Below are 57333 nucleotides of genomic sequence, written 5' to 3'. Positions count from 1 at the left end.
GCTGGTCATCACGCTGTGGGTGCTGAACGTGCTGGTGGACAGCGGCGGCCAGCTGGCCTTCAAGGCCGCTGCCAGCCAGCCCGGTGATCTGGACGGACTGGCGCGCTGGCGCTTCATGGCCTCCAGGCCCTGGCTGTGGCTGGGCGTGGGCTGCTATGTGGCCGAGTTCGTGCTGTGGCTGGCCTTTCTCTCGCTGGTGCCGCTGTCCGAGGGCGTGCTGCTGGGCTCCATCAACATCGTGGCCATCATGATCGCGGGCCGGCTGCTGTTTGCCGAGAAGCTGGCACCCATGCGCGTGGCAGGCATCGTTCTGGTGTCCATAGGCGTCGCCATCGTGGGCCTGCATTGAGATGAAACAGCACCCCCTGAGTCGCTTCGCGCCTTCCCCCGTGTGCACGGCGCCCTCTCTCGCTTCGCGGGAGGGGGACGACACCCTCGGTGCGGGGCGGACCTTCCTCGGTGTCCCTGGCTTTGGGGCTCGCCAGTTTCATACGATGCGGGCGGCGCGCAGCCCCGTGAATAACTGAGATGAAACGTTTCTATTTCATTGGCTTTCTGGTGCTCATGGCCTTCGACACGCTGGCCCAGCTGAGCTTCAAGCAGGCCGGCAATGCGGCGCTGCCGCTGGAGTTCTCGGTGGACTGGCTGGCGCGCGTGTTCGGCCAGCCCTGGATCTATGGCGCCTTCGTGGGCTACATCGGCGCCTTTTTCTCGTGGATGACCTTGCTCAAGCGCGCGCCCATCGGCCCGGCCTTTGCGGCATCGCACCTGGAGATTCTTTCCGTGCTGGCGCTGTCGTACTGGCTGTTCGACGAGCGCATAGGCATGCCCCAGATCATCGGCTGCCTGTTCATCGTGGCCGGCATCGCCTGCCTGGCCGTCAGCGAGACGCAGGAGGCCGAGGGGCCCGGCGCAGACGATGACACGCCGGGCCATGCGGGCGGCAACCCGGGCGCGGGTTCGGCCAGCGCGGGTGCCGCGCATCTGGCGGCATCGGCCGAGCACGGCACGCACCGTGGCTGAACGCATGCTGCCGCCCACGGCAGGCCTGCCGCTGCGCGCGGCCGACCTGCTGCCCTGGGGCGACGCGGACCTGGCGACGGCGCTGGCGCAGTGGCTGGGCGTGCCCGTGCAGCTTGAATGCTCTGGCACCTCGGCGCTGATGGTGGCGCTGCAGACCCTGCGCCGCCTGGCGCCGGGCCGCAGCGAAGTCATCGCCCCCGCCTATACCTGCCCGCTGGTGGCCCTGGCCGTGGCGCACTGCGGCCTGCAGCTGCGCCTGTGCGACCTGCGCCCCGACACGCTGGACATGAGCCGCCACCATCTGCGAGCGCTGTGCAGCGAACGCACGCTGGCCGTGCTGCCCACGCATCTGTGCGGCCGCGTGGCCGACGTGGACACGGCCGTGGACTGCGCGCGCGCCGTGGGCGCCTGGGTGGTGGAGGACGCGGCCCAGGCCCTGGGCGCGCGCCTGCGCGGCGAGCCCGTGGGCTGGCAGGGCGATGTGGGCTTCTACAGCCTGGCCGTGGGCAAGGGCCTGACCACCTTCGAGGGCGGCGTGCTGCTGGCACGCGACCCCGCGCTGCGCGAGGCACTGCGCGAGACACATGCGGCCAGCGTGCGCCAGGACCGGGGCTGGGAGTTGCGCCGCAGCCTGGAGCTGCTGGGCTATGCGGCGCTGTACCGCCCCGCCGGGCTGGACCTGGCCTATGGCCGTCCCCTGCGCGATGCGCTGTCGCGCAGCGACTGGGTGCAGGCCGCCGGCGATGATTTCGACGACGGCATTCCCCGCCATGAACTGGGCGCCTGGCGCCGCCGCGTGGGCCGGCGCGCGCTGGCGCGGCTGGCGGACTTCCAGCAGCAACTGCAGCGCCAGGCCCGTGAGCGCGGCGCCTGGCTGTCGGCCATCGATGGGATCGAGGTGGTGGGCGACACCGTGCCGGGTGCGCAAGGCGTCTGGCCCGTGCTGCTGCTGCGCCTGCGCGATGCCGCCACGCGCGATGCGCTGCTGCGCGCGCAATGGGGGCGGGGCTGGGGTCTGTCGCTGCCCTTCGTCCATGTGCTGCCCGACTATGGCCGCTACGACCATGTGCTGGGCCTGGCGCGCCAGGACGTGGTGGACCAGGGGCGCGACTGGGCACGGCGCCTGGTGGCCGTGGGCAACAGCCTGTGGTTCGACGACGCGCGCTTTGGCGATCTGGTCCAGGTGCTGGAAAGCGCCACGAAGCAGGCCGCCGCCTGACCTCGCAGCCCCGGTCGCCGCAGCCCCGGTGGGGCCTCAGCCGGCCTGCTGCAGACGCTCCACCAGGCGCTCGTTGAACGCATGCTGGCCCAGTTGCCAGGTGGCCAGCGTCTGCGCGCCGATCTGCGTGTCCTGGCCGTCACCCGCGCTCATCCAGCGCTTCCACCAGGTCGCGTAGCGCCAGGAAGACACATCGCCCGTGATGTCGCTGCCCACGATCTGGCCGGACAGCGCGCCAATGATGTCCATGGCTTCGCTCTCCAGCATGCGGCCCTGGTCCCAGTTGGTGCGCACCACCTCGGGCGCGAACACGTCCTTGTCGATGCTCAGGTAGGTGGGCTGGGCCTGCTCGCGCAGCATGCGCGCCAGCGTGCGCGACAGCTCGGCCACGCTGGCAAAGCTGCGAAAGGCCGAGTCCACGCCCAGGCGGCGCGCCCAGCCCGTGTCCACGCCCGCGCTCCAGTAGCTCAGGCGGCCCGCGCGCAGCGGCGTGAGGTAGTTCTCCCAGGCGTGTGCGCGGCCGATGTCGGCGGAAGTGATGCCGGCCACGTGCACATGCGAGACGGCCGGATGCAGGGCCACGCGGCGCACCCAGGAGCCGCAGTGCACGCCCCAGGGAAAGCGCATGTTGTCGGGGTGGTTGTCCAGCACGACCACGCGCAGCGGCCGGCCTGAGGACAGGGCCCGCGCCGCGATGCAGCGCTCGATCAGCGGCCAGCTCAGGTGGTGGAAGTCGCCACTGCCCATGAGGGCCGTGCCATGCGCGGCGGGCAGCTGCGCATCGAGCGCCGCGCGGAACCGCGCGAAGCGCCGCAGGCCGCAGCCGAAGCGCACCTGCTCCTGCCAGTGCTGCAGCGGCAGGCGCAGCTCGCCGGGCAAGGACCCCACCGAGCCATCCACATCCAGCACGACCGGCTGGGCATTCAGTTCTGTTCGCTCCATTGGCGATCGCTTTCGAAGTGGCCGGCAAAGCGCCGGCCCAGTGCGCGCAGCAGCGGGTTGCGGATGAAGACCGCATGCTGCGTGAAGGTGAAGCTGGCGCCCAGCTGGGCCTTGACCTCGGGGTCGGTCCAGCCGGCCACGTAGTGGCTCAGGCCGCGTTCGATGGCGTATTCGAGGTTGACCATCCAGCTCACGAAGTAGAGGTTGGCCTCGCGTGCGGCCGGGTAGGACAGGCCGATGTACTTGTCGATCAGCTTGCCGCCGTGCTCGAAGCACAGGTTCCAGCCCAGCAGCGCGCCGGGCGTGCCGTCGTCCTGCAGCACGCGGTACTCGAACACGGTGCCGCCGTTGCCTGCATCGCGCAGCAGGGCCGCGAAGAAATCGCGCGTGAGCCTGTCGAAGTGGATCTCGCTTTGCGCATACACCGCATCGAACAGCGCGTAGTAGGCATCGACCCGGGCGTCATCGGCAAAGGCCGCGCCCGTGGGAATGCGCTGCACCTGCAGCTGCGCGCGGCTTTTGAGCTTGCGGCGCAGGTTCTGGCGGCGGCTCCTGGACAGGCGCGCAAGGTACTCGTCCAGGCTGGAGAAGTCGATGGGCACATGGGCCAGGGCCTGGCCTTCGACCAGGATGAAGCCCGCATCGGCCAGGGCCTGCGCCAGCGTCCGTGCATGGGCGTTGTCGGCATCCGGCAGCAGCGGGGAATCCTGGGGCAGGTCCTTGACGATGGTCAGCATGCGCCGGCCTGCGCGCGCACGCAGCGCGGCAGCCTGCTGGGCGGCAGGGGTGCCCATGGGCAGCACGGCGTACTCGCTGACCGTGGTGCCCACGAAGTCGGTGGACAGGCGCAGCCGGCGCGACAGCCAGTCGCCACCGGGCAACGACAAAAGACGCGCCTTGAGCGCGTCGTCCGCCGTGGTCAGAAGATCGAAGGGCGCCGTGAAGGCGGGCGCCGGCCAGTCCTGCAGCAGTGCGAAGCCCTCGGGAGGATGGGCCGCGAACTGCGCGAGCAGGCCTGGGGGTTCGAGCTGGTTGTGCAGGCGCTCTGCGGGCATCGCGCCTTCAGGCCGCCTTGGCTTTCGTGAGCAACTGGTCCAGCAGGACCATGGCCTCGTCGATCTCGGGGCGCGAGATCATCAGCGAGGGCGCGAAGGTGATCACGTTCTTGTAGTAGCCGCCCACGTCCAGCACCAGGCCGCGCTTGCTGCCCTTGTATTCCAGGCCGCCTTCGAGGCCGATGTCCACCATCTTGTCCAGCAGCGCCTTGTTGGGCGTGAAGCCGTCCTCGGTACAGATCTCGGCGCGCAGCGCCAGGCCCAGGCCGTCCACATCGCCGATTTCCTTGTGGCGCTTTTGCAGCTCCTTGAGGCCTTCGAGGAAGTAGGCGCCCGATTCGCGCACCTGGCGGCCGAAGTCCATCTCGTGGGTCATCTTCATGACTTCCAGGCCCAGGGCCGTGCCCAGCGGGTTGGAGGCGAAGGTGGAGTGGGTCGATCCCGGCGGGAAGATGGTGGGATTGATCAGTTCCTCGCGCGCCCACAGGCCCGACAGGGCGTTGAGGCCGTTGGTCAGCGCCTTGGCGAAGACCAGCACATCGGGCTTGACGCCGAAGTTCTCCACCGACCACAGCGTGCCGGTGCGCCAGAAACCCATCTGGATTTCATCGACCACCATCAGCACGCCGTGGTCGTCCAGCACCTTCTTGAGGCCCTTGAAGAAGTTGGGCGGCGGCACGACGTAGCCGCCCGTGCCCTGGATGGGCTCCACGTAGAAGGCTGCGTACTCGCACTGGTTGGTCTTGGGGTCCCAGATGGCGTGGTATTCGTTCTCGAACTTGCGCGCGAATTCCCGGACGATGGAGTCCGCATACTCCTCGGACGTCATGCCCTTGGGGCGGCGGAACGGGTAGGGGAAGGGGATGAACTGCGCGCGGTCGCCGAAGTGGCCGTAGCGGCGGCGGTAGCGGTAGCTGGAGGTGATGCTGGAGGCGCCCAGCGTGCGGCCGTGGTAGCCGCCCTCGAAGGCGAACATCAGGCTCTTGCCGCCGCTGGCATTGCGCACGACCTTGAGCGAGTCCTCGATGGCCTGGGCGCCGCCCACGTTGAAGTGCACGCGGCCGGCATGGCCCCACTTGCGCTCCGCATCCTGGGCGATGAACTTGGCCAGCTCGATCTTGGTGGGGTGCAGGTACTGGCTGGCGACCTGGGGCAGGGTCTGCAGCTGCTCGATCATCTTCTGCTCGAGGCGCTTGTTCTTGTAGCCGAAGTTCACGGCCGAATACCACATCTGCAGATCGAGGTAGGGCGTGCCGGCCTCGTCGTACATGTAGCTGCCTTCGCAGCCCGAAAAGATCTTGGGGGGATTGACGTAGTGGACGGTATCCCCGAACGAGCAGTACTTGGCTTCGTCGGCCAGGAGTTGGGCGTTATTGGTCACAGCAAAGGGCTCCAGATATTCAGCCGCCGCAGTGTGAGCGGGCAATCTTGCTGCGCTGTCGAGTCTTTGTGTGGGGTTTGTGGAGGAGGTCCGCGCGGGACCGTGATCTGTCCCTGTGACGTAAATGATACAAAACAAATGATAATCATTATCAATTGGTGGGAGAATCGCGGAAAGCCAGCAGGAAGAAATCACACCCGGGGGGAATCAATGGTCTCGTAAGAGCACTCCGCGAAGAGGTCGGCAGCTAGCCAGCAACCCTCGTTCCCCGATTCCTGCCATGGCTCCATCTTCACGCTCCTGCGCCCCTGTCTCCCTTTTCTGGAATCCCTGCGCTGCGCCGGCCTTGCGGCCCAGCCTGCTGGCCGTGGCCGTGCAGGCCGCCGTGATCGGCCTGGCCTCGCCCGGCGCCTGGGCCCAGCCCCGGCCTCAGGCCCTGGACGATGAGGCCCGGCTGATGGCGCAGGCACCCACCAAGGCACTGGCCCAGGTCGAGGTGGTCGACACGGCCGAGCCCGCGCAGCGAACCCCGGGCGCCTCCACCACCGTCAGCGGCCCGGCGCTGGAGCAGGCCGGCAGCATGGCCGACGTGGTGCGCTACCAGCCCCTGGTCTCCGCGCCGGGCACGGCCTCGGGCACCAGCCGCAACCGCAGCAGCTTCGACCGCTCGGGCACCACGGGCTACAACATCCGCGGCATCGAGGGCAACCGCATCGGCATGGATGTGGACGGCGTCGAGATGCCCGACGCCACCACGCGCCCCTATGTGAGCCGTGTCGGCGCCAACACCTTCGGCGTGGGCCGCGACTTCATCGATCCCGAGATGTTCTCGGGCGTGGACATCCTCTCCGGCACCACCACGGCGCGGCGCGCGGCCGGTGGCATCGGCGGCTCGGTGGGCTTTCGCACCAAGTCCGCCGAGGACTACCTGATGGGCGGCAAGACCTCCTACCTGGGCGGCAAGATCGGCCACGACACGGCCGACCGCTCCTGGAACGAGAGCTTCACGGCCGCTGGCCGCTCGGGCGACCTCGACGGCCTGATCGCCTACTCGCGCCGCGACGGCCACGAGACGCGCAACCACAGCGCCATCGTCAACAGCTATCCCGACGACTGGAACTCCAACGCGCTGCTGCTCAAGGGCGGCCTGCGCATCAACTCGGCCCACCGCCTGGTGCTGTCGGCCGACCTGTATCGCCGCAAGAACGACACCTCCTTCCACGGCTGGGACACCACCAACACCAGCATCACCGAAAGCTCGCGCCAGAACAGCGACACCAGCCGCAACACGCTGCAGCTGCAGCACCTGTGGACCCCGGCCGGCGCCTGGGTGGACCAGCTGGACACGCGGCTGTACTTCCAGAACACGGACACCAACGACGTCACCGACACCACCACGCTGGCCACGGGCGCCAAGGTGCACAACGTCTCGGGCAACGAGACGCGCACCTGGGGTTTCTCGAGCACGGGCGACAAGCGCATCGACCGCCACCGCCTGAGCTTTGGCGTCAATGCCTCGACCCAGGACACGGAGCGCCCCTGGGCCGTGTCCGGCAGCATGAAGCCCCAGCCCGACACCACCACCCGCCGCTACGGCGCCTTCCTGCAGGACGAGATCAGCTTCCAGGCCGGCGGCCGCCGCCTGGCGCTGATTCCCGCGCTGCGCGTGGACCGCGTGGAGATCAAGACGCGCGACCTGGACAACTTCGTCTCGGGCGTGCTCACGGCCGCCGATGTGGAAAAGATTTACGGCGGCACGCGCGGCAACACCATCCTCAGCCCCAGCCTGGCCCTGGTCTATGACCTCACGCCCACGTTCAGCGCCTATGCCCAGTTCAAGCGCAGCGGGCGAGCGCCCTCGGCCGGCGAGATCTTCGGCTCGTGGAACATGGCCAGCAACTACAACGCGGCAGGCCAGTACGCCCTGGTGGGCAACCCCAACCTGAAGGAGGAAAGCAGCAATGCCTTCGACTTCGGCCTCAAGGGTTCGCCCACGCCGGGCGTGACCTTCAACAGCTCGGTCTTCTATACCAGGTACTCCGACTTCATCGCCTACACGCGCTACCTGCGCGCGGGCCGTCCCGACCTGTTCGTCAACGTGCCCGCCCACATCGGCACCATCTACCAGGCCGAGAACCGCGACAGCGCAAAGATCTACGGCTTCGAGGCCAGCGCGCGCCTGGACCACGGCCAGTGGATGCCCGCCGCCAGGGGCTTGTACTCCACCTGGGCGCTGGGCATCAGCCGCGGCACCTCCAAGTCCTACTACGCAGGCGACAAGGATGTGCCGCTGGACAGCGTGCTGCCGCGCAAGGCCATCGTCGGCGTGGGCTATGACGCACCAGCCCGGCAATGGGGCCTGAACCTGACCGGCACCTTCGTCGCGGGCAAGCAGGCCGTGGCCACCAACCGCGACAGCTACCTGAACGCGGGCACCGGCCTGACCGACTCGACTACCGAGCTGTTCCGCGTGCCCGGCCATGCCATCTTCGACCTGGCCGGCTACTGGCAGGTCGCAAAGAACGTGCGCCTGAACGCCGGCATCTACAACCTGGGCGACAAGCGCTACTGGGACTATTCCAGCACCCGCAGCCTGCAGCCCGGCGTGGCGCGCGACCGCCGCGACATCGAGCTGCTGAGCAACCCGGGCCGCACCTTCGCCGTGTCCATGAACGTTGCGTTCTGAGCACCCTGCGCACCATGCCATTGCATCCACGCCACCTTCACTTGCCGCGTGGCGCGGATCCGAGGAGTTTCTCCAGGGGCCGGCCGGCCTTCCCTACAGCGGCGGTGTCGGCCGGAAAGCCTCCACCACCATCGCAGCCGCCGCTGTATCTGCCTACTTCAGGAGTCGTTTCATGATCGAGTTCTCTCTGTCCCACCGCATGCTGGCCGCTGCCGGCCTGGCGGCCCTGCTCACCGCCTGCGCATCGCCCACGGCACCGTCCGCCAGCGGCCCGGCCCAGCCTGCGGGCGGGCATGGCCAGTCTGCCTTCATGGGCAGCTACGACGCCAACCGTGATGGCGTGGTCACGCGCCAGGAGTACGACACCGTGCGCAAGCAGCGCTTCCTGGCCGGCGACACCAATGGCGACGGCTGGCTCAGCGAGAAGGAGTACGTGGACGAGTTCGAGGCCCGCCTCAAGCAGCAGTACGCGGGCCGCCAGCCCGACGAGCGCTATGCCCAGTCCATGAAGCAGGCCCATGTGCGCTTCGGCATCGTGGACAGGAACCGCGACGGCAAATACACCGTGGAAGAAGACATGGCCATCGCCGAACGCAGCTTCAAGGAAGCCGACGTCAATGCCGATGGCGTCGTGGACAAGAACGACGTCAAGAAGCCCTGAGCGGACATGGCCAAAACCCCATCCAAGCGATTGGCCTGGTGGCTGCCGCTGCTGTCGGCCGTGTGCATCTCCGCCCAGGCCCACACGCCCTACCTGCTGCCCACCAGCTTCGAGGCCCAGCCCCGGGCCGTCATCAGCGTGGACGCCAGCTTTGCCGACAAGTTCTTCATCCCCGAAGTGGCTTTTGGCGAAACGCGCTTCGCCGTGACGGCGCCCGACGGCTCGGTCACGCCCATGGCCGATGTGCGCCAGTTCAAGACCCGCACCGTGGCCGAGCACCAACTGCCCGACGAGAAGGGCACCTACCGCGTGAGCACCGGCCCGCGCCTGGGCGCCGTCTTCCGTTCGTGGGAGCGCAACGGCAAGGTCGAGACGGCGCGTGATCCCGCCACGCCCACGCCGGCCGATGCCAGGCTGCTGAGCCACTACCAGTCGCTGTCGGTCTCCGAGACCTACATCACGGTGGGCAAGCCCAGCCGGGCCGCGCTCGCGCCCTCAGGCAAGGGCCTGGAGATCGTGCCCGTCACGCATCCGGCCGACCTGTTCGCGGGCGAGAAGTTCGACTTCACCGTGCAATACGACGGCAAGCCGCTGGCCGCGCAGAAGGTGGAAATCTTCCGCTCGGCCATGGACCTGGCCAGCCAGCACAGCGTGGACGCGCTGACCACCGATGGCGAGGGCCGCATCTCCTACGCCCTGCCCAAGTCCGGCATCTACCTGGCCCTGGTGCGCTACCGCGCCGACGCCCCCGCCGGCGCCGCCGCGCCGCAGTACGGCAACAACTACACGCTGACCTTCAGGGTGCTGGCGCAGTAAGGGGTTCCGGCTTCACGAAAAAGGCCTGCCGCCATGGAGGTGCAGGCCTTTTCTCATGGTGAAGCCCAGCCCCAGGCGATGTGCATGAGGGCTATGCGCCTCAACCCGTGGCCACCACCCGCAGCACCTCGGCGCCATAGGCGTCCAGCTTCTTGGCGCCCATGCCGCTGATGCCCTGCAGGTCGTCCAGCGAGGCCGGGTTGCGCTCGGCAATGGCGGCCAGCGTGGCGTCGTGGAAGATCACATAGGCCGGCAGGTTGTGCTCGCGCGCGACCTCGGCGCGCCAGGCCTTGAGGTTGATGAAGCGCACCTGGGCATCAGGCCCCAGGCTGGCGGCGGCCGCGTTGGGCTGGGTGGCGCGCTTGGAGGTGCGCGTGCGCGGCGCTGCGACGGCCTCGCGCAGCTGCACCTGGACATTGCCGCGCAGCACTTCGCGCGAGCCTTCGGCCAGGCACAGGGTGTCGAAGCTGTGGCCGCTGTTCTCGCTGGTGATCTTGTGCAGGCCCAGGGCGCCGGTGGCCAGCAGCTGGCGCATCACGCCGCGCAGCTGGGGCTCGCTGTAGTCCTTGCCCAGGCCGAAGGTGGAGATCTTCTCGTGCCCGTACTGGCGCACCTTCTCGGTGTCCTTGCCGCGCAGCACGTCCATGATGTGGCCCGCGCCAAAGGTCAGCTGGCTGGCCTCGTGCACGCGGTAGATGGTGGACAGCAGCTTGCGCGCGGCGTCCGTTCCATCCCACAGGGCCGGGGGCTCCAGGCAGTTGTCGCAGTTGCCGCAGGCGGTCTTTGCCACGCGCTGCAGCGGCCGGCCTTCAATGTCCGTCTCTGCGTCTTCTCCCGGTGCGCCCAGGCCGTACTGCTCGCCGAAGTAGGCCAGCAGCCGCACGCGGCGGCAGTCCGTGGCCTCGGCCAGGCCCAGCAGGGCATCGAGCTTGCCGCGCATGACCTGCTTGAAGGTGTCCTCGGCCGGGCTTTCGTCGATCATGCGGCGCTGGTTGACCACGTCGGACAGGCCGTAGGCCATCCAGGCGTCGGCGGGCAGCCCGTCGCGGCCTGCGCGGCCGGTTTCCTGGTAGTAGCCCTCGATGTTCTTGGGCATGTCCACGTGCGCCACGAAGCGCACATCGGGCTTGTTGATGCCCATGCCGAAGGCGATGGTGGCGACGATGACGATGCCGTCCTCGCGCAGGAAGCGGTCCTGGTGCAGCTGGCGCGTCTCGAAGGGCAGGCCCGCGTGGTAGGGCAGGGCGGGCACGCCGGCCTGGCTCAGCGTCTGGGCCAGCTCCTCCACGCGCTTGCGCGACTGGCAATAGACCACGCCGGCCTCGCCCTCGTGCTCGCGCTCGATGAAGCGCAGCAGCTGGTTGCTGACGTCCTTCTTCTCGGCGATGCGGTAGCGGATGTTGGGGCGGTCGAAGCTGCTGACGAAATGCCGTGCGCTCTCCAGCTGCAGCCGCTCGACGATGTCGGCGCGCGTCAGCGCATCGGCCGTGGCCGTGAGCGCGATGCGCGGCACGCCCGCATAGCGTTCGTGCAGCACGCTCAGCGCGCGGTACTCGGGCCGGAAGTCATGGCCCCACTGGCTCACGCAGTGGGCCTCGTCGATGGCGAACAGCGACAGCTTGCCCTGGGCATGCAGGTCGTCGAGCAGGCCCAGGAAGCGCGGCGTGTTCAGGCGCTCGGGCGCGGCATACAGCAGGGTGATGTCGCCGCTTTGCAGGCGCCATTCGACTTCCTGCGTCTCGTCATAGGACAGCGTGGAGTTCAGGTAGGCGGCGCTGACACCGGCCTCGTGCAGCGCGCCCACCTGGTCGTGCATGAGCGCGATCAGCGGCGACACCACCACCGCCACGCCGTGGCCCTGCTGCTGGCGCACGATGGCCGGCACCTGGTAGCACAGGCTCTTGCCGCCGCCCGTGGGCATGAGCACCAGCGCATCGCCGCCGGCGACCACGTGCGAGACGATGGCCTCCTGCGGACCGCGGAATTGTTCGTAGCCGAACACGGCTTGCAGGACGGAATGCGCGGCGGACAACGGAGGCTTCTTTCGGCAGGGGCGGCTGGCGCGGGAGGGGGCGGGATGCGGGCGCTTCCCGCAACAAATGCGCTGCGGCCCGAAGGCCGCAACAGCCGCCATTTTGCGCCCCCTCGCAAGGTCCAGGGAAGACCTGGGGTTTGAACCGCTCTGCATCAACGGCCTTTTCCGGGCGCGAGGGTGCCATTTTCAGATTTCTCCTAGCCACCCGCTGCTGCATTCAGCTGCCGCCCAGCACCCCGCGCGCAATGATGCTGCGCTGCACTTCGGACGAGCCCTCGTAGATGCGCAGGATGCGCGCATCGCGCACCAGGCGCTCCAGCGGCATGTCACGCGTGTAGCCGTAGCCGCCGTGGATCTGCAGGGCCTCGTCGGTGACGAAGCCCACCATTTCGGATGCATGGAGCTTGGCCATGGCCGAGTGCTGGGTGAAGGGCTGGCCGGCCTGGCGCAAGGCCAGGGCCTGCATGGTCAGTGCCCACGATGCTTCCAGGCGCAGCTTCATGTCGGCCAGCTTCCACTGGATGCCCTGTTTCGTGGCCAGCGGCTCGCCGCCGACCAGGCGCTGATTGGCCCATTGCGCGGCGGCGGCCAGGGCGGCCTCGGCCACGCCCAGGGCGGTGGCCGCCACGTCCAGGCGGCTGTTGTCCAGCACCTTCATCGCCGTCTTGAAGCCCGTGCCCTCGGCGCCCAGCCGGTGGCTGGCGGGCACGCGCACTCCGTCCAGCGATACCTCGAAGGCATGGCCGCCGCGGATGCCCATGAGTTTTTCGGGCGCCGAGACCTGGATGCCGGGCAGGTCACGCGGCACGATGAAGGCGCTGACGCCGCGCGCGCCGGCCTCCATGTCGGTCTTGGCGAAGACGACCATGAAGCGCGCCTCGGCGGCGTTGGAGATGAAGTGCTTGACGCCCGTGATCAGATAGTCGTCCCCATCGCGCACGGCGCGCGTGCGCATGTCGGCCGGGTGGGATCCGCCGCGCGGCTCGGTCAGCGCAAAGGCCGCCAGCCATTGGCCGCTGGCGCAGCGCGGCAGCCACTGCTGGCGCTGGGCGTCGTCGCCGCCGATGAGCACGGCGTCCGTGCCCAGGTAGTGGGCGCCGATCATGGACGAGGTGGCCGCGCAGGCGCGCGAGATGGCCACCAGGGACAGCAGCATGGCCGTGGGCGTGACGCCGGGGCCGCCCAGGGCCTCGGGCAGGTTCATGCCCATCACGCCCAGGGCCGACAGGCCCGGCACATGGCAGGTGGCGGACAGCGCCTCTTCGTCCATGCGCTGCGCCAGCGGGGCGAGTGCGTCGTCGGCAAAGCGGGCCACGGCATCGGCAATGGCGTGGTCGTCGGCGGTGGTGCCCAGTCGTTGGAAGTTCATGTCGGTTGCTCAATGTGATGGGGAAGAGGGGGCTGCGCCTGCGGTGCCCAGGGCACCGGATGCGCGCAGCGCGGCAATGGCTTCGGTGCCCCGGCCCAGCCACTGCGAGAGCAGGGCGTCGGTGTGTTCGCCCAGGGCCGGTGCGCGCTCGGCGCGGTTGGGTGCGGCGCCGCTGAAATGCACGGGCTGGGTGGGCAGGCGCAGGCCGGGCAGGCGCTCGTCCTGCACCGCGCCGAGCAGGCCGCGCGCCTGGCTCTGGGGCGACTCCAGCGCTTGGGCAATGTTCCAGATGGGGGCGGCGGGCACGCCGGCCGCATCCAGCGCGGCCACCACCTGCGCCACTTCATGGCGGCCGGCCCAGGCCTCGATGGCCTCGCGCAGCGCGGGTTCGTGGGCCGAGCGTGATTCGTCGCTGGCAAAGCGCGGGTCGCCGGCCAGGCTGCCCAGTTCCATGGCCTGCAGGGCGGCGGCGAACAGCTTGTTGTTGAGCACGGCCAGCGCGAAGTGGCCGTCGCCTGCGCGGTACACGCCGAAGGGCGCGGACAGCGGATGGCGGTTGCCCACGCGGCGCGCGGGCCGGCCCGTGAACAGGTAGCGCGCCACCGAGGTGGCCAGAAAGCTCAGCGTGGTGTCGAACATGGCCACGTCCACCTGCTGGCCCTGTCCCGTGGCGCGGGCCTGCAGCAGCGCGGCCAGCGTGGCCCAGGAGGCGAACAGGCCGGCCACCACGTCGCTGACGGCCTCGCCCACGACGGTGGGCGCGCCATCGGGCTCGCCCGTGGCCTCCATGAGGCCGCTCATGGCCTGCACGATGATGTCGTAGGCCGGCCGGTGGGCCAGCGGCCCGGTCTGGCCGAAGCCCGAGACGCTGACATAGACCAGGCGCGGATTGAGCGCCCGCAACTGGCTTGCCCCTATGCCCAGGCGCTCGGCCACGCCGGGCCGGAAGTTCTCCACCACCACGTCGGCCTGGGCGGCCATCTCGCGGACCAGGGCCACGGCCTCGGGATGCTTGAGGTCCAGCACCAGGCTTTGCTTGTTGCGGTTCATCACCGTGAACAGCGCGCTTTCTCCGTTGTTCATGGGGCCGATGGCGCGGTAGTCGTCGCCCTGCGGCGGCTCGATCTTGACGACCTCGGCGCCCAGGTCGGCCAGCAGGGCCGTGGACAGCGGCCCGGCCAGCACGCGCGTGAAGTCGAGGATGCGCACGCCGTCCAGCGGGCGGGCGGTGAGGGGGGTGGACTCGGTCATGGGTGCAGCCTTGGACGGGTGGTCTATGGCTGCATGCTGGCGCGTGATTGAATCAATGGAAAATATTCATTCCTGATTCACTGCATTCAAAAAGATGATCCAAATCAGCCTGCGCCAGCTGGAGTATTTCGTGGCCGCCGCACGCCATGGCAGCACGGCGCGCGCGGCCGAGGCCATCGGCGTGTCCCAGCCGTCCATCTCCAAGGCGATTGCCGACCTGGAGGCGCAGTGGGGCGAGGCGCTGTTCGTGCGCCGCCATGCCAGGGGGCTGGATCTCACGGCGGCCGGCGCGGTGCGCAGCCGCGATGCCCAGGCGCTGCTGGACGGCGCACGCAGCCTGCAGGGGCCGCGCACGGCGGCGGTGGCGGGCGTGCTGCGCCTGGGCTTTCTGAGCACGCTGGGCGCGCGCTGGGTGCCGGCGCTGCTGGCGCAGATGCAGCGCCGCCATCCCGGCATTGCACTGGAGCTGGTGGAGGGCGATATCGCCTCGCTCACGCAGCAGGTGGAGCGCGGCGAGCTCGATGCGGCCCTGCAGTACAACACGGGCCTGGCGCGTCCCCGCATGGAGCTGCTGCCCGTGGCGGCGTTGCCGCCCTATGTGCTGCTGCCGCATCGCCATGCGCTGGCGGCCAGGACCAGCGTGAGCCTGGCCGAAGTGGCGGCCCACCCGCTGGTGCTGATCAACCTGCCGCACAGCCGCGAGTATTTCCTGTCGCTGTTCCGCGAGGCCGGCGTGACGCCGCTGGTGGCCCATGAGTTCGCCTCCATCGAGATGCTGCGTTCCATGGTGGCCAATGGCCACGGCCTGAGCGTGCTGACCACGCGACCGGTGGTGGACCGCGCCCACGATGGCCAGCGCCTGGCCTGCCGCCGCATCCGGGGCCGTGTGGCCCCCCAGCCCGTGGTGCTGGCTGTGTCGGCGGGCAATGCCTCGCCGCTGATTGCACCTTTTTTGAAGGTGGCGCGGGCTGTGATTGCACCGTAGCGGCGCGCCGTGCGGTGGCCTGCACCACGGTGGTGAATCGCGACCAGGGACTTTCCCCAGCTTGTATGGACAAGATGGGTTGGCACGGTGCTTGCTCTCGCTCTCTGTGTTGACCGCAGATGGATGCAGGTTTCCGCCCTTGCCAGGTTTGCCGGGTAATCCTGTATATACATGTTTGGTCGGCAAAAACACACTTCGGGCTTCCGCACCGGTCTGCCCGCGGACCCCGAAACTGCCATTGCCAACTTGCTTTCCCGACCGAGGAGTGCCACATGAGTTCGATCCCCACGTTCCGCCGCCTGCCCCTGGGGCCGCTGGCCGCCGCCCTCTGCCTTGCCGCCGCACTGCAGCCCGCTGCCGCGCAGGAGACCAAGATCACCCTGGGCATGTCGGGCTGGACCGGCTTCGCGCCGCTGACCCTGGCCGACAAGGCCGGCATCTTCAAGAAGAACGGCCTGGCGGTGGACCTGAAGATGATTCCGCAGAAGGACCGCCACCTGGCCCTGGCCTCGGGCGCCATCCAGTGCGCGGCCACCACCATCGAGACGCATGTGGCCTGGAACACCAACGGCGTGCCCATCGTGCAGATCTTCCAGATGGACAAGTCCTATGGCGCCGACGGCATTGCCGTGCGCAATGACGTCAAGGGCTTTGCCGACCTCAAGGGCAAGACCGTGGCCGTGAGCGCGCCGGGCACGGCGCCGTACTTCGGCCTGGCCTGGATGCTGCACAAGAACGGCATGACCATGAAGGATGTGAAGACCGTCTCGCTGGAGCCCCAGCCCGCGGCCCAGGCCTTCGTGGTCGGCCAGAACGATGCGGCCATGAGCTACGAGCCCTACCTGTCCACCATCCGCGCCAACCCGGCGGCGGGCAAGATCCTGGCCACCACCATCGACTACCCCATGGTCATGGACACCGTGGGCTGCGATCCCAAGTGGCTCAAGGCCAACGCCGCCGCCGCCAAGGCCCTGGCCCAGTCGTATTTCGATGCGGTGGCCATGATCGAGGCCGACAAGACCAAGTCCTTCGAGATCATGGGCACGGCCGTCAAGCAAAGCGGCGAGCAGTTCGGCAAGTCGGCCTCCTACCTCAAGTGGTCCGACAAGGAAGCCAACCAGAAATTCTTCGCCAACGAGCTGGTGCCGTTCATGAAGGAATCGGCCGTGATCCTCAAGGAGGCCGGCATCATCCGCTCCATCCCCGAGAACTATGGCGTGATGTACGACGCCAGCTTCATCCAGTAAGCCCGCCAGGGGATGACCATGCAAGCCGCATCCACTTCCGCAGTCCAGCCGGCTAACAAGCCCATGACCCACGCCACACCGCACGCTCCCGCGCCCGCCGCGGCGCCAGCCCCCGTCCGCCGCCGCCGCATGGCGCCGCTGGAGCCCGTCAGCCCCACGGCCAAGTGGGTGCTGGGTGTGGCCTTCTTCGTGCTGTTCTTTCTCGTCTGGGCGGCTGTGACGCTGGGCGGCTTCGTCTCCCCGACCTTCCTGGCCAGCCCCATGACCATGGCGCGCGAGGGCGTGCTGCTGTTCACCGAGTACGGCTTCCTGCACGACATCGGCATGACGGTCTGGCGCGTGATGGGCGGCTTCATCCTGGCCTCGGTCGTGGCCGTGCCCCTGGGCATCGCCATGGGCGCCTGGAAGCCGGTCGAGGCCTTCTTCGAGCCCTTTGTCTCGTTCTGCCGCTACCTGCCGGCCTCGGCCTTCATCCCGCTGCTGATCCTGTGGGCCGGCGTGGGCGAGACGCAGAAGCTGCTGGTCATCTTCATCGGCTCGGTGTTCCAGATCACGCTGATGGTGGCCGTCACCGTGGGCGGCGCGCGCAAGGACCTGGTGGAGGCCGCCTACACGCTGGGCGCCTCCAACACCGGAGTGGTGCGCCGCGTGCTGATTCCGGGCGCCGCGCCCGGCATTGCCGAGACGCTGCGCCTGGTGCTGGGCTGGGCCTGGACCTATGTGATCGTGGCCGAGCTGATCGGCTCGTCCTCGGGCATCGGCCACATGATCACCGACAGCCAGGCGCTGCTGAACACGGGCCAGATCATCTTCGGCATCATCGTGATCGGCCTCATCGGCCTGGTGTCCGATTTCATCTTCAAGACCGTCAACCGTCGCATGTTCGAGTGGAGCACCCTGTGATGAATCTGCTGTCCATTCAAGGTGTTTCGCGCACCTTCACCAGCCACAAGGGCACGAGCACGCAGGCCTTGCTGCCTGTGGATTTCGAGGTCCGCGAGAACGACTTCGTCACCATCCTCGGCCCCTCGGGCTGCGGCAAGTCCACCATGCTGCGCATTGCGGCGGGGCTGGATTTCCCGACCACGGGCCAGGTGCTGCTGGACGGCCGCGCCGTGGACGGACCGGGCGCCGACCGCGGCATGGTGTTCCAGAGCTACACGCTGTTCCCGTGGCTGACGGTGGCCCAGAACATCCGCTTCGGCCTGCGCGAGAAGGGCGTGAGCGAGGCGCTGCAAAAGGAGCGCAGCGACTACTTCATCGCCAAGGTGGGGCTGCGCGGCTTCGAGAACCACTTTCCCAAGCAGCTGTCGGGCGGCATGCAGCAGCGCACGGCCATTGCGCGCGCGCTGGCCAATGATCCCAAGATCCTGCTCATGGACGAGCCCTTCGGCGCACTCGACAACCAGACCCGCGTGCTCATGCAGGAGCTGCTGCTGGGCATCTGGGAGGCCGAGCGCAAGACCGTGATGTTCGTCACCCACGACATCGACGAGGCCATCTTCATGGCCAACCGCGTGGCCGTGTTCAGCGCGCGCCCGGGCCGCATCAAGGCCGACATCCCCGTGAACCTGCCGCATCCGCGCCACTACACGGTCAAGACATCGCCCGAGTTCATGGAGCTGAAAGCCCGGCTGACCGAAGAGATTCGCGCAGAGTCGCTGGCTGCTGCTGCACACTGACGCTTTTCATGACCACTGTCCACACCATGTCTTCCCGCTCCACGGCTTCTCGTCTTTCCGCAACGACGGCGGAGGTGCCCATGGCCCTGTACCAGCAGGTCAAGGACCATGTGATGCGCAAGATCGCCGATGGCTCGCTGTCGGCCGGCGAGCGCGTGCCGTCCGAGCAGGAGCTGGTGCAGGAGTTCGGCGTGGCCCGCATGACGGCCAACCGCGCGCTGCGCGAGCTGGCCGAGCAGGGCGTGATCGTGCGGGTGGCGGGCGTGGGCTCGTTCGTGGCCGAGGAAAAGCCGCAGTCCACGCTGCTGCGCATCGCCAACATCGCCGAGGAAATCCGCCAGCGCGGCCATGACCACCGCTTCGAGCTGATCAGCGTGCGCCGCGAGTCGGCCTCGCCCGAGGCGGCGGCCTCGCTGCAGCTGTCCGCCGGCAGCTCGGTGTTCCACCTGCAGGGCGTGCATTTCGAGAACGACGTGCCCGTGCAGCTGGAAGACCGCCATGTGAACCCGCGCATGGCGCCGGACTTCATGGAGCAGGACTTCTCGCTGATCCAGCCTTCGGTGTACCTGGTGCGCAACGTGCCCTTCGACCAGATCGAGCATGTGGTGGACGCCATGCTGCCCACGCCCGAGCAGGCGCGCTGGCTGCAGATGGAGACCGACCAGCCCTGCCTGACGCTGACGCGCCGCACCTGGTACCTGGGCACGCCCGTGACCTGGGTGCACTGCGTGCATCCGGGCATGCGCTACCGGCTGGGCAGCCGCTTTCGCACCGACGGCGGATCGCACGACGGCTGAGGCCGGAAAGGCGGGGTTCCCGCTCTTGCGCTGTTCCGCTTCGATTGATATTGTATAGACAGGCATAGACATCCATCCTGGCACATCCTTCCAGACACCGACAGGGCATCACCATGAACACCATCACGACTCCCGGCCTCACCTCCCGTCCCGGCACCGCGCTGACGCTGCAGCCCGGCCAAGTCACCCTGGCCCAGCTGCGGGCCATACAGCAGGGCGGCGTGCGCCTGTCCATGGCGGCGCCCGCCTACGAGCGCATGCGCGCCGCCCAGGCCCATGTGCAGCACATCGTGGATGAGGACCAGGTCGTCTATGGCATCAACACCGGCTTCGGCAAGCTGGCCTCCACCAAGATCGCCCATGACCGCCTGGCCGAACTGCAGCGCAACCTGGTGCTGTCGCACAGCGTGGGCACGGGCGAGCCGCTGCCCGACGCCGTGGTGCGCCTGGTGCTGGCCACCAAGGCCGTGAGCCTGGCGCGCGGCCACTCGGGCGTGCGCCCCGAGCTGGTGGACGCGCTGCTGGCCCTGGCCAACGCCGACGTGCTGCCCGTGATCCCCGCCAAGGGCTCGGTGGGCGCCTCCGGCGACCTGGCGCCGCTGTCGCACCTGGCCTGCGTGCTGATCGGCGAAGGCCAGGCCAAGATCGACGGACAGGTGGTGTCCGGCGCCGAGGCCATGCGCCACGTGGGCCTGGAGCCCTTCGTGCTCGGCCCCAAGGAAGGGCTGGCCCTGCTCAACGGCACCCAGGTGTCCACGGCCCTGGCCCTGGTGGGCCTGTTCCAGGGCGAGAGCGTGTTCGCGGCCGGCCTGGTGGCGGGCTGCCTGACGCTGGAGGCCATCAAGGGCTCGGTCAAGCCGTTTGACGCCCGCATCCACGAGGCGCGCGGCCAGCTTGGCCAGATCGCCGTGGCCGCCGCCGTGCGCGAGCTGCTGGACGGCAGCGCTATCGACACCTCCCACCCCCACTGCGGCCGCGTGCAGGACCCGTACTCCATCCGCTGCGTGCCCCAGGTCATGGGCGCCTGCCTGGACAACCTCAGCCATGCGGCCCGCGTGCTGGTGATCGAGGCCAACGCCGCCTCGGACAACCCGCTGGTCTTCGACAACGGCGACGTGATCTCGGGCGGCAACTTCCATGCCGAGCCCGTGGCCTTCGCGGCCGACATCATCGCCCTGGCCCTGGCCGAGATCGGCGCCATCTCCGAGCGCCGCATGGCCCTGCTGCTGGACACCGGCCTGTCGGGCCTGCCGGCCTTCCTGATTGCCGACAGCGGCGTGAACTCGGGCTTCATGATCGCCCAGGTCACGGCCGCCGCCCTGGCTGCCGAGAACCAGTGCCTGGCCCACCCCAGCAGCGTCACCAGCCTGCCCACCTCGGCCAACCAGGAAGACCATGTCTCCATGGCCACCTACGGCGCGCGGCGCCTGGGCGAGATGGCGCGCAACACCGCCGTCATCGTGGGCGTGGAGGCCATGGCCGCCGCCCAGGGCATGGACTTCGACCGCAGCCTGAGCAGCTCCGAGCTGATCGAGGCGCAGTACGCGCTGATCCGCAGCCAGGTTCCTCATCTCGACCGCGACCGCTACCTGGCACCCGACATCGAAACCATGCGCCAGTGGGCGCTTGCCACGGACTGGCCCCAGGCCATCGTCCGCCACCTGCCCAGCCACCAGGCTGCCTGAACCCCGCAACCGCTCACCCTACGCACCCAGGAGATCGCCATGAACGCCAACGACGCCATCCTCAACGCCAACGCTGCCACGGCTGCCACCAATCCCCGCTATGACGCCAGCCGCGTCATCCGCGCCCCGCGCGGCAGCGAACTGCACTGCAAGAACTGGCTGGCCGAGGCCGCCTACCGCATGCTGCAGAACAACCTGGACCCCGACGTGGCCGAGAACCCCAAGGCCCTGGTGGTCTACGGCGGCATCGGCCGCGCGGCGCGCAACTGGGAGTGCTATGACCAGATCCTGGAGTCGCTGAAAAAGCTGGAGGCCGACGAGTCCCTGCTGATCCAGTCGGGCAAGCCCGTGGGCGTGTTCAAGACGCACGAGAACGCACCGCGCGTGCTGCTGGCCAACTCCAACCTCGTGCCCCAGTGGGCGAATTGGGAGCACTTCAACGAGCTCGACCAGAAGGGCCTGTTCATGTACGGCCAGATGACGGCCGGCAGCTGGATCTACATCGGCGCCCAGGGCATCGTGCAGGGCACGTTCGAGACCTTCGTCGAGGCCGGCCGCCAGCACTACAACAACGACCTCACGGGCAAGTGGATCCTCACGGCGGGCCTGGGCGGCATGGGCGGTGCCCAGCCCCTGGCCGGCGTGCTGGCCGGCGCCTGCGTGCTGGCCATCGAATGCCAGCAAAGCAGCATCGACTTCCGCCTGCGCACGCGCTACCTGGACAAGCAGGCGCGCGACATCGACCACGCGCTGGAGCTCATCGCCCAGCACACGGCCGCGGGCGAGGCCATCTCCATCGGCCTGCTGGGCAATGCCGCCGAAATCCTGCCCGAGCTGGTGCGCCGCGCAAAGGCCGGCGGCGCCCGCCCCGACATCGTGACCGACCAGACATCGGCCCATGACCTGATCAACGGCTACCTGCCCGTGGGCTGGACCGTGGACGAGTGGCGTGCCGCCGCGGCCGACCCGTCGCGCCATGCCCAGCTCAAGGCCGCTGCCGCCCAGGGCTGCGCCCAGCACGTGCAGGCCATGCTGGACTTCCAGGCCATGGGCATTCCCACGGTGGACTACGGCAACAACATCCGCCAGGTGGCCCTGGACCAGGGCGTGAAGAACGCCTTCGACTTCCCCGGCTTCGTGCCCGCCTACATCCGGCCGCTGTTCTGCGAGGGCAAGGGCCCGTTCCGCTGGGTGGCCCTGTCCGGCGACCCCGAGGACATCTACAAGACCGACGCCAAGATCAAGGAACTGTTCCCCGACAACAAGCACACCCACCGCTGGCTGGACATGGCGCGCGAGCGCATCAGCTTCCAGGGCCTGCCCGCGCGCATCTGCTGGCTGGGACTGGGCGAGCGCCACAAGGCGGCCCTGGCCTTCAACGAGATGGTGAAGAACGGCGAACTCAAGGCCCCCATCGTGATCGGCCGCGACCACCTGGACTGCGGCTCGGTGGCCAGCCCCAACCGCGAGACCGAATCCATGAAGGACGGCACGGACGCCGTCAGCGACTGGCCGCTGCTCAACGCCCTGCTCAACACCGCAGGCGGCGCCACCTGGGTCAGCCTGCACCACGGCGGCGGCGTGGGCATGGGCTACTCCCAGCATGCGGGCGTGGTCATCGTGGCCGATGGCACGGACGAGGCCGCCGCCCGCCTGGGCCGCGTGCTCTGGAACGATCCAGCCACCGGCGTCATGCGCCATGCGGATGCGGGCTACGACATTGCCGTGGCGGCCGCCAAGCGCCATCAGCTGAACCTGCCCATGGTCAAGTGAGCCGCTTGCAGGACACCACGGCCATGCAGCGTTTCGACCTGAACCAGATCGCCGCCAGCCCCTGGAAGAACGGGGGCGGCAGCACGCGCGAGATCGCCTGCTGGCCGCCCGGGGCCGGCATGGAGGCCTTTGGCTGGCGCATCAGCGTGGCCACCATTGACCAGCCCGGCCCGTTCTCGGCCTTTGCGGGCGTGGACCGGCAGATCATGCTGCTCGATGGCGACGGCGTGCACCTGCGCGGCGAAGGCATCGACCATGTGCTGGACGCGCGCTGGCAGCCGTTTGCCTTCTCCGGCGATGTGGCGCTGGGCTGCTCGCTGCTGGGCGGCACTTCCACCGACTTCAACGTGATGGCGCGGCGCGGCCGATGGCGGGCGCAGGTCCAGGTGCTGGACAGCGCTGCCGACGCCGGCCGCGCCGACGCCGGCCTGTGCATGGTGCTGCAGGGCGACTGGCAGGCGGATGGCGCTGCGCTCATCCCCGGCCAGGGCCTGTGGTGGAGCGCGCAGCAGCCCGACCCGCAGCATCTGGTGCCGCAGACCGACGACGCGCGGCTGGTGCAGGTGCTGCTGCAAGCCTGCTGACGACCCACGACATCCAAGGAATCCCCCATGACCGAGCCCCACGCACCCGCTTCTGCACCTGCTTCCGCACTCGCTCCATCCTCTTCGGCCGACGGCTGCTGGCAGAACCTGCGCCTGGCGCCTGACATGTTCGAGGCCGGCCAGGCCGTGGGTGACGGGGAGGATGCCTGCATCGTGGTGCAGCAGGGCCGCGTGGCCTGGGTGGGGCCGCAGCAGGCCCTGCCGCCCGCATATGCGTCCCTGCCGCGCCATGACGGCCAGGGCATGCTGGCCACGCCGGGCCTGGTCGATTGCCACACCCACCTGGTCTATGGCGGCGAGCGCGCCAACGAATTCGCCATGCGCCTGGACGGCGCCAGCTACGAGGAAGTGGCACGCGCCGGCGGCGGCATCGTCTCCAGCGTGCGTGCCACGCGCGAGGCCAGCGAGGACGAGCTGTTCGCCCAGGCCCTGCCGCGCCTGCAGCAGTTGCTGGACGAGGGCGTCTGCGCCATCGAGATCAAGTCGGGCTACGGCCTGGCGCTGGAGCACGAGCGCAAGCAGCTGCGCGTGGCCCGGCGCCTGGGCCAGGCCCTGGGCGTGACCGTGCGCACCACCTTCCTGGGCGCGCATGCGCTGCCGCCCGAGTACGCAGGGCGCAGCCAGGACTACATCGACCTCGTCGCCGGCACCATGCTGCCCGCGCTGGCGGCCGAGGGCCTGGTCGATGCGGTCGATGTGTTCTGCGAGCGCATCGCCTTCTCGCTGGCCGAGACCGAGCAGGTCTTCCAGGCCGCACGCCGCCTGGGCCTGCCCGTCAAGCTGCATGCCGAGCAGCTGTCGAACATGGAGGGGGCGGCCCTCGCGGCCCGCTATGGCGCGCTGTCGTGCGACCACATCGAGCACCTGTCCGAATCCGGCATCACCGCCATGCGCGGCGCGGGTTCCGTGGCCGTGCTGCTGCCCGGCGCCTACTACACGCTGCGTGACACCCACATGCCGCCCATCGCGGGCCTGCGTGCCGCGGGCGTTCCCATGGCCGTCTCTACCGATCACAATCCGGGCACCTCCCCCTGCCTGAGCCTTTTGCTCATGGCCAACATGGCCTGCACCCTGTTCCGGCTCACCGTGCCCGAGGCCCTGGCGGGCATCACCCGCCATGCCGCGCGCGCCCTGGGCCTGCAGGACGAGCATGGCCTGATCGCGGCCGGCCGTCCTGCCCACTTCGTGCTCTGGCCCGTGCGCCATGCGGCCGAGCTGGCCTACTGGTTCGGCAGCAAGCCTGACTGCACCATCGTGCGCCAGGGCCGCATCGTGCGGACCCGCGGGCAGGGGAGCCACTGAAAGCCTGTCCCATGCCCCATGCACTGTTTCTCGATGAATTGATTTCCACCCTGGGCGCCGAAGTGGCGCAGCGCGGCGACGATGTGCCCGCGCGCTACCACACCGACTGGAGCGGCACGCCGCCCCAGCGCCCGCTGGCCCTGGTGCGCCCGCGCAGCACCGACGAGGTCAGCGCGCTCATGCGCCTGTGCACGGCCCACCGCGTGCCTGTCGTGCCCCAGGGCGGGCTCACGGGCCTGGCCGGTGCGGCCGTGCCCGTGGCGGGTGCCGTGGCCGTCTCCATGGAGCGCATGAATGCCATCGAGGACGTGAACGCGCGCACCGCGCTGATGACCGTGCAGGCCGGCGCCACGCTGCAGGCCGTGCAGGAGGCGGCCGTGGCCGCAGGCATGGTCTTCGGCGTGGACCTGGGCGCGCGCGGCAGCTGCCAGATCGGCGGCAACGTGGCCACCAATGCGGGCGGCAACGGCGTGCTGCAGCACGGCATGATGCGCGAGCAGGTGCTGGGCCTGGAGGTGGTGCTGGCCGACGGCACGGTGCTGCCCATGCTGCGCCCCATGCTCAAGAACAACACGGGCTACGACCTCAAGCAGTTCTTCATCGGCTCGGAGGGCACGCTGGGCATCGTCACGCGCGTGCTGCTGCGCCTGCGCCCCGCGCCCCAGGCCCGCGCCACGGCCCTGGTGGCCGTGCCGGACTTCGATGCGGCGCTGTCCGTGCTCGCGCGCATGCAATCGCGCTTTGGCAACGGCGTGGCGGCCTTCGAGCTGATGTGGGACAGCTTCATCCAGGCCTCCATCCGCTGGCAGAAGCTGCAGCCGCCGTTTGGCCAGGCGCATGCGCTGCTGGCCCTGATCGATGTGGACGGCAAGGACGAGGCCACGCTGCGCGCCGACGTGGAAGAGGCCCTGGGCGAGGCCATGGAGGCCGGCGAGGTGGCCGATGCCGTCATCGCCCAGTCCGTGGCCCAGGCGCGCCAGCTGTGGAAGCTGCGCGAGGCGCCGGCCGAGCTCAACACGAACATGCATCCGCCCGTCAACTTCGACGTCAGCCTGCCCCAGGCCGACATCGGCCGCTTTGCCGATGCCTGCCGCGCCGCGTTCGACGCGCGCTGGCCCGGCCACCACACGCTGTTCTTCGGCCATGTGGGCGACGGCAACCTGCATGTCTCGGTGGACGGTGCCACCGCCAACGGCGACTGCGAAGGCGTCGAGGCCGCGCTGTACCACCTGGTCGGCGAGTTCGGCGGCAGCGTCTCGGCCGAGCACGGCATCGGCCTGCACAAGAAGCCCTATCTCGGCGCCAGCCGCACCCCGGCCGAACTGGCCGTGATGCGCGCCATCAAGCAGGCGCTGGACCCCCTGCATCTGTTCAACCCCGGCAAGGTATTCGACCTATGAACGCTCCCGCCCTCCACGCGATCCACACCCTGGCACGCCCCGAAGTGCCGCCGCTGCCGCCCTACAACGCAGGCCTGTCCTCCGAGGCCGTGCGGGCGCGCTACGGCGTCACCGAGATCGCGCGGCTGGCGAGCAACGAGAACCCCTTTGGCGCCAGCCCCGCCGTGGCCCGCGCCCTGGCCGACCTGGCCCTGCACGTGGGCACCTATCCCGATGCGCAATGCACGGCGCTGCGCGCGGCCATCGCCGCGCGCACCGGCGTGCCGGCCGAGGCCATTGCCGTGGGCAACGGTTCCGAGGACATCCTGCAGATGCTGTGCCAGGCGTTTCTCTCGCCCGGCGACCGCGTGCTCACCCAGCGCCCGGCCTTCGGCCTGCACGAGATCTACCCGCGCATGATGGGCGCCCGCGTCGAGCTGCTGGAGCTGACGCCCGCGCTGGGCTTCGATGTCGATGCCTGGTGCCAGGCGCTGGCGCGCGGCCCCAAGATCGCCATGCTGGCCAATCCCTCCAATCCCGTGGGCTGCATGTTCAGCGCCGGGGATTTCGCGCGCCTGCTGGACGCCACGCCGCCGCAGACCCTGCTGGTGGTGGACGAGGCCTACTACGAGTACGCCCTGCACGCCGACGGCTACCCCGACGTGCTGGCCCTGCTGCGCGGCCGCGCCATGCCCTGGATCGTGCTGCGCACCTTCTCCAAGGCCTGGGGCCTGGCAGGCCTGCGCGTGGGCTATGGCCTGGCCAGCGACGCGGCCCTGGTGCAACTGCTGGACCGCGTGCGCACGCCCTTCAACGTCAACCAGGCCGCCCAGGCGGCGGCGCTGGCGGCCTGGGGCGACGAGGGCTTCATGCAGCGCGGCGTGGCCGAGACCGTGCGCCTGCGCGATGTGCTGGCGCAGCGGCTGGCCGCTCTGCCTGCACTGCCCGCACTTCGGATAGCGCCTTCGGCCGCCAACTTCCTGTTCATCGACATCGGCCGCCCCAACGGCCCCGTGAACGAGGCGCTGCTGGCCCGGGGCCTGATCGTCAAGCCCTGGAAGGAGCCGGGCTTCGAGCACTTCATCCGCGTCTCCGTGGGCACCGAGGCCGACAACGAACGCTTCGTGCGCGCGCTGGCCGAGATCCTGGAGGCCGGGCAATGAGCGGCATCGACCCGACACCCGACAGCCGCACGCTGTTCGCGGAGCATGCGCTGCTGCCCACGGGCTGGGCGCGCAATGTGCTGCTGCGCTGGGATGGCGCAGGGCGCCTGCTGGCCGTACAGGCCGACGCCCCGCCCGGCAGCGCGCCGCGCGCGCCCGGCCCCGTGCTGCCCGGCATGCCCAACCTGCACTCGCATGCCTTCCAGCGCGCCTTTGCGGGCCTGACCGAATACCGCGCCGAGGCCCAGGACAGCTTCTGGAGCTGGCGCGACCTCATGTACCGCTTTGCCGCGCGCATCACGCCCGAGTCGCTGGAGGCCATCGCCACCTGGCTGTACGTGGAGATGCTGGAGGCCGGCTACACCTCGGTCTGCGAATTCCACTACGTGCACCACGACCGGGATGGCCGGCCCTATGCCGACGACGCCACGCTGTCCCTGGCCCTGCTGCGCGCCGCGCGCAAGGCCGGCATGGGCATCACCCTGCTGCCCGTGCTCTACCAGACCAGCGGCTTCGGCGGCAAGCCGCCGCGCGCCGACCAGGCGCGCTTCATCCGCAGCACCGACAACATGCTGGCCCTGCTGCGGCGCCTGCTGCCCGAGGCGCGCGCACAAGGCGCGGCCCTGGGCCTGGCGCCCCACTCGCTGCGCGCCGTGCCGCCCGACAGCCTGCGCGTGGCCGTGGAGGGCCTGACGGCGCTGGACGCGCGCGCGCCCGTCCACATCCACATTGCCGAGCAGACCCAGGAGGTGGACGACTGCCTGGCCTGGAGCGGCCAGCGCCCCGTGCAATGGCTGCTGGAGCACGCCCCCGTGGACACGCGCTGGTGCCTGGTCCACGCCACCCACATGACGCCCGGTGAATACGCGGGCGCCGCGCGCAGCGGCGCCGTGGCCGGCATCTGCCCCACCACCGAGGCCAACCTGGGCGATGGCATCTTCGACATGCCGCAATGGCTGGGCCACGGCGGCGCCTGGGGCGTGGGCTCGGACAGCCATGCCTGCGTCAACGCGGCCGAGGAACTGCTGATGCTCGAATACAGCCAGCGCCTGTCGCTGCGCCAGCGCAATGTGCTGGCCGGCCCCGACCCGCAGGTGGGCACCGCGCTGTGGACCGCTGCCGTGCAGGGCGGTGCCCAGGCCGCAGGCCGCCCCGTGGCCGGGCTGGCCGTGGGCCAGCAGGCCGACTTCCTGGCGCTGGACGCAGACCATGTGGCGCTGGCCGGCCTGCCGGTGCAGGCCATGGTCTCGGCCCATGTCTTCGGCAGCCACCGCAGCAGCGCCCTGCACAGCCTGTGGGTGGGCGGCGAGCGCCGCGTGCAGGCCGGACGGCATGCGCTGCACGAGGCGGCAGCCCATGGCTTTGTCGCGGCCCGCGCGGCCACCCTGCAATCCTGAGGCCCCCGCATGCCATGGGCCCGCAAAAACCGCCAGAAACGTTCCAGAATCACGCCATGACCGATACCGCTCCCCCTCCCTTCATCTTCCACCAGGGCACGGCGCCGCTGCTGATCTCCATGCCGCATGCGGGCACCCATGTGCCGCCCGACATCGCCGCGCGCCTGACCGAGGAAGCCCGCCACGTGCCCGACACCGACTGGCACCTGCCGCGCCTGTACGAGTTCGCCAAGGCCATGGGCGCCTCCATCCTCGTGGCCACGCATTCGCGCTATGTGGTGGACCTGAACCGTCCGCCCGATGGCGCCAGCCTCTACCCGGGCCAGAGCGTCACCGGCCTGTGCCCCGTGGACACCTTCGACGACACGCCGCTGTACGCCGACCCGGCCGATGTGCCCGCAGACGCCGAAATCGCCGCGCGCCGCGAAGCCATCTGGGGCCCGTACCACGCACAGCTGCGCGCCGAGCTGGACCGCCTCAAGGCCGTGCACGGCACCGTGGCGCTGTGGGACGCGCACTCCATCCGCTCGGTGCTGCCGCGTTTCTTCGAAGGCAAGCTGCCCGACCTGAACCTGGGCACCGGCAAGGGCACGAGCTGCGCGCTGGAACTGGCCGAGCATCTGCTGGCCATTGCGCAGACCGCGCCGGGCCACACCGCCATACTCAACGGCCGCTTCACGGGCGGCTACATCACGCGCCACTACGGCCAGCCCGAGGCCGGCATCCACGCCGTGCAGCTGGAGATGACGCAGTGCAGCTACATGCAGGAAGCGCTGCCCTTCGACTACCTGCCCGAGCGTGCCGAACAGATCCAGCCCACGCTGCAGCGCATGCTGCAGGCGGTGCTGGACTTCGTGCGCAAGCCGACCTGACACGGCGCCGCGCCGGGGCCGCAGATCTTCATCGTCTGCATGGGCGTATTGCCTTGCAGCGTTGACCGGCTGGCCCTTTCTGTGTCCCGGCCTACCTGACCTTCACACTCTTCACTGCCTTGGAGGTGATCCGGTCAAGCTCCTTGCTGTGAAACAGGTCAATGCACTTCATTGTGTTGAATTCCGAGGGCACTGAGCCGCCGTATTTCAGGGCAACATACTTGGCAACCAGAGCCCGGAGGTCGTCATACACGGCCAAGTCTTGTTGACCAAATTCCAGGTAGGCTCCGGCGGTGGACCCGGCGTCCCTGGCCGTGCGCTCGTCCTGAGCCACTTGCGCCAAGCAAATGCTGAGCGCCCAATTCTTCAGAAGGGTCTTCTGGCTGTACTTGCTTGTTTGCGGGAGCGTCTGCGCCTGCACCGTTGCGCAAGCGATACCAGCCAAGACCCATAGCAGGACTGAGGGCTTCATGGCAATACCCAAATGGATGCAATGTCGGGCACGAACGTGCCGTTGTCAGGGTCCGACATCAAGTGACAAGTGTCAGAGCATTCCGTGCCGTTCCATAGGGTCACATGGCCGATTGCATTGCCCCATCCGTGGCCTTTGACGACGATGATTCCCACTCCGTCCATGTACTGTCTACCGTCAGCCCCACTCACGGTTTTGTAGGTGCTGCCCTCCGGAATTGGAAATCTCGTCATGTTGGGAACATAGCTCATCCTGATCAGCCTTCGTCGTGGCAGTGGCCCGGGCAGGGCCCGCCCATGGCCACGGGCGGCGGGTCGCCCAGCCAGCGGCGTGGCCCGGGGCCGTTCTGTGCGCACAGGTCGCCGGGGTTGTGCAGCACGCAGTGGCGCAGCGAGAGGCAACCGCAGCCAATGCACTGGTCCAGGCTCTCGCTGAGCCGCTGCAGCTCGCCTATGCGGTCGTCCAGCCGCTGCTTCCAGACCCGCGACATCTTCTGCCAGTCCCCGCCCGTGGGGACATGGCGGCTGGGCAGCTTGGCCAGCTGCTCGGCGATCTCCTCCAGCGTGAAGCCGATGCGCTGGGCGAACACCACGAAGGCGATGCGCCGCAGCGACGAGCGGTGGTAGCGCCGGTGGCCGCTGGCGCTGCGCACGGACTCGATCAGGTTCAGCGACTCGTAAAAGCGCAGCGCCGAGGCCTTGACCCCGCTGCGCTGCGCCACGTCGCCGATGCTGAGCAGCGGATCATCCTCGGTTTTCATGGTGGCTTTCCTTCGTGGCTTGACTTCAAGTTCACTTGAACTCGAAGAATGCGGCCATTCTGAGCGAAAGCGCAGGAACAGGGCAACCGGGGCTTGTACCGCCCCTGCAGGCGTCCTGGCCGGACTGCGAAATTCTTTGGCCGAGTGCTGCAATGACGCAGCTGCCGTTCATTCATACAGTAATGGGTCTCATTTGTATTGAATGGCATCGGCCGGAGGTTTCCATGTACATCGACAGCAGCAGCTTTCCCCTGGTCCGCATGGGCTACGAGCGCGAAAAGGCCGTGCCCGTGGACCGCTTGCTGGAGGACTTCTCGGCCCTGCTGGCCCGCGGCCAGGCCTTTGTCTTCTTCAGCGACGGCGACATGTCCCAGGAGGAGCGCTCGCCCGAGGAGCGCAAGCAGGTCGTGCTGTGGATGAAGGCCCGCCGCCCCGAGCTCAAAAGCCTGGTGCGCGCCCTGGTCCACGCCGAGCCCGATGCGCACAAGCGCGCCGAGGCCGAGGCCTTCGCACAGATGTTCGGCAAGGCCTGGGGCTATCCCATGCTGCTGGTGGCCTCCCCCGAGGATGCGCAGCAGCGTGCACGGGAGCTGCTCGGGTCCGATTGATGACCGATTGACATGAACTGAGAGAAACACCATGAATGCCGTGGATTCCGCCCTGCTCAAAGTCCTGCCCGAGAGGTGGGATCCCGACCATGTGGACCGTCCCGTGATCGTCCTGCCGATGCGCTCGGGCCCGGGTGACTGGGCAATGGACTTCCATGCCCACCGCAAGAGCCAGCTCATGGTCACCAATGCGGGCCTGATCACGCTGGAAACCGAGGCCGGCGTCTGCGTGGTGCCGCCGCGCAGCGCCGCCTGGATTCCGGGCGGCACGCTGCACCGCGTCAGCTGCAGCGGTGCGGCCAGCGGCCATATCGTCTTTGTGGAATCCGGCGCGGCGCGCCCCGCGCCCGGCCCCTGCCATGCGCTGGCCGTCTCGCCCTTTCTGCATGCCCTGCTGGAGCGCGTGCAGGGCCTGCCGCAGGACTACGAGCCCGACAGCGGCGATGGCCGGCTCATGCAGGTCCTGCTCGATGAAATCCAGAACGCGCAGCCCGAGGGCCTGCACCTGCCCCTGCCGCGCGACCGCCGCCTGCGTCGCATGACCGGCGCCCTGTGCGAGCAGCCCCAGCTGCAGGCGCGGCTGGCCGACTGGGCCCAGCGCATCGGCATGAGCGAGCGCAGCATGACGCGGCTGTTCCTGGCCGAGACCGGCCTCACCGTCAACCAGTGGCGCCGCCAGCTGCATGTGCTCACCGCGCTGCAGCAGCTGTCCCAGGGGCTGCGCATCCAGACCGTGGCCGATGCCCTGGGATACGAAAGCGCACCGGCCTTCGTGACCATGTTCCGCAAGGCCGTGGGCACCTCGCCGCGCCGCTTTCTGGCACTGCGCAGCGCGGTGCGCTGATCGCTACGAAAGCCGCAATCCCAGGCCGACCAGCACGGCCACCACCATCGCCGCCCCGAAGACATCCCAGCGCTGGATGCGCCGGTACCTGAGGATGACGACCAGGACGATGCCGATCAGCGTGATCAGCCGGGCCTGGAACACGGTGCCCAGCAGGAAGCAGATCACGATCTGCGCCCAGTAGGTGAGCAGGCCGGCCATCGGCGGCCTTTTCGATGCGGGCGGATTCGGGTCCGGTGCGGCCGGTGATGGCGATGGAGAGGTCGATGCCGCGGGCAGGGTGCTTGCGGCGCCGGGGGCAGGGCCAGCCGCCTGCCGGGCGGCCTGCCGTTCCTCCTGGCGCTGCTCGCGCCGCTGCTGGTCGGTCTTCTCCAGCACGGGCGCTGCGGGTGCGGCCGGCTGCCACCATGGCTTGCCGCTGGCCAGCGCAGGTGCCTGCCCGCCGGCTGCCAGGCGCCGGAACGTGGCGTTTGCGGGGGGCTTGGCGCGCGCGGCGGCGCGGTCCTGCCGGCTGGCCTCGAGCAGGGCGTCGTTCGCCCGGTCCACAGGGCTGCGCGTGAGCTGCCGGGCCTGTGCCAGCAGCGGCCCGCCCTGCACGGGATCGATCTGGTGGACGAACTGCGCCATTCCCAGCAACTGCGAGGCATGGGCCGGCTGGCCTTGCCAGTGGGGCGCCTGGGCAGGCTGGACAGATTGGCCTGGCAGGCCTGTCCCGGCCTGCGTGGCGCGGTGCAGGGCGGCGCGCAGGCGCCTGCGCGTCTGGCGCGATACGCCGGGCTTGTCCGCGTTCACCACCAGCCCCGTGACCTCCTGGCGGCGGCCCTTGCGCATCACGCGCTCCTTGTCGGGGTGGGGCGTGAAGCCTTCGTCGCGCAGTATCCAGCGCACGCGGCCCAGCAGCCGCCCCACGTTGTCGCGCGCGGCCTCGCCCGAGGCCGAGAAGGTCAGGTCGTCCGCATAGCGCGTGTACACAAAGCCCAGCTGCCTGGCCAGGCCCAGCAGGCGGCGGTCCAGGCGGCGGCACAGCAGGTTGGTGAGCATGGGGCTGGTGGGCGCGCCCTGGGGCAGCACGCGCTCGCGCGCCTTGCCGCCAACGAAGAGCTTCTCGCCATCCACCTGCCAGGCCTGGGCGCGGTTTTCGCTGCACAGCAGGGCCAGGAGGGTGGCCATGGCCTCGCCATAGCCCAGATGCCGGAACACGCCCTTGATGCGGCCGAAGGCAATGCTGGGAAAGAAGTCCTTCACGTCCAGGTTGATGACCACGTCGTGGCCCGCATGCGGCGCGGCATTGCTCACGATGGAGCGGCCGGCCAGGAAGCCGTGCGCGGCATCGTGCGCGGGCACCTTGGTGAGGATGTTGTCCAGCACCCAGTACTGCGCGCGCTTGAGGCGCGGCATGGGCGCGGAGATCAGCCGCTCGCCGCCGGTCTTCTTGGGCAGGGTGAACGAGTGGTAGTGGTGGGTGCGGGCCACCTCGCGGTGAAAGCCCAGGAAGCGCAGCTCGGCCACCGTGATGCCCATGGCCTGCGCCAGCTGGGCGGCATCGGCCAGCTGCGGCAGGCCATGCCGGGCGAGCCGCTGCGGATCGGCCTGCCTGCGCTCCGTGCCATCCCGGGCGGCATCCTGCAGGGCCGCGGAGACGCCGGGGCCCAGATAGCCCACGTGCGTGGACCGCCTGGCATGCCAGGCCAGCGCCTTGTCATGGCGTTCCTGGGCCTGGCGGCGTTTGGTTTCCTCGCGCTGGGCCAGCGCCTTTTGCATGCGCTCCTTGCGCATCTGGCGCAGTGCGCGCTCGGGGTTCTGGCGCACGGCGATCTGCTGGCGCAGCTCGGCCAGCTCGCGCTGTAGCTCGCCTTCGCGCTGGATGTGGGCGGCGGCCAGCTGCGGCTGTCCCTCGCCCTTGGGCCAGAAGCCCAGGCGCTGCATTTCCTCGAGGATGACTTCCTGTTTGCTGGAGGCCTTGATGCGCTCGTAGATCTCGGCGCGCGTGGGTTGCGGCTGGCTCATGCGGCAACCCCTGCAAGGCGGGCCCGGCCGGTGCGAGGCGGGCAAGAAGGTGGAGCGACGCGCTTCTCGTCGAAGAGCCCGCAGGGCTCACGGGACGGGAGCTGTTCGCTCGACGCCACCCCGCGACGGTATGCGTGTTTCGCTTGTGGCAAGCCACTCAGGAAAACGCATACCGTCGCTGGGGTGGCACAGTGAAAACGGCGCCCGTGGTGCATGAAACGGCAGTTCACAAGGGTGGCGAAACACCACCCGGGTTGCAAGAGCCTGCGCGTCGCTCCGCGTGGCAGTGTAGAGCAATTGAGGCGGTTCACGCGATTTCTCCTTGTCCTGCTGCGGCCGCCTGCTGCGGGCCTGCCGGCTGGCGTGCGGCATCGAGCTGGGCCTGCGCCACCAGGCGCAGCGCAATCATGTGCTCGCAGGGCCCCTGGCGCAGCCGGTGCTGCTGGTAGTGGTTGCAGCTGCAGCGCGCATCGGTCAGGCGCTCGTCCGCGTTGAGTTCGAGCTGGGTGTCGAACAGGCGCTTGCCGTCGGCGCGCGGTATCTGGCCGGTGATGCGGCTGAAGCCGTCCTTGCGGTCGATGCGCGGCGGGGCAATGGCCTTGCCGCGCACCAGGGCCAGCGCCTTGTCCTCCTCGGGGTTGGCGGGCTGCAATTGCTGCGCCGTCAGCGGCTCGCGCAGCAGCTCGCGCCAGGCGTAGCGCCCGGCGTCCAGGTCGTAGACGGCACGCCCGGCCTGCATCCAGCGCGTCATGGCCGTGTGCACCTGGGCCGGAACCAGGCCCGTGGCCTGGGCCAGTTCCTGCGCGCCGGCCTGCCAGCACGACTGCAGTTGCCGGCCCACGGCCTCGACCTGGGCGGGCGTGACCTCGGCCTGCGGCGCCATCAGGTGAAAGCGCGCGCTGGCGGCCCAGTCGTTGGCGCTCCAGCCCGACAGGCCCAGCGTGACCGTGACCTGGCCCAGCTCCACCACCCAGAAGCTGGGCATGCCGCTGCCCAGCAGGTGCACGCGCACGCGCGTGGCCTGCGGGATCAGCCGCTCCAGCGTGAGCAGGCGCCGGCGCCCCCACAGGCGGATGGTGCCGCCGCCCGTGCCCAAGGCATCGCTGACGACGTGCGAGCGCCGGGTGGCCAGGCGTTCCTCCCAGGGCTCGAACACCACGGCGGGCGGCTGCCCCGGCGTCAGCTCGAAGCGCAGCGCGCGCGGGCCATGGCGCTCGCGCCGGGCACGCAGCCGCGCGCAGATGTTGAACAGGTCCATGGGGTGCAGTTCCACCACGGTGGCGGGCAGGGCCATGGCGCTGGAGACCTGCACGAAGCCGCGCAGCCAGCTGTCGGGCAGGTCGATCTTTTCCTCGCGCAGTGCCGGATCGGCGCCCACCTGCACGGCAAAGCCGGCCGGGTCCAGCGTCAGCCGCGTGTCCCGGTAGCTGCGGATCTTCTGGAACTCTTCGTAGAGGCTGGCCGAGTAGTCGATGTTGGTGGTGCCGCAGATGCGCTCGCCCGCATGCTCGAAGGCCTCGTGCCGGATGCTGACCGCGCAGTAGCTGGACTCGTCCTGGCTGAAGGCCTCGAACAGCAGCCGGTCCGGGTGCACGGTGATCACGGGGTCGAGCACGTACCAGGCATCGCGGTTGGCCTGGTACAGCCAGTCGAAGTATTTGCGCTGCGCCTTGTAGAAGGGCGCGAGCACCTGATTGCGGGTCTCGCGCAGGTCCTTGAGTTCGGCGCTGATTTCCCTGGCGCGCGCCTGGGCGCCGCCGGTGTCGGCCATGAAGCCGGCCAGCAGCTGGGACTCATGCTCCTGCAGCCATTCGCGGTAGGCCGTCTTGTCGCGGCCGCGCGTGCGCATGTCGCTGACCACCACGCTGTGCAGCGCGCTGAGGCCTTCGCGCACCTGCAGGAAGGCCGGGCCGTCGCGCCTGAGCAGGCCGTCGAAGCGCGTGGGAGGCCGCAGCAGGTCGGGCGCGAAGGAAAACGCCTGTTGCGTGGCCGTGTCGCTGACCTGCGTGCTGCCGTAGTACTGATAGCGAAATTCCATGTCCGTTCGACTCCGTGCTGTGAACAGGCGCTCAGGTGGAAGACGGGGCCTGGCCGCGCCGCTCCGCCGCCAGGGGCTGCATGAAGCTTTGCGCCAGATGGGGATGGCGCTGCACGATGTCGCGCAGCCCGGCCACATAGTCGGGCTGGTCGGCCTGGCTGGCGCTGACCACCTGCCGCGCGAAGATGGCCGCGACCACGGCCGCAGTCTCGGGCGCATCGACCTGGCCGCGCAGGAAATGCAGCACGCGCGTCTTGCTGGCGCGCGCGCGGTGCACCTGGCTGAGCACGGCCAGGAAGTAGGGCTGCAGCTCCTGCAGGCGCGCCGCGCGCTGCGGTGCGGGCTCGTCGGGCAGGGCGAGCAGCCATTGCGTGACGAACAGCTGCACGCCGGGGGCCGGGTGCTGGGCCAGGCGCGCGAGGTAGAGGCTGGCCTCGGGCGCGCTCATGTGCTGCTCGAGCCGCTGGCGGCCCAGGGCCTGTACCCAGGACTGGGGATGGTCCACCCAGCTGATCAGCAGCTCGGGCGTGAGCGCATTGGCCGGCAGCCGCTGGCCGAACATCTCGCGTGCGTACTGCTGGGTGTCGGCGAACAGGGCGTCGGCCAGCGGCAGCAGCTGTTCCGCCTGCTCGGGCCGGGTCTGTTCCATGGGCGTGAGGCGCGTGTCGATGCTCTGGCGGCTCAGTGCGCGCACATCGGCATCGGCATGCCGCGCCAGCGTGGACCACTGGCGCAGGGTGTAGGCCTGGATGTCCAGCGCCTTCAGGCCCCAGGCGCCGTAGCGTTGCGCACCCGTGGCCTGGGCCTGCAGGGCGCGCCAGATGCCCGAGGCATCGCGGGCCGGGGCCACGGCGGCCAGCGGGCCGGTGAGCAGGCGCAGCGCCGCGTCGTGGACGCCTTCGGCCTTTTCCGCACGGAACAGCACCTCGTGCAGGCGTTCGGCGATCTGGGCGTTGCAGCGCGCGTTGTACAGAGGGGTGCCGGCCAGGCGCTCGACCAGGGGCGCGGCCGCTGCGCGCAAGGCGGCATGGGGCGATACCGCGAACCCGGCCAGCATGTCGGCCTGCTCGCACAGCAGATCGTCGGCCAGGCTGCCCATGAGCCGTATGCCGCAGGCCATGCGCGCAGGTTCCTCGGATTCCAGCAGCCCGCGCAGCGCCGCCGCAGGCAGGGTGCGCAGGCCTTGCGGGTGTGCCAGCAGCCAGGCGGTCGCCATCTCCACCAGTGCCGTCACCGAATGCGCCAGCAGGTGGTGCAGCGGCGGGGCCGGAACGCCGGGCGCGTGCGCGACCAGCGGTGCCTTGTCCGCGAAGAGGGCCTGCACCGCATCGCGGATGTCGGCCAGCGCAGCGCCGTCCGCATCCAGCGTGGGCAGCGCCGCCAGCAGGGCCAGGGCCACGGCGGCGCCATCGGCATAGAGCAGCAGGGCCAGTGCCTGCGTGCGCGAGCTGGCGGCGGGCGACAGCAGCAGGGCCGCCACCAGCTCGGCATCGCGCGCGGCGGCTGCGCGGTCGCGCGACAGCCAGGCGCCCAGGTAGCGGGCGGCCGGCCCCTCGCCGCATTGCGCAAGCGCCAGCAGCCAGGGGCGGCGCGCCGCATCGTCGGTCAGAGCGACCATGCGCTGCTGGGCAATCTCCAGGCCCAAGGCGGCGGCGGGCGCATAGGTTTGGTGCAGCAGCGGCGCGGCGGCCGCCGCATCCAGGCTGTCCAGAAAGGCCTTCTGGTCCTGCAGAGCGCGCGTGAGCGACCACAGCAGCAGCGTGGACTGCGAGCGGCCCACCAGCTGCAGCAGCCGCTCGGGGTGGGCGTCCCACAGGGGCGACAGCCCTTCCACGCGCTGCGCGGGCAGCTGCTGCAGGTCCAGCGCCTCGTCGGTGTACCAGCCATGGGCGCGTGCCGAGGCATGCAGCTGTGGCCAGCGCGGCAGCAGCAGCCGGGCGGCGAGCAGCCAGCGCGATTCGGGCAGGCGGCCGGAGCGCGAGGCAGCCTGGCCCGCGCAGCGGCGGTCCATGGCCTGGAGCAGGGCCGTGGCCTGCGCGGCGCCTTCGCTGTGCCCGGCCGAGACCATGCGCCGCAGCTGGCGCCAGCCGCGCAGGCGCAGGTACAGGGAGGTGTCGCGGCTGAAGACGGCACCCTCGTCGCGCGGGCCATCGAAGCGGGCATGCAGCACGGCCAGCAGGGCGTGGTCGCGCCGCCACTCGGCACGCTTGTGGATGCGCCGTATGGCAGGCCACCAGGGGCGTGTGAAAGGGATGCGCTCCATCCAGGCCAGCAGCTGCCGGTGGACGGCGCCATCGTGCGCGCCCAGCGTATCGGCCGCCAGCAGCGCCTGGGGCGTGAGGGCGTTGAACACGGCCTGCTGCGCCTGCGGGCCGTCCTCCGGCGGGGCGGTGCGTGTCTCTTGTTCCCCCTGTGCCCCTTGCTCCCCTTGTACCCACTGCTCCCACTGATCCCGGTGCTCCTGCAGCGCCGCCTGGCGCTCCTGCGGCGCGAGCAGCGCCAGCCAGGCCTGGTGCGCCAGGTCGCGCGTGGCCTCGCTGGCGCCGCGCTGCGACAGCGCCTGCATGGCCACCGCCGCGCCGCCATCGCCCAGGCGGCCCACCAGATAGGCCAGGCAGTAGTCGAGCAGGTCGTCGCCCGTGCCCAGCAGGGCCACCAGGCGCGGCACCTGCGCATGCAGCAGGCGCTGGGCGCCGCCGCCGCGCGCGGCATCCGCATATTCCGCCAGGCGCCACACCAGGCGCGCCTGCTGGCCTGCGGGCATCAGCCGCCAGGCATTGCCGTCCAGGCGCCGGCACAGGGCCGGTATGGCGGCGGCCTGCACGGGCGACTCCGGCAGCTGTGGCGGCTGCGGCGCCGGTTCCTGGGCGTGGCCAGCCAAGGGCAAGGCTTGCACGCCATCCAGCTCGGCAAAACCTTGCTGGGACTGCAGCACATCGCCGGCCGCCAGGCGCTGGCGCAGATAGGCCAGTGCGCGCTGTCGTGCAGGCTCCAGTGCCAGCGGCAACGGGGTCAGCGTGCTGTCATCGACCTGCGCGACGACGCCGGCCTTCCATTGCGTGACCTGCAAGGTCACGACATGGCGCGCCGCCGCGTCGCGCCCCTGCGGGTCCAGGGCCACCAACGTCACGGTGCTGATGCGTTCATTGCGTCCCTGCGGGCGGGACAGTACGGCTTGAGCAAGCAGGTTCATGCGGCAGGCATCCAGTGCTTTTCCATATGGGGTTGGCTGGCGGGAACAACCGGGGCCGCAAAGTGTTCGCGGCCGTCGTTTCCCGCTGGCCAACGCAGGGTCAGATGGCATCGCAGTGTAGTGCCTCGATGCCCTGCGGGCGCCGCCCGCCGCGTGCCCGCCGCAGTGCCGATGGCCGCTGCGCTTGTCCGATCCGGCCATTGATTCCCCTGGCAAACCGTCCTCAATTTTCGTGGTGTCTTTGTGGCTGGATCTTGACTTCAAGTTCACTTGAACTTGAAGAATGCAACCCATTGTGAGCAGCCGCCGGCAAGGCCTTCAGAGCCTGCGGTACAGCCCCCTTTTTCCGGCCCTGCACCGCCCCCGGCAGCAGGGCCTTGCCCATCCCCCTCAAGGAGAGTCGATCCATGCCAGTTCTTCCCCCGCCGCCGTTGCGGCGTGCCCTGTTCGGAGGCGCCCTGGCGGCGCTGGCCCTGCTTGCCGGCTGCCGCCCGCAGGCCGTGGGCGATGCCCATGCCAGCGACGGCCCGCCGCCTGCGCCCGAGGTGCTGGTGAGCGAGGTCGTGCCGGCCAGCGTGCGTGTCTGGGACGAGTTCAACGGCCGCATCGATGCCGTGGACTCCGTGCAGCTGCGCCCGCGCGTGTCGGGCTATATCGAGCGCATTGCCTTCAGCGAGGGGCAGGAGGTCAGGAAGGGCCAGCTGCTGTTCGTGATCGACCAGCGGCCCTACCGCGCGGCCCTGGCCAGCGCCGAGGCCGAGCTGGAGCGCACGCGTGCCGGCGCCGCCCTGGCGCGCACCCAGGACCAGCGTGCCCGCCAGCTGGTGGCCGAGCATGCCGTCTCGCGCGAGGAAGCCGACACGCGTGCCGGCGCCATGGCCCAGAGCGCCGCCCAGGTGCGTGCCGCCGAGGCCGCGCTGGCGGCCGCGCGGCTCAACCTGGACTTCACCGAGGTGCGCGCGCCGGTCTCCGGCCGCGCGGGCCGCGCCCTGCTCACCGTGGGCAACCTGGCCCAGGCCGACCAGAGCGTGCTGACCACCGTGGTCTCGCAGGACCCGGTGTATGTGTATTTCGATGCGGACGAGCACAGCTTCCTGCGCCACCAGCAGGCCGCCAACGCCGCCAACGGCGGCAAGGGCCGGCCCGTGCGCATGGGCCTGGCCAGCGATGAGGGCTTCCCGCACAAGGGCACGCTGGATTTCACCGACAACCAGCTCAACGCCGGCACGGGCACGGTGCGCATGCGCGCCCGCATGCCCAATCCCGACCGCCTGCTGACGCCGGGCCTGTTCGCGCGCGTGCAGTTGCAGTCAGGGCAGTCCGAGCAGGGCGGCGGCGGGCAGCAGGCGCTGCTGATCGACGACAAGGCCGTGCTCACCGACCAGGACCGCAAGTACGTGTATGTGGTGGGCGAGGGCAACAAGGCCGAGCGCCGCGACCTGGAGCTGGGCCGCATGGTCGATGGCCGGCGCGTGGTGCAAAAGGGCCTGGCGGCGGGCGACCGCCTCGTGGTCGGCGGCCTGCAGCGCATCTACTACCCCGGCATGCCGGTCAGCCCCAAGCCTGCGCCCGGCGATGGGCAGGCGGCGGTGGCCCAGGCGTCGGCCGTGGCCGCGCAGTGAACCGGGACGCACCATGGATTTCTCCAAATTCTTCATAGACCGCCCGATCTTCGCGGTCGTGCTCTCCATCATCCTGTTCGCCGTGGGCCTGGTTGCGATTCCGCAGCTGCCCGTGGGCGAGTATCCCGAGGTCGTGCCGCCCAGCGTGGTGGTGCGCGCCACCTATCCGGGCGCCAATCCCAAGGAGATCGCCGAGTCGGTGGCCGTGCCGCTGGAGGAGGCGATCAATGGCGTCGAAGGCCTGATCTACCTGAAGTCGGTCGCGGCCTCGGACGGCAGCCTGCAGGTGGTGGCCACCTTCCGCGCCGACGTGGACCCCGACACGGCAGCCGTGCGCGTGCAAAACCGCGTGAGTCAGGCGCAGAGCCGCCTTCCCGAGGAAGTGCGCCAGTACGGCGTGACCACGCAAAAGCGCTCGTCCACGCCGCTGATGTATGCGGGCCTGACCTCCAGCGACGGCAACCATGATGCGCTGTACCTGCGCAACCATGCCACGCTCAAGATCAAGGACGAGCTGGCGCGCATCCCTGGCATCGGCGAGGTGGCGCTGTACGGCGCAGGCGACTATGCGATGCGCGTCTGGCTGGATCCCAGCAAGGTGGCCGCACGACAGCTCACCGCTGCCGAGGTGATCGCCGCCATCCGCGAGCAGAACGTGCAGGTATCGGCCGGCCAGCTGGGCGCCGAGCCCAGCCCCAAGGGCTCGGACAAGCTGCTGTCCATCAATGTGCGCGGCCGCCTGAAGACGGCCGAGGAGTTCGGCTCCATCGTGCTCAAGGGAGGTGCCGACGGCCAGGTCGTGCGCCTGTCCGACGTGGCGCGCATCGAACTGGGCGCCAGCGACTACAGCATGCGCTCGCTCAGCGACACGCGGCAGATGGCGGCCGTGGGCATCTTCCTGTCGCCGGGCGCCAATGCGCTGGGCGTGGCGCGGGAGGTCTACGCCACCATGGAGCGCCTGTCCAGGGATCTGCCCGAAGGCGTGAACTTCGAGACCGTCTGGGACCCCACGGTCTTCGTGCGCGACTCCATCAAGGCGGTGCAGAGCACGCTGATCGAGGCGGTGATCCTCGTGGTGCTGGTGGTCATCGTCTTCCTGCAGACCTGGCGCGCTTCCATCATTCCGCTGCTGGCCGTGCCCGTGTCCATCGTCGGAACCTTCGCGGGGCTGTACCTGCTGGGCTACTCCATCAACACGCTGACCCTGTTCGGCCTGGTGCTGGCCATCGGCATCGTGGTGGACGATGCCATCGTCGTGGTGGAGAACGTGGAGCGCTACATCGAGGAGGGCCACACGCCCCTGGAGGCGGCGCACCTGGCGATGAAGGAGGTCTCGGGCCCCATCATCGCCATCGCCCTGGTGCTGTGCGCGGTCTTCGTGCCCATGGCCTTCCTCAGCGGCGTGACGGGCCAGTTCTACAAGCAGTTCGCCGTGACGATCGCCATCTCCACGGTGATCTCGGCCATCAACTCGCTGACGCTGTCGCCTGCACTGGCGGCCAAGCTGCTGCAGCCGCGCGGCGCGCCGCGCGATCTGCTGTCGCGCGGGCTGGACCGCAGCCTGGGCTGGTTCTTCCGGCCCTTCAACCGCTTCTTCGACCGCAGCGCGCACGGCTACCAGAACTCCGTGGGGCAGTCGCTGCGCCGCCGCGGCCTGGTGTTTGCGGTCTACGCGGCGCTGCTGGCGGGCACGGCCGTGCTGTTCCAGGCCGTGCCGGGCGGCTTCATCCCGCTGCAGGACAAGCTGTACCTGTTCGGCGGCGCCAAGCTGCCCGAGGGCGCCTCGCTGGGCCGCACCTCCGAGGTGACGCGCCAGATCGTGGAGCTGGCCCACAGCGTGGAGGGCGTGGACAAAGTCGCTGCCTTCGCGGGCTTCAATGCGCTGCAGACCACGACCACGCCCAACCTGACCAGCTCCTACATCATGCTCAAGCCCTTCGGCGAGCGCACGCGCAGCGCCGAGGAGATCAATGCCGAGCTGGGCGCCAAGTTCGCGCAGATCGAGGGCGGCTTCGCCTACGCGCTGATGCCGCCGCCCATCCAGGGCCTGGGCAACGGCTCGGGCTACTCGCTGTTCCTGCAGGATCGCGCGGGCCTGGGCTACGCGGCGCTGCAGCAGGCACTGCAGGCCTTCCAGGCCGAGATCGCCAAAACGCCGGGCATGACCTATCCGGTCAGCAGCTACCAGTCCAACATCCCGCAGCTCGAAGTCAAGGTGGACCGCACCAAGGCCAAGGCGCAGGGTGTGGCGCTGACCGACCTGTTCCAGACGCTGCAGGCCTACCTGGGCTCGGTCTACGTCAACGACTTCAACGCCTTCGGCCGCGTCTGGCGCGTGATGCTGCAGGCCGATGCCGACCACCGCCAGGCCGTGGAGGACATCGCGCGGCTGCGCACGCGCAATGCGCGCGGCGAGATGGTGCCCATAGGCTCCATGGTCACCGTGGTGCCCAGCTTCGGGCCCGACCCGGTGCTGCGCTACAACGGCTTCCCGGCGGCCGACCTGATCGGCGACTCCGACCCGCGCGTGCTGTCCTCGGGCGAGGTGCTGACCAAGCTCCAGGAGATCGCGCAGCGCACGCTGCCGCGCGGCATCGAGCTGGCCTGGACCGACCTCAGCTACCAGCAGGTGGAGCAGAGCAACGCCGCGGCCGTGGTCTTCGCCATCGCCGTGATGCTGGTCTTCCTGGTGCTGGCCGCGCTCTACGAGAGCTGGACGCTGCCGCTGGCCGTCATCCTCATCGTGCCCGTGTGCATCTGCGCGGCGCTGTTCGGCGTCTGGCTGGCCGGCGGCGACAACAACGTCTTCGTGCAGGTGGGGCTGGTGGTGCTGATGGGGCTGGCCTGCAAGAACGCCATCCTGATCGTGGAGTTCGCGCGCGAGCTGGAGCTGCGCGGCGTGGGCATCGTCGATGCCGCGCTGCAGGCCTGCCGCCTGCGGCTGCGGCCCATCGTCATGACCTCGATCGCCTTCATCGCCGGTGCCGTGCCCCTGCTCATCGGCGGCGGCGCGGGCAGCGAGGTGCGCGCGGCCACGGGGGTGACGGTGTTCTCCGGAATGCTGGGCGTGACCCTGTTCGGCCTGTTCCTCACGCCGGTGTTCTACGTCACGCTGCGCCGGCTCTCGGGCCGGGCGCTGACGGGGCATGCGCCTGCACATGCCGCGCCTGCCTCCCCACTCTCCGACAAAGCCGCACCCCTGGAGCCCCACCATGTCTGAAATCCGCAAATCCCTGAGCCGACACGCGCTGGCGCTGGCGTCTGCCGGGCTTGTGGCCGGCTGCGCGGTCGGCCCCGACTTCAAGGCGCCTGCGGCGCCGCAGGCCGGAGCACAGTTCGCGCGGGCCGAGCCTGCACCGGCCACCCCGCAGGCCGAGCCCGATGCCACCTTCTGGCGCCAGTTCCAGGACCCGCAGCTGACGCGGCTGGTGGAGCAGGCGCTGGGCGGCAACCAGGACCTGCAGGTGGCGCTGGCACGGCTGGACGGCGCCCAGGCGCTGCTGAGCGAAAGCCGCTTCGACCAGTTCCCCACGGTCACGATGTCGGGCCAGGCCACGCAGCAAAAGCGCAGCGAGAGCGAGGCCTTCTACGGGCCGCGCAGCCAGCGCAGCTACACGGCCGGGCTGTCGGCCAGCTGGGAGATCGACGTGTTCGGCCGCGTGCGGCGCAACATCGAGGCGCGGCGTGCCGACCTGCGCGCCGACGCGGCCGATCTCGCGGCGCTGCAGGTGGCCATCGCGGCCCAGGTCGCGGGCAGCTATGCCGACCTGCGCGGCTGGCAGCAGCGCCTGGCCCTGGCCCAGGCCAACGCGGCCAACCAGCAGGACACGCTGCGCCTGGTGCAGCTGCGCCTCACACACGGCAGCGGCACCGAGTTCGACCTGGCGCGCGCCCAGGCCCAGCTGGAGGCCACGCGCTCGCGCATCCCGGCACTGCAGGCGCAGATCGCCATGGCCCAGCACCGGCTGGCCGTGCTCACGGGCCAGGTGCCCGAGGCGCTGATCGCCGCGCTGGATGTGCCTGCCGCCTTGCCGCAGCTGCCGCCGGCCATCGACCCCGGCACGCCGGCCGGCCTGCTGCGCCGCCGTCCGGACGTGGCCGTGGCCGAGGCTCGGCTGCATGCGGCCACGGCGCGCATCGGCGTGGCCACGGCCGACCTGTTCCCGCGCCTGTCGCTGGGCGGGCTGCTGGGCAGCACGGCGCTGCATGGCGGCGCGCTGTTCGAGGGCGGTAGCGCCACCAGCAGCGTGTTCCTGGGCGTGGACTGGTCCTTCCTCGACGTGGGCCGCGTGCGTGCGCGCATCGCGGCCAGCGAGGCTGGCGCCCAGGCCGCGCTGGCCCAGTACCAGCAGACCGTGCTGCTGGCGCTGGAGGACGCCGAGAACGCCCTGGTGCGCCTGCAGCGCACGCGCACCGAGGATGCCCACCTGGCCCAGGCCGCCGAGCAGCGCCAGCGCGCAGAACAGCTGGCGCTGCGCCGCTACCACCTGGGCAGCGTGGGCCTGTACGAAGTGCTGGATGCGCAGCGCGACCTCTACGCGGCCCAGGACGCCGCCGCCGACAGCCGCGCACGCGGCCTGCGCGCTGCCGTGGCGCTGTACCAGGCCCTGGCCGGTGGCTGGGACGGGAAGCTGCCGCCAGCCTGAGCACAAGGCGTGCGTTGCAAAAAGGGACGGCCAGGCGCCGTCCTTTTTTTTTGCTTGTGCGGACCCCCAGTGAAAACCACGATGACCAGGGGCTTGCCTCATTTTTTTCTTATCGGATAATTTTCTCATTGGAAAAAATGGAGCGATGGATGATGGAAAGCCAGGTTCTGGATTTCGCCGTGATCGGTGCCGGCATGGCCGGCGCCTCTGTGGCCTGGCGGCTGGCCGGTGCGGGCGCCTCGGTGCTGGTGCTCGAGCGCGAGCCGCAGCCCGGCTACCACGCCACGGGCCGCTCGGCCGCCATGTTCATGGAAAGCTACGGCACCGCGCAGATACGCGCGCTGACACGCGCCAGCCGCGCCTTCTACAGCGCGCCGCCCGAAGGTTTTTGCGAGCACGCGCTGCTGCAGCCGCGCAGCGTGCTCTACATAGGCACGGCCGGCCAGGAGCCCCAGCTGGACGATGCCCTGGCCATGTACCGGCGCGACGGCCTGCGCGCCGAGCGCATCGACGCGCGCCAGGCCTGCACCCTCGTGCCCTGCCTGGACGAGAGCCAGCTGGTGGGTGCCGTGCATGACCTGGACGCCATGGACATCGACGTGGCCGAACTGCACCAGGGCTTTCTGCGCGGCATGGCGCGTGCCGGTGCGCGGCTGCGCTGCGGCGCCGAACTGTCCGGCGCCGAGCGCGAGGTGGATGGTGATGGCCAGGGCCTGTGGACCCTGGTGCTGCAGGACGGGTCGCAGGTCCGTGCCCGCGCCGTGGTCAATGCCGCAGGCGCCTGGGCCGATGCCGTGGCCCGGCTGTGCGGCGCGCGGCCGCTGGGCATCGAGCCCCGGCGCCGCTCGGCCTTCACCTTTGCCGCACCCGAGGGCGAGGACATCCACGGCTGGCCTGCCGTGATCGGCGTGGACGAGAGTTTCTACTTCAAGCCCGATGCCGGCCAGCTGCTGGGCTCGCCCGCCAATGCCGATCCCGTGCCGCCGCATGACGTGGTGGCCGAGGAACTGGACGTGGCCATGGGCATAGACCGCATCGAGACACTGACCCGCCTGCGCATACGCCGGCCGCGCCATGTCTGGGCCGGGCTGCGCAGCTTTGCGCCCGATGACGACTTCGTGATCGGCTGGGACGCGCGCCGTGAAGGATTCTTCTGGCTGGCAGGGCAGGGCGGCTACGGCATACAGACGGCCGCCGGCGCCTCGGCCGCTGCGGCCGCGCTGCTGATGCGCGAGCCGCTGCCCGCCGAGCTGCTGGCCCAGGGCGTCGATGCCCGGCGGTTGAGTCCGGAGCGCTTCGCGGCCTGAGACGCCTGCCTTTTCGCTTTTTCAGCCCCCGCAACACACAACAATCCAAGGAGACAGGCATGGGTGCATTCAAGGAAGTGAGCAGGATTGCCGGCGCCTTCGTCGGCGTCATCGTCGGGGCGGGCTTCGCCTCGGGGCAGGAGATACTGCAGTTCTTCGCGGGCTTTGGCGCCATCGGCCTGGCGGGTTGCCTGGTGGCGGCCCTGGCCTTCGTCTTCCTGTCCATGGCGTTCTCCACCATGGGCCAGCGCCTGCAGGCCGGCTCGCACAAGGAGGTGGTGCAGGCCCTGCTGGGCCGGCATGTGGGCATGGTGTTCGATGTGCTGATCACCTTCTTCCTCTTCGCCATCACGGTGGTCATGCTGGCGGGCGCAGGCTCGCTGCTGCACCAGTGGCTGGGCCTGCCCGAGGTCTGGGGCAGCGTGCTGGCCACCGTGGCCACGGTGCTCATCGTCTGCCTGGACGTGGGCCGGGTGATCGCCTTCATCGGCGCGGTCACGCCGCTGCTGGTGTTCATGACCGTGGTGGTCGCAGGCTACGTGCTGGTGACGCCACAGGGCGAGCCGGCCGCGCTGGAGGCCGCCACCGCCGCCCAGCCCCGGGGTGCGGGGCACTGGCTGGTGGCGGCGCTGCTCTATGTCTCCTACAACGTGGTGGCGGGCATGCCCTTCCTGGTGATCATGGGCGGCCAGGCCAGCTCGCGCCGCGTGGCGCTGTGGGGCGGCGTGGCCGGCGGGCTGCTGCTGGGCCTGCTGATGCTGCTGATCGCGGCCGCCATGGTCTGGCGCATGGACACGCTGGGCGGCCTGTCCATGCCCATGCTGGCGCTGGCCACGCAGATCTCGCCCTGGCTGGGGCACCTGATGTCGCTGGTCATCTTCGGCATGATCCTCAACACCGCCGTGGGCATGCTCTATGCCTTCGTGGCCCGCATCCTGCCGGCCGGCACGCCGCGTTTTCGTTGGGGCACGGGCGTGGCGGGCGTGGTGGCACTGGGCGGCAGCTTCGCGGGTTTCATCACGCTGGTGGGCATGGTGTACCCGGTCTATGGCTACATCGGCTTCGCGCTCATGGCCTGCGCGCTGGCAGGCTGGCTGCGCATGGGCCGCAGGCCGGCGCCCCAGGCCGATCTGCGCGGCACCTGAGGGGGCGGGCCTGACCCTAGAATCGGGCGGTCGCCAGCCCCGATCGCCCGCTTCATGCCCAGCCCCCGTCCTCGCACCAGTCCCGCCCCTGGTCCCGGCCCCAGCCCTCGTTCCAGTCCGCTTCCCACGGCAGACCAGGTCCTTGCCGCCGTGCTGCCGGGCGCCCGCACGGCCGCCGCCCTGCCCGCAGGCAAGCATGAAGTGGGGGCCAAGCTGCGCAAGGCCCGCAAGGAGCGCGGCCTGACGCTGCAGCAGGTGGCCGAAAGCAGCGGCCTGGCCGTGTCCACCATCTCCAAGGCCGAGCGCGGCCAGATCGCGCTGAGCTACGAGAAGGTGCTCATGCTGGGCAATGCGCTGGACATCGACATGACACGGCTGTTCATGGTCGGGGACGCCCAGCAGGCGGCCGGCGACACGCCCACCGTGGTCAAGGACCGTTTCGAGGACGTGCAGCGCTACGAGACCGACCAGTACCTCTACAGCGTGCTGTGCGGCGCCTTCCCGGGCAAGAAGATGCAGCCCCTGGTGGCCGTGATCAATGCGCGCGAGGCCGGGGAATTCTCGGAGACCATCCGCCATGCGGGCCAGGAGTTCGTGATGGTGCTCTCGGGCCGGGTGCGCATCCTGTTCGAGAACGGCGAATCGGTGGAGCTGGGCCGCCATGAAGCCGCGTATTTCGACAGCGGCGTGGGCCATGTGTATGTGAGCCTGAGCCGCCAGCCGGCGCAAGTCGTCTCTGTCTGCAGCTGAAATGGTTAGCACCCCCTGAGCGGCTGCGCCGCTTCCCCCGTGTGCACGGCGCCCTCTCTCGCTACGCGGGAGGGGGACGACACCCTCGGTGCGGGGCGGCGCGGCCGGCATAGGCCCTTCCTCGGTGTCTCTGGCGTGGGGGTGCGCTAGTTTCATAGGTCGCGCCTCTTGTTTGGGGCGCAGGCCGTTTTTCTGGGGGAATCCTCGTGCCCGGCACGGCCGCCCCGGAATTCCTACAATCGCTGCCCATGAGCCTGCCCCAGTACACCCGCGCCAAAGAGCTTCCCGCCATCCTTGCCAAGCGCCTCGTCATTCTTGACGGCGCCATGGGCACCATGATCCAGCGCTTCAAGCTGGGGGAGGCCCAGTACCGGGGCCAGGGCTACACGGGCCCGGGCAGCGTGGGCGACCGCTTCAAGGACTTCGCGCATGACGTCAAGGGCAACAACGAGCTGCTGTCGCTCACCCGCCCCGACGTGATCCGCGACATCCATGAGAAGTACCTGGCCGCCGGCGCCGATCTGATCGAGACCAATACCTTCGGCGCGACCACCATCGCGCAGGACGACTACCACATGGCCGATCTGGCGCGCGAGATGAATCTCGAGAGCGCCCGGCTGGCCCGCGCGGCCTGCGACAAGTACAGCACGCCCGGCCATCCGCGCTACGTGGCCGGCGCCCTGGGCCCCACGCCCAAGACGGCCAGCATCAGCCCCGACGTGAACGATCCGGGCGCGCGCAACGTGAATTTCGAGCAGCTGCGCCAGGCCTACCTGGAGCAGACGCTGGCGCTCATCGAGGGCGGCGCCGACGTCATCCTGGTCGAGACCATCTTCGACACGCTCAACGCCAAGGCCGCGCTGTTCGCGGTGGACGAGGCCTTCGAGCAAAGCGGCGAATGCCTGCCCATCATGATCAGCGGCACGGTGACCGATGCCTCGGGCCGCATCCTGTCCGGGCAGACGGTGACGGCCTTCTGGCACAGCGTGCGCCATGCCAACCCGCTGTCCATCGGCCTGAACTGCGCGCTGGGCGCGGCGCTGATGCGCCCCTACGTCCAGGAACTGAACAAGGCCGCGCCCGAGACCTTCATTAGCTGCTACCCCAACGCCGGCCTGCCCAATCCCATGAGCGACACGGGCTTTGACGAAACGCCCGAAGTCACCAGCCGCCTGGTGCATGAGTTCGCGGCCGAAGGCCTGGTCAACATCGTGGGCGGCTGCTGCGGCACCACGCCGGACCACATCGGCGCCATCGCCAAGGCCGTGGGCAGCACGCCCACGCGCCGCCTGTTCTACCCGGAATCGGCCTGATCGCGCGGGCGGAGCCTCTGACATGAGTTCGCCGCTGCCGCCCGTTCCGTCTCCAGCCGCAGGGCTGCCGCAGCCCGTGGCGGCGCTTGTGCCCGGCCCGGCCGCTGGTGCGCCGGTGGCGCCGGCTTCACCCGCGTCATCCGCCTCACCCTCCGTTCCCGTCACGCCGCCAGCGGCCACGGCCGTGCGCTGGTCGCCCGAGATGCTGCAAAGCCTGCGCCTGCAGGCCTTCGAGCAATTGGTGGCCCAGCTGGCGCGCCAGGTGCAGGCCAGCCCCGGCGCGCCTGCGCCGCAGTGGCCGGCCAGCGGCGTGTCCGAGGCGCTGGGCCGGCTGCTGCAGGCCCTGCTGGCCCAGGTGGGCACCCAGCAGGGCCAGGCCCTGCAATTGCTGGCGGCCCAGCCGGGCTCGGCGGCATTGCTCCAGGCGCTGGCGGCAGGCACGACGGCGCCTGGCGGGCAGGATCCCCGGAGCGCTCCATCGGCCCAGGCCGGACCGCCCATCCCGTCTGCATCGACAACGCCTGCGGCCTCCATGCCGCCCGCCGCTGCCGCAGTGACGCTGGCCGTGGCGGCTGCCAAGGGCAAGGTGATGGATGCGCTGCTGGCCGGATCCGGGCTGGCGCCGCAGGCCGGGGCGCGCCCAGCAGGGGGCATTGCAGGTGGCGCTGCCGGGGGGGGCACACAGACCCTGCCCGCCCTGCAAAGCTGGTGGGTGCAGCAGGGCACGTTGCTGACGCCGCAGGGCGAGCGCGGCTTCACGCTGAGCCTGCAGGTGCCCCAGGCCTGGGCCCAGGCGCAGGGCGCGGCCATGGCGCTGGCGGCCGCATCGGCTTGCGCGCCGGGTGCGGCCCCTTTCACGGCGGCGGCCCTGCCTGCGGGCGCTGCGCTGCCCTTGGCGGGCGCGCAGGCCACGGAGCCGGGCCTGCGCCTGCCGCTGGATGCCTCGCTGCAGTCCCTGGCCTCGGGGCCGGTGGCCGTGGTGGTGCAGCCGCGTGGCGCCGATGCGCTGCGCACCAGCGCCCTGCTGCTGCTGGAGCTGCAGCCGCTGCGCCAGCCCGGTGGCGCCATGGCATCGCCGGCCGGGCTGGCCTCGGTGGCGTCGCTGTCGCCCGCGTTCGCGCAGGAGGTGCAGCAGATGCTGCAGCAGCGCAATGATCCCTGGCTGCACATGGCGGCGGCCCAGGCTTCGGGCGCCCTGCCGCGCGAGCGCCGGGCCTTCGAGCACCAGTCGCATTTCTGTACCACCGAAGGCTGCCAGTACGAGGGCCGCGCGCCCTGTGCCCAGCCCTTTTGCAGCGAGATGAACCGGCTCTGGGACGTGTCGCGCACCGAGCGCAGCCGCTGAGACCGGCCTTGCGAAACTGACCGGGCCTGACGGTGGCGTGGTCATCGCCGGCCCCTGCTTTCATAATGCCGCCTGTTGCCCGCCACCTGCGCGGTTGACGTCTTTGGCCGGGATGTTTGACGAATGTGCAGCGATCATGCTGCGATCTGCATCCTGGCTGCCTCCAAGTCGCGGCTGGCCACCAGCCCGCCGCGCACCTTTCCAGCCACCCCCGTTGTGGCAGCCCCCGTCGCCGTTCGCGCATGCCCCCGGGCCGCGCCGGTGTTGTGCCATCTTTCATTTCAGGAACCCGTTCAGGATGCGTTGTACCTCCCGCTTGACCCTTGCCTCTCTCGCCATCGCTGCCGCCCTGCCGGTGGCCGCCCAGTCATCTGGCGCCGGCTCCAACGTCACCATCAGTGGCTATCTGGACGCGGGTGTGTTCCGGGATTTCGACAAGACCAGCAAGCTGGGAACGATTCAGCGCAGCAACCTGGCCATTGCCGGCTTCGAAGACCTGGGCGGCGGCCTGAAGGCCACCTTCCGCCTGAGCACGCGCTTCGACCTGGACACGGGCCTGACCGAGGACTATCCGAAGAAGCCCTTCTGGCATGACGAGTCCACCGTGGGCCTGCAGGGCAACTGGGGCCACCTGCGCCTGGGCCGCGCGCTCAGCGCCATGTGGAGCCAGGAATGGCAGTTCGATCCCTGGGGCAACTTCAACCGCATCGCCTCGCCGGCCTGGCACATGGCCCACTACCTGACGCCCACCGACCGCGCCAGCAACAACGGCTCGCCCGAATACGGCCGCATGTCCAACGGCGTGTTCTACGACTCGCCCAAGTTCGGCGGCTTTTCCCTGCACCTGAGCGCCTCGCCCGAACGCACCCAGGCGCCCGGCCGCCAGGGCCGTGCGCGTTCGGTATCGGTCAACTACGACCAGGGCGCGGTGGCGGCCATGGTGGCGCACGAGCGCAACGGCAGCGGCGACACCGACCTGTACATGGGCGGCAAGTACCGCATCGGCACGGCGGCCGTGATGCTGGCCTATGACCGCAGCAAGTCGGGCACGCCCGGCACCGGCCCCGACAAATCGCGCATGGTCTCGCTGGGCGCCACCTACGGCATGGGCGCGACCACGCTCAAGGCCAGCTATGCGCGCCAGCGCCTGGACCGAGACACCAACAACATGCTGTCGCTGGGCGCCGAGTACGCGCTGTCCAAGCGCACCATGCTCTACACCAGCCTGGGCCATCAGCGCTACGAGAACCAGAGCTCGCGCACGGCCTTCGGCGTGGGCATGGCCCATTCGTTCTGATCAATGCGCTTCCCAGCGGCCTGACTGGGCTGCGCTGGTGATCCTGGCCAGGTCTGGAGCCGGCATGGGCTGAGGGGTGGCGGGCAGGGCGGTGAGTTCCATGCCGCGCTCCAGCTTGAAGACGCTCACGGCCTGCTGCAGGCCGTAGGCCTGTTCCTGCAGGGACTGTGCTGCTGCGGCGGCTTGCTCGACCAGGGCCGCGTTCTGCTGGGTGACCTGGTCCATCTGGGAGATGGCCTGGTTGATCTGCTCCAGGCCCGCCGTCTGCTCCACGCTGGCAGCGGTGATCTCTCCCATGATGTCGGTCACGTTGCGCACGCTGCTGACGATGTTCTGCATGGTCTGGCCGGCCTGCGCCACCAGGGCCGATCCGGTGCTGACCTTGCCGTTGGAGTCCTCGATGAGGAGCTTGATCTCCTTGGCTGCATCGGCGCAGCGTCGCGCCAGTGCGCGCACCTCGGCCGCCACCACGGCAAAGCCCCGGCCCTGCTCGCCCGCGCGCGCCGCCTCGACGGCGGCGTTGAGCGCGAGGATGTTGGTCTGGAAGGCGATGGCGTCGATCACGCCGATGATGTCGGCGATCTTGCGCGAGGAGGCATGGATGGCGTCCATGGTGTCCACCACCTGGGACACCACCTCGCCGCCTTGCTGGGCGACGGTCGAGGCCGAGGCTGCCAGCTGGTTGGCCTGGCGCGCGTTGTCGGTGTTCTGGCGCACGGTAACGGTGAGCTGCTCCATGGAGGCGGCCGTCTCCTGCAAAGAGCTGGCCTGGTGCTCGGTGCGCAGCGACAGGTCGTTGTTGCCCGAGGCGATCTGGCTGGAGGCCGTGGCGATCGAGTCCGTGCCGTTGCGCACCTGCCTGACGATGTGGATGAGGCTCTGGTCCATGCGGTGCAGCGCGTGCAGCAGCTGGCCTGTTTCGTCGGTGGTAGTGGCCTGGATGCGGCGCGTCAGGTCGCCTTCGGCCACGGCCTGGGCCACGCCCACGGCCTCGATCAGCGGCCGCGCCACGATGCGCGCCAGCGCCAGCGCCAGCGCCAGTCCCAGCGCGATGCTGGCGGCCAGCAGCCCCACCACCCAGGCGCGCGCGCTGCGGTACAGATCATTGGCGTGCCTGTTGGCCTCCTGGCCGGCATCGTGGTCGATCTGCACCATGCGGTCGATCTGGTCGTACAGGCGCCGGCTCAGCTCCAGCGATTCACCCTGCGCCAGCACCAAGGCTTCGTCCTTTCGGCCGTTGCGTGCCAGGGTCATGATCATGGCGTGCTCCCTGGCATATGCGCTGCGCAGCCGGCCCAGCTCGTCGTAGGACGCCCTTTCCTGCTCGGTTTGGATGAAGCTGGCGTAGTTGTCGTAGTTCGTCTGGATCTTGCTCCACAGGTCGCTCATGATGGCGTCGAAGGCCTTGATATCCTGGTCGCTGGTGGAGATCAGGTACTGAAGCTCGTTGGCGCGGTAGCGCGCCGTGGTGGCGCGGATGGTGAGCAGCATGCGCGACGAGGGCATCCAGCGTGTGGCGATGTCGACGGACGCCTGGTTGATCTGGCTGAGCCGCATCACGGCATACAGGCCCACGAAGGTGGTCAGCGCCAGCACGGCCAGGAAGGCCAGCAGCAGCTTGGAGGAGATCTTGAGGTTGCGAAAGGCTTGCATGGCGAAGTTCTGAAGTCGTATCCCTTGAACGGCAAGGGAGCAAAAAAAGGCGTGCAGCAGGGCACACCTGGCCTGCGGTGCAGAGCAAGGTGGAAAGGGATCAACGAAGGCAATGACGAGGGCCGGCGCGTGCGCTCAGGGGGGGAACCAGCCCGAGGTCCGGCAGATGCGGCCCTTGATGCGGGGTCTCATGGCGCAGGCCCTTCCAGGGCGGCAGGACTGTGGCTGGCCATGCGCGGGCCTGATGCAGGGCAGGGGCGGTGGATGCGGAAGATGCCGAGCCGTCCGCCTACACCTTTTGGCGCCCGGACGCCAGCTGCGGCCCGGTGCTTGGCGGCGGCTGCCGCCTTCTGCGCCCAGGTGCTGCGGATGGGTGTCCTAGGGATTTCGGACAGGAAAGAATTGGCTATGTGCATCTGTGGTGGGGATTATTTCCGCACCGCCAGATGATGAGAATGCTTCCTATCTGATTTTCGATAGGACGTGTCCTAAAAGCGGTTTGCGGGCGCGCGACACGGCCGTCCGCACCGTCTTCGCACCGTCTTCGCACCGGCTTTCGCTCCGTCATTTGTGCCGTCATGTGCGCCGTCATGTGCGCCGGTGCGACGGGCCGGCCCCCAGCCTTCAGGACGTCAGGACAGCCGCGCGACAGCGTGTGCCAGGTGCCTGCCGGTGCCGGTCGTTCAGACCACGCCCTGGTCGCGCAAGGCCTGCAGCTGCTGTGCATCCAGGCCCAGGCGCTGGCGCAGCACTTCGTCCGTGTGCTGGCCCAGGGCCGGCGGCGCATGGCGCAGCGTGGTGGGCGTGTCCGACAGGCGCAGCGGGCTGGCCGTGGTCACCACGCGGTTGATGGTCTCGCCCGCAGGCGGCGTGGCGCCCGGGTAGCGTTCCTGCTCCACGCGCAGGCCGCGCGCACGCACCTGGGCATCGTCGAAGGCCTGGCCGATGTGGTTGATGGGGCCGCAGGGCACGGCCTTGTCCTCCAGCAGCGCGATCCATTCGGCCGTGGGCCGGCCGCGCGTGAGATCGGACATCAGCGGGATCAGCGCGTCGCGGTGGGTGACGCGGCCGGCATTGGTGGCAAAGCGCTCGTCGCTCGCCCAGTCCGTGCCGGCCGCCTCGCAAAAGCGCGCGAACTGGCCGTCGTTGCCGATGGCCAGCAGCATACGGCCGTCGGCCGTGGGGAAGTCCTGGTAGGGCACGACGCTGGGATGGGTGTTGCCCTGGCGGCCCGGCACATGGCCGGTGTTCAGGAAACCCGCGCCCTGGTTGGCCAGCACGGCCATGGCCACGTCCAGCAGGGCCATGTCGATGTGCTGGCCGCGTCCCGTGCGGTGGCGGGCCTCCAGTGCGCCCAGGATGGCCGTGGTGGCATACATGCCCGTGAACAGGTCGATCACGGCCACGCCCACGCGCAGCGGGCCGCCGCCGGGCTCGCTGTCGGCGCGGCCCGTGATGCTCATGAGGCCGCTCATGGCCTGCACCAGCAGGTCGTAGCCGGCGCGCGGCGCATAGGGCCCGGTCTGGCCGAAGCCCGTGACCGAGCAATAGATGAGGCGCGGGTTCAGCGCGCTCAGCGAGGCGTAGTCCAGGCCGTAGCGCTTGAGGCCCCCGGTCTTGAAGTTCTCCACCACCACATCGCTTTGCATGGCCAGCTCGCGGATCAGCCGCTGGCCCTCGGCCGTGGCCATGTCCACGGTGACCGATCGCTTGTTGCGGTTGCAGGCCGCGAAGTACACGGCGTTGTCCGAGGGATTGCCTTGCGCATCGGGAAAGAAGGGCGGGCCCCAGTGGCGCGTGTCGTCGCCCTCGCCGGGCTTTTCGATCTTGATCACGTCTGCCCCCATGTCGGCCAGGTTCTGGGTGCACCAGGGGCCGGCCAGCACGCGAGAGAGGTCGAGCACGCGCAGATGGCCCAGCGCTCCTGCGGTCTGGGTGGCCGTGTTGTGGATGGGGCTGGGGGAGGGGGTTTCGGTGTGGTTCATGGGCTGAGGCGGCTATCCCGGGCAGATGGGCCATGCTACGGCGCGCGGGCCTGCTGCGGCTTCGCATTTGTGAAAGCGCGCGTTCGCGCACGGGCCGGCACTGCGGTTTGTACTGACGCGCAGGGCTCAGCCGGGGCCGCTGCGGCTTTCTACAATGCCGGATGGCCATGCATTTCGATCTTGTGGATCTGCGCCTCATGGTGCACATCGCCGACGCCAACAGCATGACGCGTGGCGCGGAACTTTCCTTCATCTCCCTGCCGGCGGCCAGCACCCGCATCAAGAACCTGGAGGAGAGCATCGGCACCAAGCTGCTGTACCGCACCAGCCAGGGCGTGACGCTGACGCCGCCGGGCCAGGCCTTCGTCACCCATGCGCGCATGGTGCTGGGCCAGATCGAGCACCTGCGCGGCGACATGCAGGAGTACGTGCGCGGCATCAAGGGCCATGTGCGGGTGTTTGCCAACACCACCTCGCTGGGCGAGTTCCTGCCGCCCGTGCTGCGCCACTACCTTCGCCGCAATCCCGACGTGAACATCGACCTGCGCGAGCGCCTGTCGCACGACATCGTGCGTGCCGTGACCGAGGGGCAGACCGACATCGGCATCGTCGCCGGCCTGGTGCGCACCGAGAACCTGGAGACCCTGCCCTACCGCCGCGACCGCCTGGTGCTGGTGGTGCCGCGCGGCCATGCGCTTGATGGCGAGATGCAGATGGCCTTTGCCGACACGCTGGACCTGGACCATGTGGGCCTGCACGAATCCAGCGCCATCCACGCCTTCCTGCGCCAGGCCAGCGACCAGCTGCACCGGCCCATCAAGCAGCGCATCCAGGTGGGCAACTTCGAGACGGCCTGCCGCATGATCGAGTCCGGCGTGGGCGTGGGCGTGCTGCCCGAGTCGGCCGCCAGCCGCCATGCGCATTCCATGGACATCGCCATCGTGCCGCTGTCCGATGCCTGGTCGGTGCGCGAGATGCAGATCTGCGTGCGCAGCCTGGAGGCCCTGCCGTCCTTCGCCCAGG

At 69.6% G+C, this 57333-nt stretch carries 46 protein-coding genes (1 of these 46 only partly in view); 31 read left to right on the top strand and 15 right to left on the bottom strand.

Translation table 11 applies throughout. The annotated features are described in order from the left end of the window. The 3 genes from ACF8ME_RS07915 to ACF8ME_RS07905 all read left to right on the top strand — a co-directional run. Positions 1-349: the 3' portion of an EamA family transporter gene (locus ACF8ME_RS07915; RefSeq protein ID WP_012202070.1), read on the top strand. 20 nt of this gene lie to the left of the window's left edge; the window shows 349 of its 369 coding nt (coding positions 21-369); its start codon lies off the left edge, out of view; the stop codon is at positions 347-349. Between the two features lie 179 nt (positions 350-528). After that, on the top strand, positions 529-1023 hold the full coding sequence (locus ACF8ME_RS07910) for a multidrug efflux SMR transporter (RefSeq protein WP_016452234.1): 495 nt from the start codon (positions 529-531) through the stop codon (positions 1021-1023). Further along, positions 1016-2242, top strand: a complete 1227-nt coding sequence (locus tag ACF8ME_RS07905) for a DegT/DnrJ/EryC1/StrS family aminotransferase (RefSeq protein WP_392415964.1) — start codon at positions 1016-1018, stop codon at positions 2240-2242. The genes ACF8ME_RS07910 and ACF8ME_RS07905 overlap by 8 nt, the downstream gene beginning before the upstream one ends. A 36-nt stretch (positions 2243-2278) precedes the next feature. Here the strand turns inward: ACF8ME_RS07905 and ACF8ME_RS07900 are convergent, their stop codons facing one another. Genes ACF8ME_RS07900 through ACF8ME_RS07890 form a run of 3 tightly spaced genes read right to left on the bottom strand, consistent with a single transcriptional unit; the run spans position 2279 to position 5620 of the window. Beyond that, complete coding sequence (locus ACF8ME_RS07900; RefSeq protein ID WP_047217582.1) at positions 2279-3184, bottom strand: arginase family protein; 906 nt, start codon at positions 3182-3184, stop codon at positions 2279-2281. Further along, a complete protein-coding gene (locus tag ACF8ME_RS07895) occupies positions 3166-4239 on the bottom strand; it encodes a GNAT family N-acetyltransferase (RefSeq protein WP_392415962.1) in 1074 nt (357 codons plus the stop codon). The genes ACF8ME_RS07900 and ACF8ME_RS07895 overlap by 19 nt, the downstream gene beginning before the upstream one ends. A gap of 7 nt (positions 4240-4246) precedes the next feature. Next, complete coding sequence (locus ACF8ME_RS07890; protein ID WP_016452231.1) at positions 4247-5620, bottom strand: aspartate aminotransferase family protein; 1374 nt, start codon at positions 5618-5620, stop codon at positions 4247-4249. A 280-nt stretch (positions 5621-5900) separates the two neighbouring features. On the opposite strand from ACF8ME_RS07890, the gene ACF8ME_RS07885 reads away from it, so the two are divergent. The 3 genes from ACF8ME_RS07885 (at position 5901) to ACF8ME_RS07875 (ending at position 9783) form a co-directional block, all read left to right on the top strand. Continuing rightward, positions 5901-8306 (top strand): TonB-dependent hemoglobin/transferrin/lactoferrin family receptor, encoded by a 2406-nt coding sequence (locus ACF8ME_RS07885; protein WP_392415960.1) that lies wholly within the window; start codon positions 5901-5903, stop codon positions 8304-8306. Between the two features lie 172 nt (positions 8307-8478). After that, complete coding sequence (locus tag ACF8ME_RS07880; protein ID WP_012202078.1) at positions 8479-8967, top strand: hypothetical protein; 489 nt, start codon at positions 8479-8481, stop codon at positions 8965-8967. 6 nt (positions 8968-8973) lie between these two features. Beyond that, the gene (locus tag ACF8ME_RS07875; protein WP_154833031.1) at positions 8974-9783 is read left to right on the top strand and encodes a DUF4198 domain-containing protein; all 810 of its coding nucleotides are present in this window, start codon (positions 8974-8976) and stop codon (positions 9781-9783) included. Positions 9784-9883: 100 nt separating this feature from the next. Here ACF8ME_RS07875 and ACF8ME_RS07870 read toward each other — a convergent pair whose 3' ends face one another. The 3 genes from ACF8ME_RS07870 to ACF8ME_RS07860 all read right to left on the bottom strand — a co-directional run bounded on the left by ACF8ME_RS07870 (position 9884) and on the right by ACF8ME_RS07860 (position 14438). Then, complete coding sequence (locus tag ACF8ME_RS07870) at positions 9884-11815, bottom strand: RecQ family ATP-dependent DNA helicase (protein ID WP_017405658.1); 1932 nt, start codon at positions 11813-11815, stop codon at positions 9884-9886. A gap of 220 nt (positions 11816-12035) precedes the next feature. After that, complete coding sequence (locus tag ACF8ME_RS07865) at positions 12036-13187, bottom strand: acyl-CoA dehydrogenase family protein (protein WP_392415957.1); 1152 nt, start codon at positions 13185-13187, stop codon at positions 12036-12038. A 9-nt stretch (positions 13188-13196) separates the two neighbouring features. Beyond that, the gene (locus ACF8ME_RS07860) at positions 13197-14438 is read right to left on the bottom strand and encodes a CaiB/BaiF CoA transferase family protein (RefSeq protein WP_392415956.1); all 1242 of its coding nucleotides are present in this window, start codon (positions 14436-14438) and stop codon (positions 13197-13199) included. A gap of 94 nt (positions 14439-14532) precedes the next feature. Between ACF8ME_RS07860 and ACF8ME_RS07855 the strand changes: the two genes are divergently transcribed. The 13 genes from ACF8ME_RS07855 to hutG all read left to right on the top strand — a co-directional run bounded on the left by ACF8ME_RS07855 (position 14533) and on the right by hutG (position 29325). Further along, positions 14533-15423, top strand: a complete 891-nt coding sequence (locus tag ACF8ME_RS07855; RefSeq protein WP_313283954.1) for a LysR substrate-binding domain-containing protein — start codon at positions 14533-14535, stop codon at positions 15421-15423. A 272-nt stretch (positions 15424-15695) separates the two neighbouring features. Beyond that, the gene (locus ACF8ME_RS07850; protein WP_392415954.1) at positions 15696-16670 is read left to right on the top strand and encodes an ABC transporter substrate-binding protein; all 975 of its coding nucleotides are present in this window, start codon (positions 15696-15698) and stop codon (positions 16668-16670) included. Between the two features lie 63 nt (positions 16671-16733). Next, positions 16734-17573, top strand: a complete 840-nt coding sequence (locus ACF8ME_RS07845) for an ABC transporter permease (protein WP_046240485.1) — start codon at positions 16734-16736, stop codon at positions 17571-17573. Then, positions 17573-18352 (top strand): ABC transporter ATP-binding protein, encoded by a 780-nt coding sequence (locus tag ACF8ME_RS07840; RefSeq protein ID WP_012202086.1) that lies wholly within the window; start codon positions 17573-17575, stop codon positions 18350-18352. The genes ACF8ME_RS07845 and ACF8ME_RS07840 overlap by 1 nt, the downstream gene beginning before the upstream one ends. Positions 18353-18378: 26 nt before the next feature. Next, positions 18379-19149, top strand: coding sequence for a histidine utilization repressor (gene hutC / locus ACF8ME_RS07835; protein ID WP_026062963.1), 771 nt, complete (start codon positions 18379-18381; stop codon positions 19147-19149). Positions 19150-19262: 113 nt separating this feature from the next. After that, complete coding sequence (gene hutH / locus ACF8ME_RS07830) at positions 19263-20834, top strand: histidine ammonia-lyase (RefSeq protein WP_046240484.1); 1572 nt, start codon at positions 19263-19265, stop codon at positions 20832-20834. Between the two features lie 39 nt (positions 20835-20873). Then, positions 20874-22607 carry a urocanate hydratase gene (gene hutU / locus ACF8ME_RS07825; RefSeq protein ID WP_016447381.1) on the top strand — a complete coding sequence of 578 codons (1734 nt, stop codon included), beginning with the start codon at positions 20874-20876 and terminating at the stop codon, positions 22605-22607. A 23-nt stretch (positions 22608-22630) separates the two neighbouring features. Beyond that, on the top strand, positions 22631-23191 hold the full coding sequence (locus ACF8ME_RS07820) for a HutD family protein (RefSeq protein WP_133072621.1): 561 nt from the start codon (positions 22631-22633) through the stop codon (positions 23189-23191). Positions 23192-23218: 27 nt separating this feature from the next. Continuing rightward, positions 23219-24514: an imidazolonepropionase gene (gene hutI, locus ACF8ME_RS07815; protein WP_133072622.1), complete on the top strand. Its 1296-nt coding sequence runs from the start codon at positions 23219-23221 to the stop codon at positions 24512-24514. An 11-nt stretch (positions 24515-24525) separates the two neighbouring features. Then, positions 24526-25914 carry an FAD-binding oxidoreductase gene (locus ACF8ME_RS07810; protein ID WP_392415951.1) on the top strand — a complete coding sequence of 463 codons (1389 nt, stop codon included), beginning with the start codon at positions 24526-24528 and terminating at the stop codon, positions 25912-25914. Continuing rightward, positions 25911-27056, top strand: a complete 1146-nt coding sequence (locus ACF8ME_RS07805; RefSeq protein ID WP_392415949.1) for a histidinol-phosphate transaminase — start codon at positions 25911-25913, stop codon at positions 27054-27056. The genes ACF8ME_RS07810 and ACF8ME_RS07805 overlap by 4 nt, the downstream gene beginning before the upstream one ends. Continuing rightward, complete coding sequence (locus ACF8ME_RS07800) at positions 27053-28453, top strand: formimidoylglutamate deiminase (RefSeq protein ID WP_392415948.1); 1401 nt, start codon at positions 27053-27055, stop codon at positions 28451-28453. The genes ACF8ME_RS07805 and ACF8ME_RS07800 overlap by 4 nt, the downstream gene beginning before the upstream one ends. 14 nt (positions 28454-28467) lie before the next feature. After that, a complete protein-coding gene (hutG, locus tag ACF8ME_RS07795) occupies positions 28468-29325 on the top strand; it encodes an N-formylglutamate deformylase (protein WP_392415946.1) in 858 nt (285 codons plus the stop codon). 91 nt (positions 29326-29416) lie between these two features. On the opposite strand, the gene ACF8ME_RS07790 is transcribed toward hutG, so the two are convergent. From ACF8ME_RS07790 to soxR, 3 genes are all read right to left on the bottom strand, one after another. Continuing rightward, the gene (locus ACF8ME_RS07790) at positions 29417-29797 is read right to left on the bottom strand and encodes a T6SS amidase immunity protein Tai4 family protein (protein ID WP_392415944.1); all 381 of its coding nucleotides are present in this window, start codon (positions 29795-29797) and stop codon (positions 29417-29419) included. Next, on the bottom strand, positions 29794-29961 hold the full coding sequence (locus ACF8ME_RS07785; RefSeq protein WP_392416024.1) for a T6SS effector amidase Tae4 family protein: 168 nt from the start codon (positions 29959-29961) through the stop codon (positions 29794-29796). The genes ACF8ME_RS07790 and ACF8ME_RS07785 overlap by 4 nt, the downstream gene beginning before the upstream one ends. A gap of 92 nt (positions 29962-30053) precedes the next feature. Beyond that, the gene (soxR, locus tag ACF8ME_RS07780) at positions 30054-30557 is read right to left on the bottom strand and encodes a redox-sensitive transcriptional activator SoxR (RefSeq protein WP_012202096.1); all 504 of its coding nucleotides are present in this window, start codon (positions 30555-30557) and stop codon (positions 30054-30056) included. Between the two features lie 224 nt (positions 30558-30781). Between soxR and ACF8ME_RS07775 the strand changes: the two genes are divergently transcribed. Then, on the top strand, positions 30782-31165 hold the full coding sequence (locus ACF8ME_RS07775) for a hypothetical protein (protein WP_392415942.1): 384 nt from the start codon (positions 30782-30784) through the stop codon (positions 31163-31165). A 31-nt stretch (positions 31166-31196) separates the two neighbouring features. Continuing rightward, positions 31197-32009: a helix-turn-helix domain-containing protein gene (locus ACF8ME_RS07770; RefSeq protein ID WP_016447389.1), complete on the top strand. Its 813-nt coding sequence runs from the start codon at positions 31197-31199 to the stop codon at positions 32007-32009. Between the two features lie 3 nt (positions 32010-32012). Here ACF8ME_RS07770 and ACF8ME_RS07765 read toward each other — a convergent pair whose 3' ends face one another. From ACF8ME_RS07765 to ACF8ME_RS07750, 4 genes are all read right to left on the bottom strand, one after another. Beyond that, a complete protein-coding gene (locus ACF8ME_RS07765) occupies positions 32013-34016 on the bottom strand; it encodes a reverse transcriptase domain-containing protein (RefSeq protein ID WP_392415940.1) in 2004 nt (667 codons plus the stop codon). Between the two features lie 307 nt (positions 34017-34323). Then, positions 34324-36054 (bottom strand): SWIM zinc finger family protein, encoded by a 1731-nt coding sequence (locus ACF8ME_RS07760; protein ID WP_392415939.1) that lies wholly within the window; start codon positions 36052-36054, stop codon positions 34324-34326. 31 nt (positions 36055-36085) lie between these two features. Next, positions 36086-39247 (bottom strand): hypothetical protein, encoded by a 3162-nt coding sequence (locus ACF8ME_RS07755; protein ID WP_392415938.1) that lies wholly within the window; start codon positions 39245-39247, stop codon positions 36086-36088. 223 nt (positions 39248-39470) lie between these two features. Further along, a complete protein-coding gene (locus ACF8ME_RS07750) occupies positions 39471-39656 on the bottom strand; it encodes a hypothetical protein (protein WP_156179775.1) in 186 nt (61 codons plus the stop codon). Here ACF8ME_RS07750 and ACF8ME_RS07745 point away from each other — a divergent pair. The 9 genes from ACF8ME_RS07745 to ACF8ME_RS07705 all read left to right on the top strand — a co-directional run bounded on the left by ACF8ME_RS07745 (position 39655) and on the right by ACF8ME_RS07705 (position 52672). Further along, entirely contained in the window at positions 39655-40869 is a 1215-nt protein-coding gene (locus ACF8ME_RS07745; RefSeq protein ID WP_016447393.1) for an efflux RND transporter periplasmic adaptor subunit, read from the top strand. The two genes, ACF8ME_RS07750 and ACF8ME_RS07745, sit on opposite strands and share 2 nt — an antisense overlap. 13 nt (positions 40870-40882) lie before the next feature. Continuing rightward, the gene (locus tag ACF8ME_RS07740) at positions 40883-44089 is read left to right on the top strand and encodes an efflux RND transporter permease subunit (protein WP_392415937.1); all 3207 of its coding nucleotides are present in this window, start codon (positions 40883-40885) and stop codon (positions 44087-44089) included. Continuing rightward, positions 44082-45515 (top strand): efflux transporter outer membrane subunit, encoded by a 1434-nt coding sequence (locus tag ACF8ME_RS07735; RefSeq protein ID WP_312840576.1) that lies wholly within the window; start codon positions 44082-44084, stop codon positions 45513-45515. Before ACF8ME_RS07740 ends, ACF8ME_RS07735 begins: the two co-directional genes overlap by 8 nt. Positions 45516-45667: 152 nt before the next feature. Then, on the top strand, positions 45668-46822 hold the full coding sequence (locus ACF8ME_RS07730) for an FAD-binding oxidoreductase (protein WP_277849226.1): 1155 nt from the start codon (positions 45668-45670) through the stop codon (positions 46820-46822). A 59-nt stretch (positions 46823-46881) separates the two neighbouring features. Continuing rightward, positions 46882-47967 (top strand): hypothetical protein, encoded by a 1086-nt coding sequence (locus ACF8ME_RS07725; protein WP_016452210.1) that lies wholly within the window; start codon positions 46882-46884, stop codon positions 47965-47967. Positions 47968-48021: 54 nt separating this feature from the next. Continuing rightward, positions 48022-48717 carry a helix-turn-helix domain-containing protein gene (locus ACF8ME_RS07720; protein ID WP_016447398.1) on the top strand — a complete coding sequence of 232 codons (696 nt, stop codon included), beginning with the start codon at positions 48022-48024 and terminating at the stop codon, positions 48715-48717. Positions 48718-48965: 248 nt separating this feature from the next. Beyond that, positions 48966-50030, top strand: coding sequence for a homocysteine S-methyltransferase family protein (locus ACF8ME_RS07715; RefSeq protein WP_034348605.1), 1065 nt, complete (start codon positions 48966-48968; stop codon positions 50028-50030). A gap of 22 nt (positions 50031-50052) precedes the next feature. Then, positions 50053-51375 (top strand): Fe-S oxidoreductase, encoded by a 1323-nt coding sequence (locus ACF8ME_RS07710; RefSeq protein ID WP_392415934.1) that lies wholly within the window; start codon positions 50053-50055, stop codon positions 51373-51375. Between the two features lie 298 nt (positions 51376-51673). Further along, positions 51674-52672 (top strand): porin, encoded by a 999-nt coding sequence (locus tag ACF8ME_RS07705; RefSeq protein WP_026062702.1) that lies wholly within the window; start codon positions 51674-51676, stop codon positions 52670-52672. On the opposite strand, the gene ACF8ME_RS07700 is transcribed toward ACF8ME_RS07705, so the two are convergent. Together ACF8ME_RS07700 and ACF8ME_RS07695 are read right to left on the bottom strand one after the other, a co-directional pair. After that, positions 52673-54325: a methyl-accepting chemotaxis protein gene (locus ACF8ME_RS07700; RefSeq protein WP_034365601.1), complete on the bottom strand. Its 1653-nt coding sequence runs from the start codon at positions 54323-54325 to the stop codon at positions 52673-52675. Between the two features lie 683 nt (positions 54326-55008). Continuing rightward, entirely contained in the window at positions 55009-56310 is a 1302-nt protein-coding gene (locus tag ACF8ME_RS07695; protein ID WP_392415932.1) for a CaiB/BaiF CoA transferase family protein, read from the bottom strand. Positions 56311-56471: 161 nt separating this feature from the next. On the opposite strand from ACF8ME_RS07695, the gene ACF8ME_RS07690 reads away from it, so the two are divergent. Next, a partial coding sequence (locus tag ACF8ME_RS07690) for a LysR substrate-binding domain-containing protein (RefSeq protein WP_392415930.1) occupies positions 56472-57333 on the top strand: 862 nt, incomplete at its 3' end.

The organism is Delftia sp. WSY_7 (assembly GCF_043104845.1).
Classification (GTDB): Bacteria; Pseudomonadota; Gammaproteobacteria; order Burkholderiales; family Burkholderiaceae_C; genus Comamonas; species Comamonas tsuruhatensis.
This window is presented reverse-complemented; position numbering and strand designations above follow the sequence as displayed.

Coding starts and splice junctions, on each gene's coding strand:
- ACF8ME_RS07895 (WP_392415962.1), bottom strand. CDS start 4,239: ATGCCCGCAGAGCGCCTGCACAACCAGCTCGAACCCCCAGGCCTGCTC.
- hutC (WP_026062963.1), top strand. CDS start 18,379: ATGTCTTCCCGCTCCACGGCTTCTCGTCTTTCCGCAACGACGGCGGAG.
- ACF8ME_RS07790 (WP_392415944.1), bottom strand. CDS start 29,797: ATGAAGCCCTCAGTCCTGCTATGGGTCTTGGCTGGTATCGCTTGCGCA.
- ACF8ME_RS07740 (WP_392415937.1), top strand. CDS start 40,883: ATGGATTTCTCCAAATTCTTCATAGACCGCCCGATCTTCGCGGTCGTG.
- hutI (WP_133072622.1), top strand. CDS start 23,219: ATGACCGAGCCCCACGCACCCGCTTCTGCACCTGCTTCCGCACTCGCT.
- ACF8ME_RS07885 (WP_392415960.1), top strand. CDS start 5,901: ATGGCTCCATCTTCACGCTCCTGCGCCCCTGTCTCCCTTTTCTGGAAT.
- ACF8ME_RS07745 (WP_016447393.1), top strand. CDS start 39,655: ATGCCAGTTCTTCCCCCGCCGCCGTTGCGGCGTGCCCTGTTCGGAGGC.
- ACF8ME_RS07910 (WP_016452234.1), top strand. CDS start 529: ATGAAACGTTTCTATTTCATTGGCTTTCTGGTGCTCATGGCCTTCGAC.
- ACF8ME_RS07760 (WP_392415939.1), bottom strand. CDS start 36,054: ATGGAATTTCGCTATCAGTACTACGGCAGCACGCAGGTCAGCGACACG.
- ACF8ME_RS07900 (WP_047217582.1), bottom strand. CDS start 3,184: ATGGAGCGAACAGAACTGAATGCCCAGCCGGTCGTGCTGGATGTGGAT.
- ACF8ME_RS07800 (WP_392415948.1), top strand. CDS start 27,053: ATGAGCGGCATCGACCCGACACCCGACAGCCGCACGCTGTTCGCGGAG.
- ACF8ME_RS07880 (WP_012202078.1), top strand. CDS start 8,479: ATGATCGAGTTCTCTCTGTCCCACCGCATGCTGGCCGCTGCCGGCCTG.
- hutG (WP_392415946.1), top strand. CDS start 28,468: ATGGGCCCGCAAAAACCGCCAGAAACGTTCCAGAATCACGCCATGACC.
- ACF8ME_RS07735 (WP_312840576.1), top strand. CDS start 44,082: ATGTCTGAAATCCGCAAATCCCTGAGCCGACACGCGCTGGCGCTGGCG.
- soxR (WP_012202096.1), bottom strand. CDS start 30,557: ATGAAAACCGAGGATGATCCGCTGCTCAGCATCGGCGACGTGGCGCAG.
- ACF8ME_RS07865 (WP_392415957.1), bottom strand. CDS start 13,187: ATGAACTTCCAACGACTGGGCACCACCGCCGACGACCACGCCATTGCC.
- ACF8ME_RS07720 (WP_016447398.1), top strand. CDS start 48,022: ATGCCCAGCCCCCGTCCTCGCACCAGTCCCGCCCCTGGTCCCGGCCCC.
- ACF8ME_RS07785 (WP_392416024.1), bottom strand. CDS start 29,961: ATGGACGGAGTGGGAATCATCGTCGTCAAAGGCCACGGATGGGGCAAT.
- ACF8ME_RS07700 (WP_034365601.1), bottom strand. CDS start 54,325: ATGCAAGCCTTTCGCAACCTCAAGATCTCCTCCAAGCTGCTGCTGGCC.
- ACF8ME_RS07850 (WP_392415954.1), top strand. CDS start 15,696: ATGAGTTCGATCCCCACGTTCCGCCGCCTGCCCCTGGGGCCGCTGGCC.
- ACF8ME_RS07845 (WP_046240485.1), top strand. CDS start 16,734: ATGACCCACGCCACACCGCACGCTCCCGCGCCCGCCGCGGCGCCAGCC.
- ACF8ME_RS07695 (WP_392415932.1), bottom strand. CDS start 56,310: ATGAACCACACCGAAACCCCCTCCCCCAGCCCCATCCACAACACGGCC.
- ACF8ME_RS07755 (WP_392415938.1), bottom strand. CDS start 39,247: ATGAACCTGCTTGCTCAAGCCGTACTGTCCCGCCCGCAGGGACGCAAT.
- hutU (WP_016447381.1), top strand. CDS start 20,874: ATGAACGCCAACGACGCCATCCTCAACGCCAACGCTGCCACGGCTGCC.
- ACF8ME_RS07820 (WP_133072621.1), top strand. CDS start 22,631: ATGCAGCGTTTCGACCTGAACCAGATCGCCGCCAGCCCCTGGAAGAAC.
- ACF8ME_RS07875 (WP_154833031.1), top strand. CDS start 8,974: ATGGCCAAAACCCCATCCAAGCGATTGGCCTGGTGGCTGCCGCTGCTG.
- ACF8ME_RS07855 (WP_313283954.1), top strand. CDS start 14,533: ATGATCCAAATCAGCCTGCGCCAGCTGGAGTATTTCGTGGCCGCCGCA.
- ACF8ME_RS07860 (WP_392415956.1), bottom strand. CDS start 14,438: ATGACCGAGTCCACCCCCCTCACCGCCCGCCCGCTGGACGGCGTGCGC.
- ACF8ME_RS07725 (WP_016452210.1), top strand. CDS start 46,882: ATGGGTGCATTCAAGGAAGTGAGCAGGATTGCCGGCGCCTTCGTCGGC.
- ACF8ME_RS07765 (WP_392415940.1), bottom strand. CDS start 34,016: ATGAGCCAGCCGCAACCCACGCGCGCCGAGATCTACGAGCGCATCAAG.
- ACF8ME_RS07730 (WP_277849226.1), top strand. CDS start 45,668: ATGGAAAGCCAGGTTCTGGATTTCGCCGTGATCGGTGCCGGCATGGCC.
- ACF8ME_RS07770 (WP_016447389.1), top strand. CDS start 31,197: ATGAATGCCGTGGATTCCGCCCTGCTCAAAGTCCTGCCCGAGAGGTGG.
- hutH (WP_046240484.1), top strand. CDS start 19,263: ATGAACACCATCACGACTCCCGGCCTCACCTCCCGTCCCGGCACCGCG.
- ACF8ME_RS07710 (WP_392415934.1), top strand. CDS start 50,053: ATGAGTTCGCCGCTGCCGCCCGTTCCGTCTCCAGCCGCAGGGCTGCCG.
- ACF8ME_RS07810 (WP_392415951.1), top strand. CDS start 24,526: ATGCCCCATGCACTGTTTCTCGATGAATTGATTTCCACCCTGGGCGCC.
- ACF8ME_RS07775 (WP_392415942.1), top strand. CDS start 30,782: ATGTACATCGACAGCAGCAGCTTTCCCCTGGTCCGCATGGGCTACGAG.
- ACF8ME_RS07840 (WP_012202086.1), top strand. CDS start 17,573: ATGAATCTGCTGTCCATTCAAGGTGTTTCGCGCACCTTCACCAGCCAC.
- ACF8ME_RS07705 (WP_026062702.1), top strand. CDS start 51,674: ATGCGTTGTACCTCCCGCTTGACCCTTGCCTCTCTCGCCATCGCTGCC.
- ACF8ME_RS07715 (WP_034348605.1), top strand. CDS start 48,966: ATGAGCCTGCCCCAGTACACCCGCGCCAAAGAGCTTCCCGCCATCCTT.
- ACF8ME_RS07750 (WP_156179775.1), bottom strand. CDS start 39,656: ATGGATCGACTCTCCTTGAGGGGGATGGGCAAGGCCCTGCTGCCGGGG.
- ACF8ME_RS07805 (WP_392415949.1), top strand. CDS start 25,911: ATGAACGCTCCCGCCCTCCACGCGATCCACACCCTGGCACGCCCCGAA.